This is a genomic window from Acetobacter fallax (genome assembly GCF_011516735.1).
In the GTDB taxonomy this organism is placed as follows: domain Bacteria; phylum Pseudomonadota; class Alphaproteobacteria; order Acetobacterales; family Acetobacteraceae; genus Acetobacter; species Acetobacter fallax.
In genome coordinates, this window is the sequence record NZ_WOSX01000001.1 from 115,343 (window position 1) to 173,013 (window position 57,671).

Below are 57,671 nucleotides of genomic sequence, written 5' to 3' on the forward strand. Positions count from 1 at the left end.
GTGGCCCGCGACACGCGATGCATTCTGGCGGGAGAAAATCGGGCGCAATGTAGAGAATGATGCGATGTCTGTGACCCGTTTGCAGGCAATGGGCTGGCGGGTTGCAACGGTCTGGGAATGTGCTTTGAGGGGTAAAAACCGGCTGGCGCCAACGGTTGTCACAGAAAGACTTACTGCATGGCTGAAATCAGACAATGAAACTCTGACGGTGCGGGGCGAATGAGGTAATTTGCTTGCCTGACAATAACGACGTCCATTGGTAATAGACGTAAGTTATTATCCCGATGTCCGGGATGATCCTGAAAAGCGATTCCTTAGTCAGAATTGTTAGTAATAAACGGGAAGCGCGTCACTATAGATGAGAATTTAGTAAAACCGATCTATTTAAAGATTCAGGAGAACGGTTTTGCCGTCATGCGGGATTGTGCGGGACCGGAAGTCAGTCGCGCGTGCTGCTGGCATACACAATTGAATGCATTTTGCACCACAGTCGCAGTGAACATGGATGATCTCCATGGGTAGAGTGAAAATATCCCGTTTCATTGCCGGTCATGGACGGAAGGCCCACCGAATCGCTTCCGCAGCGCCAAATGTTGCTGCCCCGATCAGGGGCGCTCCCGGTCCGGATGACGACAGACCATGCATCTCACGCGCCCAGGATGGAAGCATGTCGATAGCGGCCTGTGTGAGCAGGCGACGCGACATATTTCCGCCAGGAAAAATCGACGTGCCTTCGAGCAGGAGACGGGAAACCTGATGGCTGCGGTCGTCGCTCCGGAGTTCATTACGCCTGTCGTTGATCTGTTGACGGGCTTCGCATTCCGAGGTCGGAACGGGCGCCGCGCCGAGCAGATTACCCAATTGGGCCATTTCGAGAAAATACCGGTCACGCTCTTTCCCGCTCATACCGGGTTCGGCAAAGCGGTTCCAGGCGGCGAGAAAACTGGTAGTTTCGGTGAGGTGGACCCAGGCGAGAAGCCTGGGGTCGCTGGCACGATAGGGTGTTCCATCGGGTAGCGTGCCGGTGACGTGATCGTGGATTGCTCTGACCCGTGCGATGGCGGCCAGAGCGTCCCGACGGTGACCATAGGTTGTGACGGCGATAAAGCGGGCGGTGCGGCGCAAGCGTCCATCCATATCGTCACGAAAACCGGAGTGATCCCAGACGCCGGCGAGGACGGCAGGATGGAGCATCTGCATCAGCAGAGCTGCAATACCTCCAACGGTCATGGAAACGACGTCGCCATGGACGCGTCTGGCGACATGGCCGGGAGGAAACAGCGCGTCAGTCTGGCGGATAACGGGACTTTCGCCCCGGCTGCGATCGTTAAAGACATCAGAAATACGGCGGGCAAGCTGCTGTTTCAGCAGTTTGCTGCCCGGGAGCTGTGGCAGTCGGGGTAATAAGGACGGCATGCGACAACTTCCTGGCAACTATATCTGAATCATATCGGCAGGAAGCGGCGCAGTGCAACGAAGCCATTGCTGCTGACGAGGGAAAGTGCGCCTCCGGTTGGTTATGAACCCGGAAACCGAAACTCAGCCACTTTTCCCGGAAGAGGGCCTATGAATACGGATGTTAGTGGTCATACGTCCGGACCGTTCTGAAAGACCCTTTTTTGCTATCAGCTTTACAGTCGGGCTGGCAGGCTTTGTGTAATCCTGTCACTCAGCTGCCGGATCAGAGTGTTCGTTAGCGTTACAATGTTAGCATCGGTTTTTGACGGACCGGAAACTGAGATGGTGCCGCGCTGAAGCTGTCCTTCCGGCTGGTGTTCATCTGCCGGAATGACAGCCCAGCTTGCTTCCAGGATCGCAGTTCCGGATGCTGCAACGTCCAGACGGGTAATGCTGATTGCCAGTCGCGCAGTTGCTGGCCCTGTCAGAGATTGTCCGGTTACGAAGATATCCGGGCGGGCAGAACCAACTCTGGCAACGATAAAATCCGTGATGCCATCGGAAAGCCGTTCAGCCCAGCGGCCATTCGGGCTGCGGTCCAGAGACTGGCCGTTCCGAACAACGATGTCCTGTGTGTCGAGATAATCAGGCAGTGAGACACGGCGAATCTCAAGCACGGGCGTTCCGGGAGCGACGAGGCCCTGAGCCTGACCGGCTGGCGTAGCCGCCCCCCCCAGCGTGTAAAGCTGGAGCGGAGGCCCGGCGCAGGCAGACAGGGAGACGGAGAAAAACAGTGCCGCGGCCGAAAAACCGACTTTCTTTCTGGTGAGCATGCTCATCTCCCGAAACGATGAACGAAGACCTCTGGCAGTCACGATCGAATGGATCATCTCTTGCGTCCCATCAGAAGAAGCTGCGGGTTGCGCTCGACATCGCTTGCGAAACCCCGAAGCGAAGCCGCGGCGGCGGCGATATCACGGAGCGCGGAATCCAGATTGTCACGATCGGAAGAACGGGGAGAGAGCATTCCCTGAACGCTTTCCAGTGTTTTGCGGGCCTGATCGGTAGCTTTGGTGGCGCTTGTCAGCGTCTGGTGCAGATCGGTTCCGCGTGCTTCGAGCTGCGCGTTGCTCGTGCGCATCAGCTTGTCCATATTGAGGAGAGTGGTGTCGAGTTTACCCTGCAGATCGTTGATAGCCCGTGTTGCGGCTTTGAGGGTTTCCTGAGAGTCCTGTGACGACTGTCGCAGACTCGCGACAAGTGGCGGAAGATCAGAATCAAGATTACGGGCGACCTCACGGATCGAGAGGACGGCTTCGTTCGCGTTGTCCGAAAGTTCTTTCAGTGGCAGATCCTGCAGGCTGTCTTTGATCTTCTGAATGGCGGATTCATGTGTCGGGATTTCCGGCAGATCGCTTACATGCGGATGAAATTCCGCCGGAGAACCCGGATAGAAATCCAGGTTGATATTCACCGTGCCGGTGACGAAGCTCTGCATGTTCTGTTCGGCGCGCAGACCGTGGGCCACGGTTTCGCGCAGGTCGAGATTACGCGACGGGAAGCCGGGAGACTTCATGACGTGGACCTGTTTCGGATCCAGGCTGATATCCACGGGAATATAGGCGTGGCGGGTAGCGGGGTCATAGCGCAGGGTGACGCTGTCGACAGAGCCTACGCGGACGCCGCGGAAGGTGACGGGGGCACCGACGGACAGGCCGCTGACGGAGTTCTGGAATACGATGACGGCATGCCTGTTTTTTGAGAACAAACTGACATTGCCGAAGAAGATGAGGGCGCCCAGACCGAGGGCGACACCGCCGACAACGAAGCTGCCAACAAGGGTCTGTTTGCCGATCCCTGATTTATTTGCCATTGGCGTTCTGACCTTTTCTGGCTGTATCGGCCCCGGCCGGTTCTGTTCTGGCTTCGCGGTTCATGAAGGCGTGGACCTGAGGATCGGTGCAGTGATCACGCAGGTCGCGGGGTGAGCCATGCGCGATCGGTTTTTTTGTCCGGGCGTCGAGGAAAATTCCGTCATCGGCAATAGCGAACAGGCTGGGGAGTTCGTGACTGACAATGATGATGGTGGCACCGAGACCGTCTCTGAGCGTCAGAATGAGATCGTCCAGGCGGGCAGAGGTAACGGGATCCAGGCCGGCTGAAGGTTCATCAAAGAACAGGACATCCGGATCGAGTGCCATGGCACGGGCGAGACCGGCGCGTTTGCACATACCCCCGGAGATTTCGGAGGGATAGAGGTCAATGGCATGGGAAAGTCCGACGAGGCCGAGTTTCATTTCGACGAGATGGCGGATCATGTCTTTATTAAGGCGCGTGAACATTTCCAGAGGGAGGGAGATGTTTTCTCCGACAGTCATGGAACTCCACAACGCACCGCTCTGGAAAAGGACGCCAAAGCGGCGATTCAGGGCTGTCCGATGACTGTCAGGGCCTGACCAGTAATCGTCGCCGTCCACGGAGTATTTCCCGCTCATAGGGCGGAGGAGGCCAACCATACTCCGCAGGATCGTGCTTTTACCGCAGCCGGAGCCGCCCATGATTGCGAAGATCGAACCACGCCGAACGTCGAGGGAAACATCGCTCTGGATGACCTTCGTGCCGTAGCCGATGGTGATGTCGCGCAGGGAAAGGAGGGCATCGTCTTCCGGTTTACGCGCTGTTTCTCTTGTCTGCCCGTCTGCCATCAGATGTCCAGTATGTTGGCGATGACGGCGAAAACAGCATCAAGTGCGATGACGCCGACGATGCCGACAACGACGGCGCGGGTGGCGGCCGTGCCGACATCAGCGGCACTGCGGCCTGCGCTGAGGCCGATCTGGCAGGAGGTCAGGCCGATCATGATGGCGAACACGATTGATTTCGCGAAACCGAATTCGAACTGATGCAGGTCGATGGCGCCGAGTGTCTGGTTGAGATAACCCGCACCGGTCACGTCAGGGAGCATGCCGGTGGCGACCACGTAGCCACCGATAATGCTCATGCCGCAGCCATAGAGATAGAGCAGCGGCATCATCAGCATGAGTGACAGAATCGACGGCAAAAGAATGTAGCTGGAAACGGGGATGCCGAAGACTCTCAGTGCGTCGATTTCCTCGTTACCGAGCATGGTAGCGATGCGGGCGGCGTAGGCACCACCGGTACGGCCGGCCATGATGATGGCGGTCATGACAGCGGAGAGTTCGCGGACACAGGCGATGCCGACGAGGTTGGCAACGTACATGTCGGCAGAGAATTTGCGAAGCTGCACGGCACCGACAAAGGCAAGAATGGCGCCTATGAGGAAGTTAACGACGCTGACGATGAGAAGCGCGGACGGTCCGGCATCGAAGATGTTCACGAACAGGTCACGCAGGCGCATGCCGCCATGCCCGGAAAGGGCTTTGATTGAGCCCCGTGCGGTCTCTGCACCCAGTTCTGTCAGGGCACCAACTTCCTGAAGTGTGTCGAGTGCGATGATGCCTGTGGTCTGCAGCGGGGCGAAGGGACGTTGCTGGTGTTTCGCCGGTGGTTCGGGCTCGGCGGGCAGCAGAGCGAAAAGGCGCTGCACGCCATCTGGTAGCTGGGCAAGATCGAAGGCCATGTTCGCTTTTGCGGCGGCCTGTTTCACTGTCCAGAGAAAGGAGACGAGGGAGGAATCCCATTGTCCAAGCCCGCTGACGTCAACATGAAGCGTCTGCGTGGCGGCAGCAGCATGAGATGGCGTCAGAGCGCCAGCCGGGATGGAGAGGGTCGCGCCGTCATCAATGGTCCAGCGCCCACGCACGACCAGGGTCGTGTCGTTTGCTTCAGACTTCACTGTCCATTCAGGAGGACTGTCGGCGCTGCTGTGGTCCGCCGGTGAGCTATTGGGTTCGTGGTCCGTCATTTTCGGAATGACTCTTAGGACAGGCGGACCCGGTTGGCCAGCATGACGTCCGGGCGGAAGCCGGACGCCCGGTTCCGATACGTTATCCGAAACGGTTAAACGCTAATTTATATGACAAATTATTTTTCCAAATATATGTCAAAAGATGTCCAGATACGCCTCTTATGCATGCGTGATTTACCGTTAAATCATACATAAGAGGGCGGTGCCTGGACATGAACGCAGCCTCCTGCACCTGCCCTGGACGGCGGCGTCGCAATGATTTCACAGGGTAAGGCAGATCAATGAATGCCATAGTCGTTACAGCACTGCGACGTCCCTACACGTTCGTCGTTCTTTCCATTCTTATTGTTCTGATGGGTTTTCTTTCGATCAGAAAGACGCCTGCGGACGTATTTCCGAACATCAGAATCCCTGCCATTGCGGTGGTATGGAGCTATTCGGGGATGCTTCCCGATGAGTTTGCCGGGCGCATCATGTACAATTTCGAGCAGGGTGTGACCTCTACGGTGGAGGGAATCGACCATATGGAGGCTGACTCCTTTTATGGTCGTGGAATTGTGAAAATATATTTCCAGCCAGGCACTGAGATCGGGGCTGCCGAGGCAGATGTGACGGCCATCTCGCAGACGGTGCTGCAACAGCTGCCGGAGCATATTGCCGCACCAATGATCATGAGGCTGGAGGCATCTTCGGTTCCTGTGATCTCGTTGCAGCTGACTTCGGACACAATGACGCCGTCGGATCTGTTCAAGCTGGCATTCATCCGAATGCGGTCTCTGCTGGTGACGATTCCGGGGGCTGTTGTGCCGCATCCTTATGGCGGCATGGACAGTTTCGTGATGATCGCGCTGAACCAGCAGCAGCTTCAGGCGCATCATCTTTCAGCGATGGATGTGCAGACTGCTCTGGACAGCCAGAACGTCGTGCGTCCGGCGGGTGATCAGAAGATCGGGCCGACGGACTGGATGGTACAGACCAACGCGACACCTCGAACGCTGGAGGACATTGCGGATATTCCGATCAAACGGGTCGGCAATGCGGTGGTTTATATTCGCGACGTTGGCGATGTGTATCGCGGCGGCCATCCGCAGACGAACAGCGTGATCGTCAAGGGTAAGCAGGCTGTCATCATGGTGGTGATGAAGAGCGGTGAGGCCTCGACGCTGGACGTGGTTAACGGCGTGAAGAAAATGATGCCGCGTCTGCAGGCGGTACTGCCGTCGACGGTGCATCTGAGCGTTCTTAATGACGCTTCGGGCTTTGTGATCGACTCCATTCATGACGTGATGAGGGAGATGGCGACGGCGGCGGCACTGACCGGGCTTGTCGTTTTGCTGTTTCTCGGGTCGTGGCGCTCAACGGTGATCATTGCGACTTCCATTCCCCTGGCCATTCTGTGCTCGCTGATTGCGCTGGGCTGGGCGGGGCAGACGATCAACGTGATGACGCTGGGCGGGCTGGCGCTGGCGGTTGGTATTCTTGTCGATGATGCCACGGTGATGATCGAGAACATCGACACGCATCTGGAGGAGGGCAAGGAGCTTGAGCCGGCGATTATCGATGCGGCCAATCAGATCGTTATTCCGACTTTTGTTTCGACCACCTGTATCTGCATTGTCTGGCTGCCGCTGTTCGGTCTGAGCGGTGTGGCGGGCTGGCTGTTCATGCCGATGGCTGAAGCAATCATCTTTGCGATGATCGCATCTTTCATTCTGTCGCGGACGCTGGTGCCGACGATGGCAAAATTCCTGCTGGCGGGACACATCCAGCCGGGACTTCATGGAGAGGAGCACGAGGCTCTGCCCCACGGGCAAAATGCTTTCACGCGGTTTCAGAAGGGGTTCGAGCGTAAATTCACGGCGTTCCGCGAGAGTTATCGCGGCTTGCTGGGACGGCTGATTGAGCGACGTCTGGCTTTTGTGGGAGTTTTTCTCGGAGTTTCGGTGCTGTCCTGCGGACTGTACTTTATCTCGGGCCGGGACTTCTTTCCGGAGATCAAATCCGACCAGTTGCAGATGCATATGCGTGCGCCGCTGGGGGCTCGCATTGAAGTTGCGGACCGGATTGCGGCGCTGACCGCCGACCGGATCGATGCGCTGCTACCGGGTAAAGTGCATGATGTTGTTGCCAACTGCGGCCTTCCCGAGGGGCCACATAACCAGGCGTTCATTCCGACGCCGACACTGGGCACGCAGGATTGCGATCTGACGATTACGCTGAACGATGAGGCGTCTCCTGTGTGGGATTACCGCGCCGTCCTTCGGAAAGGGTTGTCAGCGAGTTTTCCAGGCACGGTATTTACGTTCCAGCCTGCCGATCTGACGGCGAAAATTCTGAATTTCGGGTCACCGTCACCGATTGACGTAAAGATCGGCGGTCCTGATCTGGACGAGAGCTACAGATACGCACTGAAACTGGTGAACCGGTTGCGGAAGGTCACGGGGGCTGCGGATGTTTCGCTGCAGCAGACAATGAAGACGCCGACGCTGTTTGTGGAAGGTGATCGCAGCTTCGAGCAGGCGACCGGTGTGACGGAAGGGAACCTGGCGGATAACGAGCTGATGACGCTTGCGGGCAGCTCACAGGTCGATCCGCAATACTGGTACGACCCGAAAATGGGTGTGACGTTCACGCTGAATACCTACGTCTCTCAGGATCAGCTCACGCACTACAATGACCTGCTCACGATCCCGGTTGATAAAGGGGATGCTGATCCGTCGGGTAAATCGTTCCAGCTTCTGGGCGCGATGAGCCGGATTAAGGCAACGGGCACGCCGGGTGAGGTATCGCATTATAACTCGATGCCAGCGTTTGACATCTATGTGTCTGCGGAAGGCACCGATCTCGGGACGGTTCTGAAGGGCGTGCAGCGTGAGGTTGCTGCGACGGCGAAGGATGTGCCACGCGGGGCTGCTGTCGACATCGACGGACAGGCGACAACGATGAGCAGTGCTTACGCGGAACTGCTCGGCGGCCTCATGGTGTCGATCGTGCTGATTTATCTTCTTATTGTCGTCAACTTTCAGTCCTGGCTTGATCCGTTCATCATCATCTCGGCCCTCCCTGGCGCGCTGGCGGGGATTGCCTGGAGCCTGTTCCTGACGCGCACGCATCTGTCAGTACCTGCGCTGACGGGGGCGATCATGTGCATGGGCACGGCGACGGCGAACTCGATCCTGGTTGTGTCCTATGCCCGTGAACGTCTGGAGATTCACGGCGAGCCACTACGGGCAGCGCTGGAGGCAGGTTACGGGCGTATTCGTCCGGTGATCATGACGGCCAGCGCGATGATTGTCGGCATGGTGCCGATGTCGATCAGTAACTCGCAGAATGCGCCTCTGGGTAAGGCAGTGATTGGTGGTCTGATTGTGGCCACGATCTCGACCCTGCTGTTTGTGCCCTGTGTTTACGCAATTTTCTACAGCCGCAAATCTTCCCGTAAGGAGACAGTCTGATGGCGCGCTCAACCGGTCATCATCCCGCCCTGCTCGCTGGCGTGTGCGTGCTTGCACTCGCTTCCGGCTGGATCGTGATCTCGCGTATTCATGAATCGAAAAGTCTGCGTGAACTGACGGCACATAATGCCATCCCCGATGTGGAGGTCATCACATCGCAGCCGGGAGCGAAGACGCTGACGCTGACTCTTCCGGGGACGATCGATGCCTGGTATCAGGCACCGATTTATCCGCAGGCATCCGGGTATGTGAAGATGTGGTATAAAGATTTCGGTGCTGAAGTGAAGGCTGGCGATGTTCTGGCTGATGTGAATGCACCGGGTCTGGATGCTCAGTATCAGCAGGCGAAAGCAGACTACGAAGCGACAGCAGCGAAGTATAACCTGACGGTTGTGAGCGCGGCACGCTGGCATGCGATGGCGCAGTCTCAGGCTGTTTCGGGGCAGTCGGTTTCAGTTGCCGATGCCAACAGGAAATCCGGTTATGCGGAGATGGAAGCGGCGCAACATAATGTAGATCGTTTTGAGGCGCTGGAGAAGTTCAAGTCGGTTGTGGCACCGTTCGATGGCATCGTGACGTCGCGTGACATTAACGTCGGCGATTACGTCAGCGCAGGTGGTGGCGAGCACAGCGCATCCGGGGAAGCGAACCAGATTTTTACGGTCTCCGACATTCACAGCATGCGGCTCTTTGTGTCTGTTCCGGAGGTTTTTTCCTACATCCTCAAACCTGGCATGACGGCAACAGTCTCCGTGCCGCAGTTTCCCAACCACACATTCGAGGCAAAGTTTTTAACGGTGGCGAAGGGCTATGACCCGAACACGCGCACCGCAGTCACGGAGTTTACGATCGACAATCCGGATCATCTGCTGTGGCCAGGAACATTTGCTTCAGTTCATCTGACGGCACCTGCGGAGAGTGGAGTGCAGAGGATTCCGACGTCCACGCTGGTGTTTGAAGAGAAGGGGATGCAGGTCGCGATTGTCGACAACACGAACCATGTGCATTTCCGCAATATTCAGGTCGGGCGGATGGCCGATACGAGAACGGATGTAATTTCAGGGATTCAGCCGGGGGATCGTATTATCCGTAATCCGCCGGCTGATTTGCTGGAGGGGCAGGAAGTTCGCGTGGTGGTGCCTGAAAAGGGGTATGAGCAGGACGACCAGGAGATCGAGGGATGAGAGTGTCTCTGATGGCTCCGGCGCGGAGCGGGACGGGGCGCGTTGTCTCTGCGGTGATCGGTCTTTCCGGGATGCTGATGCTGTCCGGGTGCGATCTGGCTCCGGCTTATCAGACTCCTCATTTCGTTGTCCCGGATAGCTGGAGCGGGCAGTCGCCATTTGCGAGGGCGACGCCTGCAGATATGCAGTTGCCGTCGGACTGGTGGCATCTCTTTGGTGATCCGGAACTGGATGCGCTGGAAGAGAAAGCGATTGCGCAGAACGCAGATCTTCAGGCAGCGGCGGAGCGGTTTACGCAGGCACGGTCGCTGGTCATGAAGGCGCGGGCTGATCTGCTGCCGCATTTCGGGATGGCGTTTGGAGCGTCTGACAATAAGCAGTCAGCGGACGCTCTGTTCCGGTATAAGGGGGCTATTACGCAGACAGATGAATTTTATGGCGGTCTGGCATCCTGGGAGCCCGATTTCTGGTCAGAGATCCGCAATCAGGTTCGGATGAGCAAATATGCGGCGCAGGAGAAGGCGGCAGATTTTGCCGGAGCGCGGCTAAGCATCGAGGCTGATCTGGCCAGCGATTATGTCGCGTTGCGTGGGTATGATGCGCAGGAGGCGATTTATCGCCGATCCATCGCGTATTTTCAGAAGGCGGTGGATATGACTCACACGCAGCTGGTCAATCAGGCAGCGCCGCGTCTGGATCTCGCAAGGGCGCAGAATCAGCTTTATGTGACACAGGCGGCGGAGCTGGATCTGCGGGCGCAGCGCGAGGTGACGGAGCATGCGATTGCGATCCTGACCAATACGGCGCCGGAAAGTTTTCACATTGAGCCACAGGATGAGTTCAGATTTCGTGATATCGATGTGCCGACAGGAATGCCGTCTGAACTGTTGCAGCGCCGGCCCGATATTGCTTCTGCCGAAAGGGTGATGGCGCAGGCGAACCGGTCGATCGGCGTGGCGCGGGCAGCGTTTTATCCACATATTTCGCTGAATGCGGATGGAGGTTTTCACGCCAACGGGTTCGATCTGGCGAAACTGGCGAACAGTATGTGGTCATATGGCGCGACGGCATCGATGCCGATCTTTGAGGGCGGCTTGCGACGGGCTTCGCTGCAGTATTCGTGGTCGGCTTATCGGGAGACACGGGATGATTATCGTTCGACGGTGCTTTCGGCATTTCGCGAGATTGAGGATGAGTTGTCGCGGACGCGGCTTCTGCGGGCTGAAGATGCCCGGCTGAAGCAGGCTGTCGGGACGGCGCTGGACATGCAGGACATGACGATGACGCTGTATAAAGGAGGTGTTTCCGATTATCTGTCCGCGATTGTGGCGCAGGAGGCTGCGCTGGATTCCCGGATTTCTGAAGTGCAGGTGGCGGCGCGGTCTGTGCAGGCGACGGTCGGGCTGATTCGGGCGCTGGGTGGGGGCTGGAATCAGATACAGCTGCCGACGCCGGACCAGACGATGACATTCGATCCTTTGCAGTATAACGGCCTGCGATATCCGAAGCCGGCTGGCGGGATCGGCGCACAGGCACCGGAAGGATATGAGAATCTGGTGACGGGGATTCGGTAAAGAAAAAACCGTCTCGCGACACAGGATCGGGCGTTCGTCTGTTTCTGACTACGTCCGTCCTGCGTGTGACTGCAGGCTGCGCATTCGCTGCCGGACTAATGTCCGGCTCAGTCGTGACGTGGACACGCATCGCTACAGCTCCAACGTTTCCGTGAGGGACTGAGCGCATCGCCTCAATAAGGTCAAAACCCGTATATCCTGCTGCGGGAACGTAGTGCAGACTCGTTGCGGCAATGGATGCCTAGTTACATTTGTAGCGGGTATCCGTTTGCGTGAAATGCGAGAGCTTCCGGGTAATCTGCAAGGCTCGCTGTGACCTGGATTTTTCCTGCGAGCAGTCGCTGTCGACCGGCACTGGTAATCCAGCATGATATCAGGGTTTTTTGTGATGATCTTGTCGAGGACACGATAAAATTCGATCCCGATATATCGACGATTCTTTGCGCCAAAGCTGATGTAGTGACGTGGGTTCTTGCATTGGCCACGCAACCGGAGAGGCTCAAACAAATACTGCTGAGAGCAGCGGATGTCCCGAAACGTCTCACCACGTCAATATTCTGTTTGTGTCTCTGAACTGGATGGTATCAGCCAAAATATATCCGGAGACGCATGGACGACTATTTTTTATTCCGGGCTCCGGGAATGAAGTTCCAGGCGAGCGCAGTCAGCAGCGTGGTGCTCAGGCTGGCGATCAGTGTCATGCGCTGAGAGGAATCGATGGCCATAGCGATGACGACAATCAGGACAGCGGCAATGGTCAGGTAGTTGGCGGCCGGGAAGAGGGGAACGGAATTGAAGGACCATGGCGTGCCCGAGGTTTGCGCGGCCTGTTTCATGCGCAGATGAGCGATGACGATCATCAGATAAATGAACAGCATGACGGCACCGGTCGCGCCGACGAGGAAAGCGAAGACAGTTCCCGGGGCAAGGACGGACGAGAAGGCTGCGAGCAGGCCGATGATCCCGGAGACGGTCACGGCAGTTCGGGGCGCGCCAGTTCTAGAGACGGAGGCAAACATGCCGGGGGCTTCGCCGTGGCGGGCGAGGTTGCGAAGGGTTCGGGCGGTGACGAAAAGCGAGGAATTGAGACAGGAGATGACGGCGCTGAGCACGACGAGGCGAATGAGGATGGCAGCACCGGGAACACCCATGACGTCCATCGCAAGAACGAAGGGCGACTGGCCGGGAGCTATTTCGTTCCAGGGTTTAATACTGAGGATGAGAAGAAACGAGGTAATGTAGAAAACGGTGATGCGGGTGCCGGTGGTGCGGGTGACGCGGGAGAGATTGCGGGGCGCATCGTGGGATTCGGCTGCGGCAATGGTGGCGATTTCGCAGCCAACCATGGAGAAAAGGACGGTGGGGAGAACGGCGGCGAGCGCGCCGATACCATGGGGCAGGATGCCGCCATGGCCGGAAAATGTCGCCAGCGGGGTGGGGTGTCCGCCGAGAATGCCGCACAGGTAAAGGATGCCGAGCGCGCAGAAGCCGACGATACTGACCACTTTGATGAGAGAGAGCCAGAACTCGAATTCGCCGAAGACGCCGACAGCAGTGAGGTTGATCAGGATGATCGCCATGACCAGAAAGGCAGCCACAAGCCAGACGGGAAGACTGATCCAGTCCTGGAGGAGGATGGCGCCGGCGATGGCTTCGCTGCCGACAGTGACGACCCAGAAGCCCCAGTAGAGCCAGCCGGCGACAAAGCCGGCACGGGGGCCGCAGCCTTCGCGGATGTAGTCGACGAAAGAGCCGAGGCCTGGGCGGGCGATAAGCATTTCGCCCAGCACGCGCATGACCATGACAACCAGCGCACCTGTGAAAACGAAGGTAAACAGAACACCGGGTCCTGCGCCGGCGATGGCAGCGCTGCTGCCGACGAAGAGACCCGCACCGATGACCCCGCCGAGAGCGATCATAGCGATGTGTCGGGTTTTGAGCTGACTGATGGAATTATGAGGAGCGCTGGCCGGAACGGCAGAAGGCGGACTGACTGGATGCACGCTGGGGAAACCTCGCTGACCCTGTTCGGTCTGATCTGTTGTTGCTCCAGACTGCCGGAGGGGAGGAACAGGCGCAATATGTTTCGAAACCGGGATGGATTTGCGTGACTCGCGTGAGAGTGCGCTCATGGCTATAGAACATGGCCAAAGAACTCTGAGAGACCGCAGGGCAGGGAAACGGCTGATGGCACAGAAACCGACCGTCTTCATTGACGGAGAAGCAGGCACAACGGGGCTCGGGATACGCGAGCGTCTGCTCTCGCTGCCAGTGCAGATCCATTCGGTTGATCCCCGGCGACGCAAAGACCCCGAGGCGCGGGCAGATGCGATGGCGGCGTGTGATCTTGTCGTGCTTTGTTTGCCTGATAAAGCTTCGCGCGAAGCTGTCGGTATGATCGACAGCATGGCTGCGTCAGGCGGTCGCACTCCGAAGGTGCTTGATGCCAGCACGGCATTCCGGACATCTTCCGACTGGGCTTATGGTTTTCCTGAGTTGTCATCCGATCAGCCGGAAATCATTCGTCAGGCGGCCCGTGTCTCCAATCCCGGATGCTATCCCACAGGTGCCATCGCATTGCTGAGACCGCTGATCGATGCGGGTGTTGTTCCATCTGATTTTCCTGTCGCAATCAATGCGGTCAGCGGATACACCGGCGGCGGACGGGGCATGATTGAGGAACAGGAGCGCGATGGCGGTCCACCGTTTCTGCTGTATGGCCTTGGCCTTGCACATAAGCATATTCCGGAGATCGAACGGCATGCCGGCCTTACACGCCGGCCACTTTTCGTGCCGTCTGTCGGACATTTCCCGCGAGGAATGATCGTTTCTGTCCCGCTTCATCTCGATCTGCTGAATCGAAATGCACGTGCGGAAGATCTGAAGCGAATTCTGGAAGAATATTATTGTGACTCTGCTTTTATCAGTGTCTGCGAGGCAGAAAGCACGCTGATCGCTGATGCTCTTGCCGGCTCGGACAAGATGGAGCTTCGGATTCATTGCAACGCACAGCATCAGCATATTGTACTGACGGCCCGGCTTGATAATCTCGGGAAAGGCGCTTCAGGAGCTGCTATTCAGAATATCGCACTGATGCTCGGAGTTTCGCCTGATTAAGTATTGCGTGGCATTTTTAAAGGTCCGGTTTCTCAGGACATGTCTTTTTATATCATCCGGACCAGGTCTCTCGCGATCGGACAGCAAAACGATACTGAAACTTTACGTTTATAAAGACTGTCTTTTTGCATAATGGCACCGATGATTTTCGGTTTCAAAGGCATCGTTTATGAACTGATTACTCTCATAAGCGATGATGAAGCGACGCCGGTTTCAATGGTCGGACAAAAGCTGGCGCCGATATCCTGAAGAAAACGGTCACTTCATGGGTGAAAGCATGGATATCGGCGCACATGTCGCTGCGATCGTTACCGGCCGGGTATCTCTGGATATTACGATCCGGGTGCACGATAGCCGTAATCCGCTTTTTCTGCCCCGTGTGGTTGTACGCCGTTTCCGGAGTTTGCGACGACATCGGCACGAACTTATTTTATTCGCCGGAAAGAGAATTCTGCTGGCCCTGAGCGGGTTTGTTCAGGCAGCATCCGAAAGAACCGAAATCGGATTGCTGCCTGACTGAGTAACGCTGCCACTGTTTGTGCCACCCGGAATATGTTCCAGCGCGCGTTGGCCTGCTTCCTGGAAACGGGCATGGCTAAATTCCTTCAGTACATGTGCCCGGGCTGTTGCGCCGACGGTTTCGAGGCGTTCCGGTTGCTGCAATATTCTGATGAGTGCTTCAGCCAGCGCATGAGGGTCTTCGGGAGGAACTTTCCAGCCCGTGACATCATCGATCACAGAATGTGACAGCTCTCCGACGGATGAGGCAAGAACGCCCAGACCTGCCTGCATGGCTTCGTGCGCAGCGATGCAAAATCCTTCGCGGCGTGAGGGTTGCAGATAAAGATGCTGATGAGCGAGAAAATCCTGTGTGTCAGTGACAAAACCGTCCAGACGAAGGCAGCTCAGACCAGCATTTCTGATCGTTTCAAGCAGGCAGGCTTTCTCTTTCCCCTGGCCACCGATGGTGATCTCGAAAGGCGGCAGGATATCCCGCGGGAGCAGGCGTAATGCTTCGCACAGAACATCGTAGCCCTTGGCGGGATGCAGGCGGCCCAGAGAGCCGATGCGGATGATCTCTCCCCGCCGCCACGGGCGAGTTTGCAAAGCGTCCGAAGAGACTGAAAAAATTGGCCAGCAACTGACGCGTTCATCAGGCAGGGACAGGCGCTCTCGAGTCAGGGTGGCTACGAATGCTGAATCGGCAATCCAGTGGCAGGACAACTGTCGTGTCAATTTCAGAAGAGCAAGGTTTTCACGCTTAAGATAGGCGTTGTGCTGCCAGCTTACGACAGGAATGCTTTGCTGAAGTCCAACCAGCTGACCGAGCAGAGTAGAACGCGTAAGAGAGGTCCAGATATGCGTGGGAGCCAGTTTTCTCACTTCGTGGCTGAGCCATCGCAGAGCGCCGAGATGATCTTTCTCACCACCTTCGCGGGTTATGACGTTAAATCCGGTACTGACCAGCCAGCTTTCTGCCTGACGATCGCGCGGTGTCAGAGCAAGGACGGTCACTGAATGGCCGCAGGCCTGCAAAAATGAGGCGACAGGTTTCAGACCGGCTACTGCACCGCCACCTTCGAGAGAGTTGATGACGTAGGCGATGCGCATAACAACACTCCGCCAGCCCGATATCGGTACTGGTATGTGTGACGATACCGCGAGTGTCCGAAAAGCTTCTGTGAGATCAGAACTCAGGGAAACAACCCGCACCGGGAGCTGGTGTGGTTGCCGCAGGGCGCAGGGCTTGCCCGGTGCGCGCTAACATTGCAGCCGGAATGTGAAGTAGTAGTGCGTTTCAGTGTCGAAGCATGTCTGGTGTATGACATAAATCCTCAGGCAACCATGCGGGTTTGTGCAGGTGCGTCCGAGGTGACTCAAGGTCATTTCGGGCAATCTGCCAGTGTGCTCGTGATCGGGATCTTTCCCCGTATGCTGGTTGCTGGTAAAGAGACCCCTGTTGCGAGAGTGGCGGAATGGTAGACGCAGTCGACTCAAAATCGACCGCCGCAAGGCATGGGGGTTCGAATCCCCCCTTTCGCACCATTCAGTCCGGACGGGTCATGACAGTCACCGCATCGCCAGCCTCCACTCCTCTTCGCAAGCCCGATACCCGGCCCGCGAATCCCAATTTTTCTTCCGGTCCCTGCGCCAAGCGACCAGGCTGGACGATTGAGTCGCTTTCCGGGGCGTTTCTCGGGCGCTCTCATCGTTCACCGGAAGGGCGGGCACGCCTCAGGGAAGTCATCGACCGGTCAGCGAAAATTCTTGGGATGCCAGCAGGCTGGCGCCTTGGGATTGTTCCGGGGTCAGATACCGGAGCGGTTGAAATGGCATTGTGGTCTCTTCTCGGAACCCGATCCGTTGACGTTCTGGCTTTTGAAAGTTTTTCAGCGACCTGGGCGACTGATATTACGGCACAACTTGGCCTTGATGCTCGTGTGCTGAAGGCTGATTATGGTCAGTTGCCTGATCTTTCCGTCGTTGACTGGTCACGGGATGTGGTGCTTGCCTGGAACGGGACGACATCCGGCGCACGCTTCCCGGATGACGCCGCCATTCCGGCGCAGCATGATGGTCTGGTGATTTGTGACGCAACATCGGCTGCGTTTGCGATGGATATCCCCTGGGACAGACTCGATGTCGTTACCTGGTCCTGGCAGAAAGCACTGGGTGGCGAAGCCGCGCACGGTATGCTGGCTCTGTCGCCGCGTGCGGTTGCCCGTCTGGAGGCTTATCCGTCGCCGCGACCGCTGCCGAAAATATTTCGCCTGACCTCGAAAGGGAAACTTATTGAGGGCATTTTCAGGGGAGACACGATCAATACACCTTCCATGCTCTGCGTTGAGGACGCGATCGACAGCCTGAAATGGGCGAAAGAGGCAGGTGGATTGCAGGCACTTAAAGAGCGGAGCCAGGCAAACCTTGCGGCGGTGGCGAAATGGCAGGCATCTTCGGACTGGGCCGGTTTTCTTGCTGAAGAAGCCGGCATTCGCTCCGGCACATCAATCTGTCTGCGTATTACGGCCCCCTGGTTCATGGCACTTGATGCAGAGACACAGACAAAGGCGGCGAAGCGCATTGCCGCATTGCTGAATGATGAAGGTGTAGCATTCGACATCGCAAGTTATCGCGATGCTCCGCCAGGGCTGCGGATCTGGGGTGGAGCTACGATTGAATTGAGCGATATTGAGGCGCTTCTTCCCTGGCTGGACTGGGCCGAATCTGTAACTCGTTCTGAATTTTCCGGCTGATGAACGTAGTGTTCAGAACGGTAAAACTGTTTCTGAATTAATAAAGATTGGGATTGAGCGGCATCACAGGCGCCGTGCCCGTTCCGGAAAACCGGACGACAAATTCCGGAATCTGTATGTGCGAGATGCTGGTTCGCAGGGGCTCGACGACCATGTAATTTCTGTGGTCATGATCAGGATGCCGGACTTAGGAAGACATCTGAAAACAGGTTATTATTGCAGGGCAGTGGCGCAAGCCGTCATAATGGATGGTGGACTGCGGTGACGAGTGGATCCTGTTCGATAATCGCACAGCTATGATCCTGGAGTTCTTCTGCCGAGCCGCGATCCTTACGTAGCGGTTCGGCAACATCGTCTAAAATCAGGAAACCCTGGCGATTTCCACCGAATTTTTCTGGCACGACTGCCAGCGTGTGGTGACCCATTTCATGCTCCGGATCCCTGAGCGAGCGGGCCAGCAGGAGAAATGGCTTCACCCCGGCGAGGGATGAAGCCTCTACACGCATGGCGCGGTAAGGATGTCCAAGCAGAGGAGCGGGAAGGGGAGCCCAGTCATTTCCCACTCTGTCACGCATATAATAGAGAGCGACTTTCACCTCAGGCCGGATGCATTCGACATGAATATGCAACTGATTCTGCGATCGCCCGTCCTGTGAATTGATTGCCAGCGCCACATCCTCTCGCGGCAGCTGCACTCCATATCCTTCGCCGACTCGTGTGGCCTGCGTCCAAGCATGAGCGAAATAATCAGGAGTGCGGAGATCGCGCAAAGCAGGCGCTTCCATGCCAGGAACGCGGTCAGTCGGAATCAGCAGATACTGGGATTTGCCTTCAATACTCTTCAGGACCGCAATCCGATGAGGCATGTCCATAACGGTACAGGGGCCGACATTTCCCTGAGAACCCGTTTGCAGAGCACATCGCTCATGCACGATATGCCACAAAGCATCCGGATTCGCTGCCTTTGCGATCGGGGAGAAAATCAGCACCAGGCATGCGCCCGCAAAAAACAGCTTCAATGAAGTCAAGCTATCCCCATTTCCGGCAATCATACCGGGAATTGATGCAGGTGAGTTTCCATCTCCTGATATCGTTAATCATCTCCTTTGAATTCGTCACGTTCTGATTCCGGTGCGGAGGGTTTTCAGATCAGCACCAGGAAACCGGTTTCTGCCGATGCCGGGTTGAACTGAGCTCTGGCCAGGGTGGCATGGCCGATGCGCAACGTGCCCTGCATTATTGCCGGCATCATGCTGGTATCCTCAGATTGATACGCATGTTGCCTCGCCAGAGATCAGTCGGGACCACTCTTCACGCAGAATAGTGTCTACCGCAGACATATCGGTGGCGATCCCCAGCTTTTGCAGACTTGTGACTCCGTATTCTGTGATTCCACACGGCACGATTCCCTCGAATGCCGAGATATCCGGATCCACATTCAGTGAAATTCCGTGCCAGCTTACCCACCGCGTAACCCGCACACCCAGGGCCGCGATCTTTGCTTCGGTCCCGGTTCGCGGGTCAACAACCCAGACACCGATACGCCCGTCACGGCGTTCTCCCTTTACGCCAAAGCGGGCCAGAGTCGCGATAATCCAGGCTTCCAAAAAACAGACATAGGCACGGAGATCCCGCGGCGGAACCGGGCCATGCTGCTGTGAGAGATCAAGCATCAGATAGGCCACCCGCTGGCCGGGACCATGATAAGTCCATTGCCCCCCGCGACCGGCCGGATAGGTCGGATATCCGCGAGGGTTAAAGAGATCAGTCTCTTTTGCTGATGTTCCTGCGGTGAACAGCGAAGGGTGTTCAAGGAGCCAGATTCGCTCCTGCTTATTGTCCGCACGAATCCCCCGGATGATTTTCTCCATCCGGCCAAGAGCGACCGGATAAGGGACAAATCCGTCGGATCGTTCCCACAAAACCGACCTGCCACCGCCGTCGATCTCATCGCGGAATACCGGATCGAATTCTTCTTCACGAATCGTAAGTTCTGCCGTTGCAGCCTGGTCAGTCATGGGTTATACGCCCCTCCACTCCTCCGGTATCACTCAGATGGTGCCGGTTGTCACGGGCGGCCGTGGCGGAATGGTAGACGCGCAAGCTTGAGGTGCTTGTGGGGGAAACCCTGTGGAAGTTCGAGTCTTCTCGGCCGCACCAGTGATCCTTTTTCGGGACACAGTCTTTATTTAAAATCGTTGTCTGTAATGCGGCATCGGGGCGGAATGCTCTGACCGCAGGTCAGATCAGCATTGCTAACGATATGTTAGCATTCGCTGCGTTTTTAATTCCCCTCGCCACTAGAACGAAATGATAAGACCGATCTACAGTCGCGCATCCGCTTTGGGTGTGTGCCTGTCGTGCGCCCTGTTTACCGCATCATGGATGAAGGTACCATTTCGTGACAAAGCCTTTACGTAAAGCCGTCCTGCCAGTTGCCGGTCTGGGCACCAGATTCCTTCCGGCCACCAAGGCCATGCCAAAGGAAATGCTGCCTGTCGTGGACAGGCCCCTCATACAATATGCGGTCGACGAAGCGCGTGCGGCAGGGATCGAAGAGATCTGCCTGATCACCGGTCGCGGCAAAGATTCTCTGATCGACTATTTCGATGTTGCGTTCGAACTCGAATACACGCTCCGCGAGCGCAATAAGGTCGAGGCGCTCAAAGCCCTTGAGCCCAGCAGCATCGAAGCTGGTTCGCTCATTGCCGTGCGCCAGCAGGAACCGCTTGGCCTCGGGCACGCTATCTGGTGTGCCCGCAGCTTCATCGGTGACGACCCGTTCGCTATTCTTCTGCCTGATGATATCGTGCAGTCCGGCGTTCCCTGCCTCAAACAGCTGGCTGACGCCTATTATGAAACCGGCGGCAGTGTGGTGGCAGTTGAAGAAGTGCCGCGCGAGCACACCAACCGCTACGGCATCCTCAAGCCTGGCAAGGATGACGGCAAGCTCGTCGAGATCACCGGTCTGGTGGAAAAGCCGAAGCCGGAAGACGCGCCTTCAAATCTGTCCATTATTGGACGCTACGTGCTGACCCCTGAAATCATGCCCTTCCTGGCTCTGCTGGAAAAAGGCGCGGGCGGCGAAGTGCAGCTGACAGATGCGATGGCAAAGACGATCGGTAAAACGCCATTCCACGGTCTGCGCTATGAAGGTAAGCGGTTCGATTGCGGAAACAAGATCGGCTTCCTCGAAGCACAGATCGCTTTCGCGCTTGAGCGCCCCGAACTGGCGGATGATGTTCGTACATTTCTGAAGAAATATGACGGAGCCGCATCATGAGCTTTAAACATACTTTCGAGCAGACAAGCCTCCGTGAGTACGACATCCGTGGCATCGTCGGAAAGACGCTGGATGTCGAGGACGCCTATGCAATCGGCCGTACCTTCGCGAGCATCGTGATCGGTAATGGCGGAAAAACCGTCGTCATTGGTTATGATGGACGGCTTTCATCTCCTGCACTTGAAGAGGCGCTGGTGAATGGTGCGGTTGCGTCAGGTGCGGATGTCATTCGCATCGGCCGCGGACCGACTCCGATGCTGTATTTTGCTTCCGTCACGCTGAAAGCAGACGGCGCCATTATGGTGACAGGCAGCCATAATCCGGCGAATTATAACGGCTTCAAGATGATGCTGGCCGGCAAGCCTTTCTTTGGCGAGCAGATCCGGCATCTGGGGCATCTGTCGCATACAGGTGAAGTCGTGCCTGAGGCGAAGGGCACGGTTAAAACCATCGATATCAAAGAACAGTACCTCACGCGCCTGCTCAAAGATTACGATGGCGGCGATCGTAAACTGAAGGTTGTCTGGGATAACGGCAACAGTGTCGCCGGCGACGTGCTTAAGGATCTGCTGGTTAAGCTGCCAGGTGAGCATATCATCCTGAACGGCGAAGTTGACGGTAACTTCCCCGCTCATCATCCGGATCCGACAGTGGCCAGCAACCTGGCGCAGCTCATTGATGTCGTGAAAAAGGATAAGGCTGACCTCGGCATTGCTTTTGACGGCGATGCGGATCGTATCGGTCTTGTTGATGACAAGGGCGAGATTCTCTGGGGTGACCAGATCCTCGTTCTGCTGGCGCGTGATGTGCTGAAGCAGCATCCGGGCGGCACGATCATTGCCGATGTGAAAGCAAGCCAGGTGCTCTTCGACGAGGTGAAGAAGGCCGGTGGTGAGCCGCTGATGTGGCGCACGGGCCATTCGCTCATCAAATCGAAGATGGCAGAAACGAAATCGCCGCTGGCAGGCGAGATGTCGGGTCACATCTTCTTTGCCGATAAATGGTATGGCTTTGATGATGCAATCTATGCCGCGATCCGCGTGCTTGGTATTGTTGCCCGCATGAAGGAGCCGCTCTCCGCGTTCCGTGAGGCTCTGCCGGCAACGATTTCTACCCCGGAAATCCGGTTTGACTGCGATGATCATCGCAAGTTCAAAGTGATCGAGGAGGTGGCTGAGCGTCTCCGTAAAGATGGTGCTGACGTTTCCGAGATTGACGGCGTGCGTGTGAATACACCCGATGGATGGTGGCTGCTGCGTGCCTCCAATACCCAGGCTGTTCTCGTTGCCCGTTGTGAGGGCAAGAGCACACAGGGGCTGGAGAATCTCAAGCAGGCTCTGACTGTGCAGCTTGAGAAGTCCGGGCTTGAGAAGCCTGATTTCTCCGGTGAAAACGCGGGTCACTAACTGCTCGCATGACGGAGCGGAAACACCATGTCAGATCAGGGTGCTTTCCGCTCCTTTCTCGAGCCTGGTCAATGGGTGATACACCCTGATCATCCCGAATGGGGTACAGGCCAGGTTCAGTCTGCTATCGGCTCGCGGGTAACCGTAAATTTCGAGCATGCCGGCAAAGTCACAATCGACGCCAGAATTGTGACTCTTGAGGTGTCCTGAGAAAATTCCGCCAGCATGCCGGCGATGAGCGGTCTGAACAGACCACTGTAATGCTCTGATTTTCAAATAAATATTTCATCTTCAGCCTGACCGTCATGTCCGCATCATTCATTATTCTGACAGACGTGCCGTGCGTCGCCTGAGCCTTCACCTGCGTCCAGGTTTTGCGCTATACAGTACTAATGCAGTCCAGTTTGATCGACAGAAGTGGCAGACACATTTCCTATCTCCGGGTTTCGGTGACGGACCGGTGCGATATGCGCTGCGTGTACTGCATGGCCGAAGATATGGTGTTTCTGCCGCGCCAGGACGTACTCGATTTTGATGAACTTGAGCGACTATGTGCGATTTTTATCCGTCGGGGCGTCCGGCGGATCCGGCTGACGGGAGGCGAACCTCTCGTTCGGCGGGGTATTGATGATTTCGTTGGCCGGATGGGACACTGGCTTCAGTCAGATAACAGCCATTTCGATACCCGGGGCAAACTTGATGAACTGACTCTGACAACAAATGGGAGTCAGCTTCCCGCACATGCCAGGGCTCTGGCCGATGCCGGCATCAGGCGAATCAACGTCAGTCTCGATTCTCTCAACTCAGACCGTTTTGCACGAATCACGCGTCGTGGTCGTCTTGACCAGACATTGCGTGGCGTCCGGGCCGCCCGCGAAGCAGGCCTGTCGGTCAGGATCAACACCGTAGTGATGGCCGGTGTGAATGACGATGAGCTCGATGATTTCATTCGCTGGTGTGGAGAAACCGGCGCGGATTTGTGCCTGATTGAAACCATGCCTATGGGGGAGACAGGAGAGGATCGTCGCCAACACTATCTTCCCCTGTCTGACATCAGACGCGACCTGTCGCGGCGCTGGACACTGGAGGCGACAGATGTCCGCACAGCCGGCCCGGCGCGTTACGTGCGGATCGCGGAAACCGGGCACCGACTAGGGTTCATTACCCCGCTTAGTCATAATTTCTGTGAGACCTGTAATCGCGTCAGGTTGTCCTGCACCGGCCAGCTTTATACCTGCCTCGGTTCTGAAGACGCCACAGATCTCAGAGGCATCATGAGGGATGGTGGTTCGGATGATGACATCCATACTGCTATTGATGTTGCCCTTGCTCATAAGCCTGCACGTCATGATTTTCTTATTTCTGATCAAAACGGGACCGTGCAGGGACCAGCGCGCCATATGAGTGTGACTGGCGGCTGAATTCGTCGCAAAAAACAGACGCAGGCAGGTTGTCTGAGTGTTGACGCTTCATTTACTGGAAATGACATTGCTTCCATAAACTGTTGGTGAGACGGAATTCGCTGTTTTTCAACGAATCCCGTGTTTCATGTCGGCTAAGCGGTGGGCAACGAGGCCAGGAATGAATGAAATCAGTAAAGTCAGTTCGGAAATCGGGGAGGTCGTTGAGCGTTCACTGGAGCAGATTGAGCAATCTCTTGATGCCCGAATTGTTCTTGCCATGGATTCTGGTCTCCGTGGCAAGGGCACACCGACCCTGGATAGTCCTCATTGTATTCGTTTCGTTTATATTCACGCTCTTGACTGGTATCTGCGCCTGACGCCGGGTGCTGATCATGTTCAGCTTCCGGTCTCGAATGATTTTACGCTGACGGGATGGGACATTGGTCGCCTTCTGAAAACCATGAAGACAGGGGCGACTGACGAAACGGCATGGCTCCGAAGTGCCGTTATTTACCGGGCAGACGCAGATGTTCTGGCTCGCCTCCAAAATCTGCTGGCCAGAAGATGGCAGCCGGCACTGGAATTCCGGCAGGAACTAGGTCACGCGAAGAAACTTTTTGGTGGATGGGGGCTCGGGACCAATACGACGAGCAGCGATTTTATAGCGGCAATGCGGGCTATTCTGGCTGCAAGGTGGATTGCCGAAGGCCATGGTCCCGTTCCAGGAAACATTACCGGACTTTGTCACGATCTGAACGAAGAATTGCGTAATGAGATCAATGTCCTGCTGCAGGCGAATGCGACAACACCAAAGGGCTCTGTGGTGCCACCTGCACCACAATCTCAGGTGTTTTTTCTTTCTGAACTCCAGCGCCTTAAAGACGTTCATCTCGAAGAAAGCGCACAGACGGAAAATCTGCCGTTCGACCGCCTGTATGCCGAACTAGTGCGTCGCTTTGGCTGAGTCTCTCCTGATCCTGGTCATTTGAAGGCTGGGCGATCTCGTTCAGACTGATCGTTGTGGAGAGGCTTTTCGCCTTACGGAGCGTATGGCTCCATTTGCGTGTCATTACTGGAAAAGAAGGAAACTCTGATGACGCAGAGCATCGAGACAATCACGATTCCGGGTCTGCCATTTCCGGCATCACGGATCGCGCTGGGAACCTGGGCGATCGGAGGATGGATGTGGGGCGGACCGGACGACGAGAATGCCATAAAGACGGTTCATGAGGCGCTGGAGCTTGGTCTCAACCTCATCGATACAGCCCCGGTCTATGGTTTTGGTCATTCTGAGGAGGTCGTTGGAAAAGCTGTTGAGGGCAGAAGGGATAAAGTTCTTCTTGCAACCAAGCTTGGCCTCAACTGGAAAGATGGGAAAGTTTTTCGTGACAGCCATCCGGAACGACTGCGGCAGGAAGTTGAAGACTCGCTGAAACGACTGAGAACCGATCATATCGACCTCATTCAGGTGCACTGGCCAGACCCGAAGGTCAGCATCGCGGACGTCGCGCGGACACTCGAGGATCTCAGAAAAGAAGGCAAAGTCCTCGCCTTGGGTGCGAGTAACTTCTCCGTGGCGCAACTCGATGCATTTCGAGCCGAGGCGCCGCTGGCGGCGATTCAGCCTCCATATAATCTTTTCGAAAGGGAAATCGACAAGGACATTCTTCCTTACGCGAGGAAGCACGATCTTGTTGCTCTGGCCTACGGCCCGCTCTGCCGTGGCCTGCTGTCGGGGAAGATGACCGCGGAAACGACATTCGGCAAAGATGACCTGAGAAGTGGTGATCCAAAATTTCAGGAGCCTCGTTTTGGTCATTATCTCAAAGCAGTGGATGATCTGAAGGCTGTGGCCGACAAGCACGGTAAATCCCTGCTGGCGCTGGCTATTCGCTGGGTGCTTGATCGTGGTCCAACCATAGCACTCTGGGGCGCACGTCGCCCGGCGCAGATCAGTGGTGTTGATGAGGCTTTTGGCTGGTCGCTAAGTGCGCAGGATTTCCAGACGATTGATGAGATTCTGAGCCGCGATATCCCTGACCCGGTTGGTCCTGAGTTCATGGCTCCGCCTGACGCGTAATTCTGATCGGGCAGGCATCCGGATATTTATGCCCTGCGTTTTCTGACACGTTTTCGTCCGGAAAAGCAGGGCCACACGATGTTAATATTTCTGACACGCGCAACATTATAATTCGCCGCGCAAATTATTTCGCATCAAAAACGAAAAACTGGCGCATTCTGAACCGGTCGATATGAATGCCCTGATGATCCGTATCATCTTTGCTTTGGCTGTTAACTAACTGTTTTCTGATATTTTTGTCTCTTTTTACAGGCAGATGGTCTGTTGCATATATTCAGAGTGTTGCGTTTTCAGCAACAGGTCGGTCAGGATATTGTACTGGACGAGGCACCATCTCAGGCAGTTAATTTCGATCTCAGGATGGTGCGAGTGGGGGATCACTCGGTCGTGTCGGGGGGCGCGACCATCCGTTCCAAAGCGCGACAAACCATGCGATACAAAGTATATATGGTGCGAGCGCAGAACGATCTCGGAGCGCAAGGAATGGCCGAACCTGCTAAAAGTCGACATGACACGACACGACTCAGTGCACTTTCAGAGGAAGCGCGACGTGATCTCGATCTGATCCGTTATCCGCGCGCGGAATGGATGCGCCATACGGAGCATAACGGTCAGCCAGTGCTTGATGTTGCCATCATCGGTGCCGGTCAGGGTGGTCTGGCTGCGGCTTTTGCTCTCAAACGACTCAATGTTGACAATGTCTGCGTGTTTGACCGTGCCCATCGTGGCGGCGAGGGGCCGTGGGTTACTTTTGCGCGGATGGTGACCCTGCGCACTCCAAAATATGTCACCGGTCCTGATCTCGGTGTGCCGAGCCTGACGCCGCGAGCGTGGTTTGAAGCATGTTACGGAGAGGATGCCTGGGACGACCTTAATAAAATATCGCGCCAGGACTGGCAGGCTTATCTCGACTGGTATCGTGACACGCTGGAGCTGCCAGTCGAAAACGACCGTAGTTTTAAGCATGTCGAATGGGATAATGGCGTGCTGCGGCTCACTTTCGCGGATACGCAGGGGAATACCATTACGCGCTATGCGCGCAAACTGGTGCTGGCGACAGGTATCGATGGCGGAGGCTGCTGGAACACGCCGGCTTTCATCCGTAACGGTCTTCCGCGTGAACGCTTCGCGCATACATCCGGCACGATCGATTTTGAAGCGCTGCGCGGGAAGCGTATTGGCGTTCTCGGTGCAGGAGCCTCTGCTTTCGATAACGCCGCGACAGCGCTCGAAGCCGGCGTGGGTTCAGTTGATCTCTGTCTGCGCCGTAAGGTTGTGCCGTCAGTAAATCCTTATCGCTGGATGGAAAATACCGGTTTTCTCTCTCAGTTCGCCGCGCTGCCGGATCTGTTGCGCTGGCGCTTCATGGCTCACATTTATGATCTGAATCAGCCGCCACCGCAGGACACATTCTGGCGTTGTCGCCGCCATGAGAATTTTGCATTCCATACAGGGTGCCCCTGGAACGCCGTGCGGATGGATGGTGACGAAATCGTAGTGTCAACACCTCAGGGTGAGAAGCGTTATGATTTTGTGATTATCGGCACAGGATTTACCGTCGATCTGTCGCTCCGCCCCGAAACGGCGTCTTTTTCATCGTCCGTGGCGCTCTGGAAGGACCGGTTTACGCCACCGGAAGGCGAAGATCATGCCACGATCGCGGCTCATCCTTACCTTGGTGACGTGTATCAGTTTCTGCCGAAAACGGCTTCGGACCCAAAAGCATCAATGCTGGCGGCAATCCATAACTTCACTTTCTCAGCTACGCCGAGCATGGGCCTGTCAGGAGCGTCTATCAGCGGCATGCGGTTTGGCGTGGAGCGTCTTGCACGTGGCCTGATTCGTGATCTGTTTGTTGCTGACGGGCAGTATCACCTGGACAGTCTGCTTGCTTATGACACACCTGAACTCGTCAGCACCGAACCACCGGTCGGGGACTGAAGGTCTGTATTGTGTAAATCACCTGTATGATCTCAAGGGGTATCGCGAGGAAAACGAAACGAGGTTACGCTGGCGAAAATAATCGGCGTTCCGGACACGAAGTGCCGATTATGCAGGTGCAGCAGTAAGGAGAAAAGCTATGGCCGGGACACAGTCTGAGGATGAACTGCGTGCCGGAGTTCTCGCAACAGCGAGCGACGTTGCTGTTATGGCGCGACAGGTCGATCTTCTGATCTCTGATGACTGTCTGCCGGGCGTGGTCTTTAATACTGAACTGCTGCGCGGATATGTCACTCTTGTAGACGGACTTGTTCTTCCGGACGACTGTGAGCCCGCGTTCGGATATGTGCCATGACATTGCGCGCCGCCACGCTCGCTAACAATATTCGTTTCGGTCTGCGCACAGCGCGGGAAGTCATTGAAACCACGTTGCATACTCTGAAAACGCATGATCCTGCTTATGGCTGCGTTACGCGCCTTTTGTCTGAGCGGGCATTGCGTGCAGCTGACACAATTGATGCACGGATTAGGGCAGGGGAACCAACAGGGCCGCTGGCCGGCGTTCCGTTTGGCGTGAAGGATCTTTTCGATGTGGAAGGGATCATCACGACGGCTGGCTCCACAGTGCTGAAGGACAATGAACCGGCAAAGCAGGATGCAGCCGTCATAAGGCGGCTTGTTGCGGCCGGAGCAATTCCCGTTGCGACACTGAATATGGATGAGTTCGCATACGGCTTCGCGACCGAGAATTCTCATTACGGCACAACGAAAAATCCGCGAGATCCAACCCGGCTGGCTGGTGGATCTTCCGGCGGCTCCGCAGCAGCGGTCGCTGCGGGAATGCTGCCGATCACGCTGGGATCTGACACCAATGGATCAATCCGTGTTCCGGCATCGCTCTGCGGCGTATGGGGTCTGCGCCCCACGCAAGGGCGCCTGCCGCTCGAGGGCGTCTATCCGTTCGCTGCAAGTTTCGACACGATCGGGCCATTTGCGGGGACATCGGGGGATCTGAAACTCGCATTTGAAGCAATGGACGGGAGGGCTGCGGATGCGGCATCAGACGTCGGAACATTGCGTGTAGCGCGTCTCGGGGGCTGGTTTGAACGTGATCTTGCCTCTGGCCTTATCGACGGTATCGAGCGGATCATGTCTTTCCTGCAAAGCACGAAAACTGTCGAATTGCCCGAAGTTGCCCGCGCCCGTGCTGCCGCATTCATCATCACGGCATCCGAGGGGGGGAATTTGCATCTGCCCCGGTTGCGTCACCGTGCCATGGAATATGATCCGGCCACGCGTGACCGGCTGATGGCCGGAGCATTGCTGCCAGCATCGCCCATTATCCAGGCTCACCGGCTGCGTAACTGGTTCCGGGAGCATCTGCATGGCGCGTTCAGCGATGCAGATATCCTGATCGCACCCGCGACTGTCGGGCCGGCTCCACGTATCGATCAGCCGACAATCATTGTGGACGGAAAAGCAGTTTCCGCACGCGCTAATCTCGGCCTGTTTACGCAGCCGCTGACCCTTGGGGGTTTTCCTATCTTAGCTGCACCGCTGGCGCCCATGGAAAGTGGTGACGCCAGTTCTGAAGCGGGCCTCCCGCTCGGAGTGCAGATCATCGCGGCGCCAGGTCAGGAGCAGGCGCTTTTTGCCATCGGGGCAGCACTGGAACATGCTGGTCTGCTTGGATACCCGTTACGTGGCACCTCCGGTGAGAGCGAGGTCTGACGCTTATGTTGCACACAGCCCGGTCCCTGCGTGGCATGGTGACAGCGCCCCATCATCTTGCATCGCAGGCGGGGCTTCAGGTGCTTCGCGCCGGAGGGTCGGCCATCGAAGCGGTTGTCGCAACCGCAGCAACGCTGGCTGTCGTTTACCCTCATATGACGTCGATTGGCGGTGATGGGTTCTGGCTGATCTGCTGGCCCGATGGTCGTACCGAAACGATTGACGCGTGCGGTGGCGCGGCGATGGCGGCCAATCTGGATCTTTATAAAAAAGCTGGGCTTGGCGCGGTACCGTGGCGAGGTCCCCTTGCAGCGAATACTGTTGCCGGAACCATCTCTGGCTGGGCGCTCGCGCTTGAACGCTCTGCTGCGGAGCGAGGCAGCACACTACCGCTTGCACAGCTTCTGTCGGAGGCCATCCGTTATGCAGAGGATGGCGTGCCTGTCACGGGCGGGGGCGCCGCGATTGCCCACGAGAAATCTGTCGAACTGACAGCTGCACCGGGTTATGCGGCTGTTTTTGAACCGGATGGCAGGCCTTTGCTGGAGGGTGAAATTCTGCGCAATCCGGCGCTGGCGGCAACGTTTCAGGAACTGGCTGCAACCGGACTGCAGAGCTTTTATGACGGTGCTCTGGCGGAGCGTATCGCGGCTGACCTTGCCGCAGCGGGAAGTCCGGTCAGTGCGGCTGATCTCGCTGCCCACAAGGCTCAGTTACGCGATCCGCTTTCAGTTCGTATTCACGATGCCACACTTTTCAATATGGCACCGCCGACACAGGGTGTCGCTTCGCTCCTGATTCTGGCGATTTTTGACAGGCTGAAAGCCGATGAAGGGGAGAGTTTCGCGCATATTCATGGTCTGATCGAAGCGACCAAACAGGCCTTTCGTTATCGCGATACGCATGTTGGTGACCCTGCCTATATGACTGTTGAAGCACAGGCCATTCTCGACAATCCGGCGGCGCTTGACGCTATGGCTTCAGCAATCAATCCGCAGCGGGCGGCGCCCTGGCCGCATCCATCTCAGGCGGGTGATACGGTCTGGCTTGGAGCCATGGACGCAACCGGGCTTTCGGTCAGCATGATACAGAGCACGTATTTCGAATTCGGGTCCGGCGTTGTTTTGCCGCAGACAGGAATCGTCTGGCAGAATCGTGGCGCGAGCTTCCGTCTGACCGAGGCGGGCTGGAATGCCTTACGTCCCGGCCGGAAGCCTTTTCACACTCTCAATCCTGCCGCGGCACGGTTCGATGATGGCCGCACGATGGTTTACGGAACAATGGGCGGAGAGGGGCAGCCTCAGACCCAGGCAACGGTATTCTCGCGTTATGCCCGGTATGGCATGGGTCTGCAGGCAGCTGTAACAGCACCACGCTGGTTGCTGGGAAAGACATGGGGCCAGGAAAGCGTGACGCTCAAATATGAGGATCGTTTTGCGCCCGGACTTATTGGCCAGCTTGGTGCTGCCGGACATGCTATTGAACGCGTCGGGCCATTCACCTCCATGATGGGGCATGCGGGAGCCCTTGTGCGTCATACAGACGGCGTGATCGAAGGGGCGACTGATCCGCGAAGTGATGGAGGCGTCGCGGCGTGGTGAGCGGAGAGCCGATAACGGAACAGCATCCTGGCGGAATGCGTGCTGTCGCACGCTGTGATCTGCTGGGTGAAGTGCCGTTTAGTGATGAGGTCGATCTCCTGTTCCGTCCCTGGCTCGGACCCGGGTTTCATGCCACGGTGGAAGCCGTTTCGGGCTGGATGCGGGCGGCGGGCATGACCGTCCGGCGAGACAACGCCGCCAATCTGATCGGCCGCTACGAAGGGCTGACACCGGACGCACCCGCGCTGCTGTTTGGTTCCCATCTGGATTCCGTGCGTGATGGGGGCCGTTACGACGGAATGCTCGGCGTTATCGCCGCCATCGAAGTCGTTGCCGGCTTCCACGAGCGTGACGAGCGCTTCCCGTTCGCGCTGGAGATCGTCGGTTTCGGTGATGAAGAGGGATCGCGCTTTCCGGTCACAATGCTGACCACGCGTGCTGTTGCCGGCGTCCTGGAGGAGGACGATCCCGACGCGGCTTTCGCAGATCTCCGGGATTCCGAAGGCGTTACCATTTCCCATGCTCTCGCAACGGCGGGATTGACGCCGCTCGGGATGGCCGCGGCCCGACGCAGTGAATCTGATCTCGTGGCTTACGTCGAAGCCCATATCGAGCAGGGGCCGGTACTGGAAGCCGAGGGGCGGGCAATCGGGGTGGTCAGTGGCATTGCCGCTCAGCGTCGATACGAGGTGAAGTTGCATGGTACGGCCGGGCATGCCGGCACGATGGCCATGGGACTGCGACGGGATGCATTGGCGGCAGCTGCGGAGATCGTGCTGGCGATTGAAAAAATTGCACAGTCTTATGACGGAAAAGATGGTCTGGTCGCCACGGTCGGATCGATGCGGGTCTGGCCCGGCGTGGTTAATGTTGTTCCGGGTGATGTTGTCTTTACGATCGATGCGAGGGCCGGGTCCGCCGCCACGCGGGATGCTGCTGTTGCATCCATACTTGAGCTGATTGAAAACATTGCTGCCCGGCGGGAAATTGAAGCGGAGATTATTCCGCGAGAAAATCTGGCCGGCGTGCCGTGTGATCCGGAACTATTGCGGCTGCTTGAGGCGGCGGTCTCCGATGTGACCGGACAACCGGCCCGGATACTGGTAAGCGGCGCGGGGCATGATGCAATGATCATGGCGCGTCTCGTGCCCATGGTCATGCTGTTTATTCGCTGCGAACAGGGCATAAGTCATAACCCGGCTGAAGCTGTTCTTTCCGGGGATGTGGATGTTGCTATTCAGGCGCTGACTGATTTTGTGCGCCGTTTTGCCGCTGTAAGAGACTGATCGACAAAAGGAAAGACGAGTAATGACAGGAACTTTTTTCGGGCCGATCGATCCGCCGCAGCGTCTTCTGATGGGTCCCGGGCCGATCAATGTGTACCCGCGTGTTCTTCGCGCGATGAGTATGGATATGCTGGGACAGTTCGACCCGGAAATGACCGCATATATGAATGAAACCATGGCGTTGTACCGCCAGGTTTTCATGACGCAGAACCGCTGGACGTTTCTGATCGACGGCACGGCGCGAGCCGGCATTGAAGCAGCACTCGTCTCGCTTGCAGAACCAGGTTCGCGGATACTGATCATCCAGGCAGGACGCTTCGGTCTGCTTTTGTCCGAAATTGCCGGACGGATCGGTGCAGATATCCGTACGATCGATCTGGAATGGGGCGAGGTCGCAAGTCCTGAAGTCATTGAAGCGGCAATCAAAGAGCATCGGCCTCGCGTCTTTGCCTGTATTCATGGGGACACCTCAACGACAATGGCACAGCCCCTGGAGGGTGTTGGCGATCTTTGCCGGAAATATAACGTGCTGTCCTATGTGGATGCGACGGCGACGCTCGGCGGCAATCCCGTCGACGTCGATCGCTGGGGTATTGATGTCGTGACAGCCGGATTGCAGAAATGCATGGGTGGGCCACCGGGATCGGCGCCGATTACAATTTCCGACCGGGCAGCTGATTACATTTTCTCACGACGACACGTCGAGCAGGGTATCCGTGCAGCGGGAACTCAGGATGGTCTGGGCGCGCGGATCGGGTCGAATTATTTCGATCTCGCCATGGTCATGGATTACTGGTCAGAGAAACGTCTGAACCATCACACCGAAGCGACGACCATGCTTTACGGGGCACGTGAATGTGCGCGGATCATGCTGGAAGAAGGACTGGAGGCACGGTTCGACCGGCATCGCCGGGCCGGAGCCGCTGTGACAGCCGGGCTGCGGGCGATGGGGCTGCGGGTGTTTGGCCATGATGAGTATCGCATGGCAAATGTGACTGGCGTATGGATTCCTGAAGGCGTTGACGGAGAAGCCGTACGTCTGCGGATGCGTGAAGATTTCGAGATTGAAATAGGCACGGCGTTTGGACCGCTGATCGGCAAAATCTGGCGCATCGGGGCGATGGGCTACAATGCGATGAAGCATAAGGTGCTCATTACCCTGGGAGCGCTGGAGGTCGTCCTGTCGGGGCAGGGTTATCCTGTGCCGCGTGGTGCCGCTGTCGATGCCGCGCTGGCAGCGTGGAATGCAGGCGGTGCAACGAAAGCTGATACGAAATGAGCGACTATCCCCGCGATATGGTCGGTTACGGTGCAAATCCACCAGACCCGCGCTGGCCAGGACAGGCCCGTGTTGCCGTTCAGTTTGTGATCAATTACGAAGAAGGTGGCGAAAACAACATTCTGCATGGCGATGCGGGTTCTGAGGCATTTCTCTCCGAGATGGTCGGTGCCCGGTCTGTTCCGGGTGCACGGGCGATCGCGATGGAAAGCCTGTATGAATACGGCTCCCGGGCTGGATTCTGGCGCTTGCATCGTCTGTTCACGGAACGGCGCCTGCCCGTCACTGTCTTTGGCGTGGCGACGGCCCTGGCGCGCAATCCGGATGCCGTTGAAGCAATGCTGAAGGCAGAGTGGGAAATTGCGTCTCACGGACTTCGCTGGATCGATTACCAGGATGTCCCGGAAGAGGTCGAGCGGCAGCATATTGCTGACGCCATCGCACTTCAGACGGCTCTGACGGGGGTTCGACCACTTGGCTGGTATCAGGGACGTACAAGCCCCAATACGGCACGGCTTATCGCGGAAGAGGGCGGGTTCGTTTACGACGCTGACTCTTATGCTGATGACCTGCCGTATTATGACCGCACCTGGGCTGTAAAAACGGGCCGTCCGCAGCTCATCGTGCCTTACACGCTTGATGCCAACGACATGAAAATCGTGGCGCTGAACGGCTTTACCGAAGGCGAGCAGTTTTATCGCTATCTGCGCGATACATTCGATCAGCTTTGGGAAGAAGGCGCATCGCGGCCCGGGATGATGTCAGTCGGTCTGCATTGCCGCATCGCCGGCAGGCCTGGCCGCGCCCGGGCCGTGGCCAGATTCTTGGACCATGTGCTGACGCGTGAAAACGTCTGGATTGCCACGCGCCTCGACATTGCCCGGCACTGGCTTGAGGTCTGCCCGGCATGACGGGTGTGTTCGACACCGTCAACCGGATGGATGAGGAGACATTCGTCGCGACCTTTGGCGCGCTCTATGAGCATTCGCAATGGATTGCTCAGGAGGTTTTCGACAGGAGACCGTTTGGTGATACGGACGGGCTGCTGTCGGCGTTCAGACAGGTTGTGTCTGAGGCTTCTGAGGAGAAACAGCTTGCTCTGGTCAGGGAACATCCAGAACTTGCGCGCCGGGCCGGAGTTGATGCGACGCTGACGAAAGCCTCTCAGTCCGAACAGGCTTCAGCCGGGCTCGATCGTCTGACGCCTGAAGAATATGCACATTTCAACGTTCTGAATACGGCTTATCGTGAACGGTTTGCGATGCCGTTTGTCATCTGTGTACGGCTGAGCGATAAAGGGCTGATCCTGTCGGAAATGGCGCGCCGGGTAAAGAACACGCCTGCGGCGGAGTTGCGGATGGCTTTGGCAGAAATTGATAAAATCGCAGCACTTCGTAGTGCGGATGTGCTGAAACGCCTGGAAGCCGGAGCATGAGCTCGCTTTCGACCCATGTGCTTGACCTTGTTTCCGGAAAACCGGCTTACGGCATGGCTGTCACGCTCTGGCGAGGTGAGACAGTTCTGTTTTCGGGCGTCACCGGCGGGGACGGACGCTGTCCTGAACTGAAAGAGGTCGGTTCACTGGAAGCAGGAACTTACCGGCTGGAATTTGCCGTCGCCGCTTATTTTCGCACGCAGGGCGCGGCGCTGAGCGATCCGCCATTTCTGGACATGGTGCCTCTGGTGTTCGGCATCGCAGATCCTGTGGATGGAGGCGCTGGCGGACACTATCATGTGCCCCTGCTGGTATCACCCTTTGGGTTTTCAACCTATCGCGGCAGCTAAAGACAAAACGCGCTCATCTGATCACGTCAGGTTGCCGGAACAATGAATCAGAGCAATTTACCGTTCAGATAATCTTCCAGCAATGCCACATTCCGAAGGTTGGCTTTGAACGCGGCATCAATGAGATCTCCCACCAAAGGGACAAAATCGATTGCAGCTTCGAGCGCGACGTTGACCAGCATCCGCACCAGAACAGACATTGGGGCACCCATTCTGCGGGCTTCCCATACAATATAAAGCGACACCAGGGTCATGATGACGGTGCCTCCGCCGGGAACAAGGCCGATCACAGCGTCCAGGCCCAGACGGAATTTTGTTCCCGGAAGCCTGAACGAAGCGTCCAGCAGCCAGGCAAGCCGTTTAAGACGCTCAAGCCGTTCCCTCAGGGTTTGGCCGAAAGGTAGAAGGACATCACCCGAAAAGGTCTGGTTCATTGTCATGGTGTACCAGATTGGAAGACAGAAGCGTTTGTGCAAGAGGGCAGATTATTCTGCAATGCAGGAAGAGCAGGCCATGGGCAAACAAAGCACAATCCTGTATGCGGCCCGGAGTGGTTACACAGTCTGACGCTCTGACCGGGTAACTGTTCACTTTCAGACCCGCCCGGCCATGACCATTCCAGATTCCGTTCTTATTGCTCGCGACAGCTTTCTGCTGGCTTTCCCGGCGTTGTTTTCCATTGTGAACCCGCTGGGCGCTTCGATCATCTTCCTTCAGGCGGCTGGCGCGCATACACCCACGGAACGCGCCGTGCTTGCGCGGACTGTCGCTGCCTATTCGTTCATTCTTCTCGTTGTTTCTATCTGGGCAGGTAGTGTGGTCCTGGCATTTTTTGGTGTCTCGGTAAACGCACTTCGCGTCTCTGGCGGTCTCGTTGTTGCTGTGCGTGCCTGGACCATGTTGCAAAGCCCTGAAGTCAGTGAGCAGAAGCGACAGAAGCAGGTCATTCAGGACGGCCAGCCTGTCATGTCGCCTCACTGGAACGACATTGCTTTCTTTCCGCTGACAATGCCTTTTACGGTTGGTCCCGGCTCAATCTCAGTTGCGATCGCGCTCAGTTCAGGTGAAAGCGGCAGACATTTTTTCGCCTATGAAGGCGGGATGTCTGTCGCTGCCGCTGCCGTGTCTGTCATCGTCTGGATTGCCTATGCCTACGCGGAGCGTCTGACTGCGATGCTTGGTGTCACGGGCACGCGCATTCTCAGCCGCCTCGCCGCACTCATTCTGCTCACCATCGGCGTGCAGATCCTGGCAGGTGGCATTCTGGGATTTGCAACCGGATTTTATCGCTCGTTACACTAAACACGTTAGTTCTCAATCGCCCGTGCCACTTCACGACGCAATGTCGGCAGAACGTCTTCGGCAAACCACGGTGACTGTCTTTCCCACGCTCCTGTTCGCCATGAAGGATGCGGGAGCGGGAAGTAACGCGGCAGATAGTGCCGGAAATCCAGAACCCGTTCAGACACTTTCCCCGGACCGAGCACAGCGTTCTGAGCATAGGAGCCGACGAGAAGTGTCAGTCTGACATCTGTGAGTTCCGCCAGAACTTTCCCCCGCCATAAAGGCGCGCATTCGGGGCGCGGGGGACAGTCGCCACCTCGCGCCAGGCGTCCTGGATAACAAAAACCCATGGGGACAAGAGCGACACGTTCGGTATCGTAGAATGTTTCCCTGTCCATTCCGAGCCAGGATCGAAGCCGGTCCCCTGATGCATCATTAAAAGAAATGCCTGTCTCATGAACTTTTGTGCCCGGAGCCTGGCTGGCGATCAGGAGGCGGGCACGCGGTGAGACATGAAGGACGGGACGCGGTCCAAGAGGCAAATGAGTGGCACAGACTGTACAGTTGCTTATCTGTGAGACCAGTTGCGCAAGCGTCTCGTCGCTCAAAGGAGATTTTCCGCGAGATAGTCTCTGACGAAACGAGGAACGATGGTTGTCGCTTCGCCATAGGATACCTCGTCGAACAACCCGGCATTTCCGGATGGGACGAGGTTCAGTTCAACTGTTCTGGCCTGCCCGGACACTTCGTCGACAAATCCGGCTGCCGGATAAACTGTTGCCGAGGTGCCGATTGCTACGAAAACCTCACATCGCTCCAGAGCACGCTGAATGCGTTCCATGTGGAGAGGCAATTCACCGAACCACACCACATCGGGACGGAGGTGAGGCTGTCCACAGGCAGGGCAGGGGGTGTTCCGTTGGCAGTCAGTTGCCCAGAGCGGCGTCGCACCGCAATTCAGGCAGCGAAGACGGAGGAGTTCTCCGTGAATGTGAACGAGGTTTTCCGAGCCGGCGCGTTCGTGCAGGTCGTCGATATTCTGGGTGATGAGGAGGAAGGCGTCATCGGTCATATTGCCGTATGCTGCTTCGAGATCGGCGAGAGCGCGATGAGCGGCATTCGGTTCTGCTGTTGACAGTTCGCGTCGGCGCTTGTTGTAAAAATCGTCGACGGTGTCAGGGTCACGGGCGAAGCCTTCGGGTGTACAGACATCTTCGAGGCGAATCCGGGACCAGATGCCACCTTCATCGCGGAATGTGTCCAGTCCCGATTCCCGGCTGATTCCGGCTCCGGTGAGAATGACCATTCGTTCCATCCGGGTCTCCTGTTCTGATTGACGGTATATGGGGATGAATGACGGGCAGAATAGTTGTTCAGGATTTAAAAAGAGAGTGATGTCGCCGGCAGGCATGCGGGCAGCGGATAGATGTGGTTGTTACGGGCCGTGAAAGCCAGCAGTAAAACACGGTGATCTGCGGCTGACGGCATGCAGATTACGGGTCAGCAGTTCAGTGATAAAGTTCATTGTTCTGCGACGGTATTTGCAGCATGAGGACACGAACGAAAATTCATTCTTATTTGTCAGCGGATCTTCATATGTCAGAGCACACTCCCATTGGTCTTGATGACAGGACCACCCTCATCAGGGCGCTGACCCATTCCGGAAATTTTCACGTCGACGAGACGCTGGGATATGTCATTCTGCATTATGCACTTGCGCCCCAAGGTGATCTGAAAAGCCGCATTCTGGGGGATACACCCGGTGATCGGCTGGAGTTCACCCGCACAAGATCACCGGAGCGCATTAAGACGGCGGACGTCGTGTTTGATGTCGGGGGAGAATATGAACCCGCCAGAGGACGCTATGATCACCACATGAAGGACAAGCCGCTCCGCGACGATGGCACGCCCTATAGCGCGGCCGGATTGTTATGGAAGGATTATGGTTCCGCCGCGATCCGCAATATTCTTAAGACACCTGTGGACGAAAAGACGATCACGGCGATCTGGCAGGCCATTGATAAATCATTGATTCTTCCGATTGACCAGGATGACAATGGTGTCGTGAAGATGGGGAGACTATCCCTCGCCGATATTGTGTCGGCCTGCAGTCCGGCGTGGGATACCGCCGAGTTGTATGGCGCCGGGGAAGCCCGAACGAGAGAAGCGCTGGGCTTTGCGAACGCGGCGACTGCTGTCGCGTCTCATCTGGTCAATACGGTCGATCGCGTCCGGGCCAGTCTGAAGGCGGCGGACAGGGTACTCGCGGCCTGGAAGGAAGCTCCCGACAAACGCATTCTTGTCATGGAAACAGGAATGCCCACCGAGAAGGTGATCTTTGAGCATGACCTTCCGGTCGTCTATGTGGTGTCTCCGGCCGGGAGCACCGGACAATGGAATGTAAAGGCCATTCCGCCGGAGCGGGGTGATTTCGGTCAGCGCGTCTCGTTGCCCGAAGCCTGGCGAGGTCTTGACGGGCAGGCACTTGCTGAGGCGTGCGGTGTTCCGGATGCCGTTTTCGCTCATCCGGCGCGCTTTATCTGTGGTGCAGGAAGCCGGGACGGTGCGATAAAAATGGCTCAGCTGGCACTGGAGATTGATGAGTCTTTAAAACAGGCATGACCTGTTGCAGAAATTGCCGGGTGCTTCCTCGCGGCCCGGCATGGGGAGTGGAAAGACCTTCGTTCACTTCTGAAGACCAGACGGTCAGAACCCATAAGGGAATATCCTGACTACATTTCCGTAAAAAATCAGCCGGGCAGCTATAATGTCCGAAACGATGAACCCGGAGCGTGCCATGGCATACCCCGGGTTCAGGCTGAAACGATTGGGTCCTGCCAGACGGTCGTTCGGATCGGATATTATATTATCAGCGAATTTTTCTGAGAATGTAGTCCGTGAGTGTTACAGCATTCTGCTCCGCATTCGACTTATCAGCTATAATGTGCAGATCCGGCTTCGCAGGTGCTTCATACGGTGCGCTGATTCCGGTAAAATTTTCAATTTTCCCTTCACGGGCAGCACGATAGAGCCCCTTTGAATCACGTTCCTCACAGGTTGCCAGGCTGGTATCGACAAATACTTCATCAAACGCCACACCAGCGATCCTGCGTGCAAGACCGCGATCAGCTTCAAGCGGCGAGATCAGGGCAACAATGACGACCTGACCTGTCTGTGCAAGAATTCTGGCGACTTCAGCGGCACGGCGAACGTTTTCGTGCCGGTCAGCTTCGGTGAAACCGAGATCACTGCACAGCCCCATACGGAGAGTATCGCCATCAAGCACGCAGGCATCGATGCCATCGGCCCAGAGCTTCCGTTCGGCAAGACGAGCGATCGTGCTCTTACCGGCACCGGAAAGACCGGTGAGCCAGATAACGCGGGCTTTATGTCCTTTGCCCCGGGCGCGCTCGCTGCCGCTGACTTCGCCACCGGATGGATGGATGGCGTGGCTGCCTGCGGCGAGCGTTGCCGGACCGAGGAGCGGAGCCCCGCCCACGATACGCTGATTGCGATCGACAAGAACACCGCGTCCGTCCGATGTGCCCGGAGAGAACGGGTCGAACAGGATGGCTTCACCGGCAACGAGGGTGATTTCCGCGAAGCCTTCGGGCGGAACCTCGTCGGACTGCTGCGTGGTCAGGTCATCAAGGCGAACGACTGAGTCGATCGAGGCGACGGTGACCTGGTGTTCGGCGGTGGCGAGGCGCAGGCGGAAGGTTTCGCCAACCCGGAGGGGTTCCTGACGGAGCCAGAAAAGGTTGGCGCGGATGCGGGCGGATTTCTCCGGAGCCTGGTGAGGAGCGAAAAGAAAGTCGCCGCGAGCGGGGATGACGTCGGGTTCGAGGACGAGGGCGACGGATTCACCAGCGCTGGCGTCCTTGCGTTCCGGGGCGCTCCAGCGTTCGATGGCGGCGACGCGGGCGGTGCTGCCCTGGCTGCCGATGGTGAGTTCGTCACCGACGCGGAGGGTACCGCGTTCGATGCGCCCCACGACATAGCGTTTATCGTCAAAACGGTAGACGTCCTGGACCGGGAGGCGGAACGGGAGGGTGGCGCGGATGTTCCCGTCCGGCACGGCTGCGAGGGCTTCGGTGAGGATCGGGCCCTTATACCACGGCGAGCGTTCGGAACGGCTGGCGATGTTGTCACCGTCGCGGGCAGAGGCCGGGACGAAAAGAGAGGGGGTCAGTTCGAGCTGGGTAAGCAGTTCGGTGACGGAATTTTCGACGGCACGGACTTTCTGCTCGTCGAAGTCGAGCAGATCGACTTTGTTGAGCAGCACAACGATGTGGCGGATGCCGATCAGGCGCAGAAGCATGGCATGACGGCGCGTTTGCTCCTGGGCGCCTTCATTGGCATCGACAACCAGTACAGCGGCGTCCGCATCGGCAGCTCCGGTAATCATGTTGCGGAGAAACTGGCGGTGGCCGGGGGCGTCCACGATCACGAACTGGCGGTTGCCGAGACGAAAGGGGATACGGGTTGAATCGACCGTGACGCCCTGGTCGCGCTCGATCTGGAGGCTGTCGAGGAGGAAGCTCCACTCGATGGCGAGCCCGCGCTTCTTTGAGGATTCGAGGATCTGCGCGACCTTGCCGTCCTCAAGGTTGTTAGTGTCGTAGAGGAGGCGTCCGATCAGGGTGGATTTGCCGTGATCGACGTGGCCGACGATGACGATGGGGGTTGCGGATTCGAGAGCGACGTCACGGTCGATCGGGTCGATGATGGTGGTGGCGGTCAATGTTTCGCTCATGGGTTTGTTTTCACCCCTTACAGGTAGCCGGCGACACGCAGCCGCTCGAATGCATCTTCGGATTCGTGATCCATCGCACGACCGGCACGTTCGGATGTGCGGGTCGTCTCAAGTTCAGTGATGACTTCGGCGAGCGTCGAGGCATTACTTTCGATCGGAGAGGTGATGTCCTGATCACCGAGGGAGCGGTAACGCTTGCCATTTCTGGCGAAGTAAAGATCGACCAGCGGAATGCCTTCGCGCTCAACGTAACGCCAGATATCGATTTCGCGCCAGGCCAGCAGCGGATGCACGCGGATATGGACACCATCCTCATGCGGAGTTGCGTATTGATCCCAGAACTCGGGCGGCTGGTTGCGGATGTCCCATTTATGGGAGGCACCACGCGGGCTGAAGACACGCTCTTTTGCACGGGTGCCCTGTTCGTCGCGGCGGATTCCGGCGATGACTCCCTGAAGTTTGTGCTTTTCGATCATGGCGGCGAGGCCGGCGGTTTTACGCGCGGCGGAACGGGCGGCCGGTGGCAGGGTGGGGTCCATTTCCTCGACAGGCGGACAGTATCCAAGCTGGAGATCCAGGTTCCACTTCTTTGTATATTCGTCGCGGAATTTATACATCTCCGGGAATTTTTTTTCAGTATCCACATGCATGACGGGAAAAGGCACGCGACCGAGAAAGGCTTTGCGTGCCAGCCAGATCATGACGTTGGAATCCTTACCCAGCGACCATAGCATCGCCAGCGGTTTCAGCTTCCGATACGCCTCGCGGAGGATGAAGACGCTTTGCGCTTCGAGTTGATCGAGATGGTCCATGGTGAGGAAAACCTTCCATTATCAGATCGGGCCTGTTCTCAGGTCGGCCGATGAATACCGCATTCAACCTTGGCCTGTCCTGCCCAGCGGCCAGCCCTCGGGTCATCATTTTCGTCGACAGGACGGGTGCAGGGCTCGCAGCCGATCGAAGGATAACCCTTCATGGCCAGCGGGTGGCGCGGCAGGTTGCGACGCTTCATCTCTGCGTCGATGTCTGCTGTTGTCCAGTCAGCCAGCGGATTGATTTTAATACGCCCCTCTGCGTCCTGCTCCACAACGTCCATGCGCTGGCGCGTTGCTGCCTGCGAGCGTTTGCGTCCGGTCACGAGGGCAGCAAACGGCAATGTCGCCAGATCGAGCGGCTCAACCTTACGGAGTTTGCAGCAGGCATCGGGATCGAAGGCCCAGAGCTGTGACTGCGGATCACGCTGCGCAATCGCATCAGGGGAGGGATGAATATCGCGAACGTTCGTCAGGCCAAGTGTTTTCGCCAGATCGCGACGATATTGAATCGTCTCCGGAAAATGCATTCCGGTTTCAAGAAACAGTACCGGAAGAGCAGGATCAATCTCGGTGACAAACGCCAGAAGCAGAGCCGATTCCGCGCCAAACGACGACAACACAGCCAGTTCACCGGGCAAAGCCATCACAGCAGCGCGCAAAACCGCATGGGCATCGCTGCCAGCGTTCCGGATCATCCCGATCTGCTGCGGAGAGACCATCATAATCAGCTGTTTCACCGAATGTTGTACGATAAGAAGATGTAATTCCCGGCCATCATGTAAGCTTTTAAGGCTGTCACATCAAGAGATGGACGATCTCCTGCCGTGTCGTTTTTGTGATTGATGTCGTAATTCACTATTGTTTATTGTGAATAAAATATGTCAGATATACTTTTAGCGGACGGGTCTGCGCGATACTGGCGGGCCGTCATTCCTGTCGGCGTTTTTTGTGCCAGGTTCCTGTCAATGGTGCTTCCGTCCGCTCACACCGGAGGTTCTCATGAAACTTTATTATAGCCCGGGTGCCTGCTCGCTGGCATCTCATATAATCCTCAGAGAGACCAGAACATCTTATTCGCTTGAAAAGGTTGATCTGGCAAAAAAGACAACTGAGACCGGACAGGATTTTCTGAAAATCAATCCACGTGGTGCTGTGCCGGCCATCGAAATCAAACCGGGCGTCATTCTTACTCAGAATCCGGCGATCCTTCAGTATATCGGTGACCATTCCGACGTTGACGCCTTCCGACCAGCTTTCGGATCTCTGGAACGTGCACGCCTGCAGGAGGCGCTGGGATTTTGCGGTGATCTGCATGTGGCCATGGGAGGACTTTTCACTCCCGATCTGACGCCGGATGCAAAGAAAAATGTCGTTGCCGCAATCAACCGGCGGATGAGTCAGCTTGAGACATTTCTGACGGGATCGTCGGAATACTGGCTGCCCTGGGGTTTTACGCAACCGGATGCTTACGCGTCGGTCATTATGAGCTGGGCCGGCCATGTCGGAGTCGACATTTCGGGCCATGCGAAAGCCTGGAATCTGCATAATCGCGTCATGGGCCGTCCTTCAGCTCAGGCGGCAATGACAGAGGAAGGATTGATCTGATTCATTGTAAAGGAGGCGGAAGCCGCACCGGCGCTGCTTCCACCTTTCAGACTTTCTGCCAAGCGTCAGACCGGCTCGCCGCCGCCATCCAGTACATCTTGCATGGACGTGGTGAACTGACCAGGGGCAAGAGGTTGCGGCTGTGTTGGTGCGGGCGCCCAGGCGCTGAGCACAGCCGTATGCAGGGGTGTCGCTATGGTTCCGTCTTTGTCAGCATAACGCTCTTCCAGCAGCGAAAGCGCGGTGGGGAACAGAGATGCCGACGGTACCCGATGGTCACGTAGCATAACGGCACTGGTCTCACCAGCCGCGCGAAGATCCCGAAGCAGAGCAAGACCGGATCGATAGCGAATATCCATGGTTTCGGCATCGACGACGGGCAGAGCGAAGCCTGCACGCTGGAGCAATGAGGCGCAGTCTCGCAACGTCGGAAAAGGCGAGACACGTGGTGACACACCACTACTGAGCGCCAGTTCCGCCTCGGCGAGGCAGTCTCGCAGTCCGGACAGGGTCGGCAACACCGGAATGCTGGCAAGGAAAAGGCCATCCGGCTTCAGAATATGACGAATCTGCATCAGGGTGCCGGGCAAATCATTAACCCAGTGGAGAGAGAGACTGGCAATAACCAGATCAAAAGTCTGCGTGCCAAAGGGGAGGAATTCCTCGTCAGCGCAGACGGCCAGTGGCCCCGCGCGTCGGGCAAAGCCATAAGAAAGATCGCAGCTTACGGCATCGATGCCACGTGCGCGCAGGCCTGGAAGCGTGGCGCCCCTTCCGCCGATGTCCAGAGCGAGGGAAAACGTTCGGGTCAGATCGTCCAGACGTTCAAGAAGCAGATCGGCTGCCTCATCAAAGATTCCGGAGACACTGCCGGGCATGGTTGCCGCCCGCTCACGGTGCAGCCTCACAGCCCGCCGGTCGAATGTGACGTGATTATCCTGCATGATATGAAGCATGTGCGCCCGCCTCGGCTGCATGCCAAGTGCGGCAGACACGACTGGCGTAAATGTGTCCGATCGAAATATGTCTGGCATCAGGCAGCAGAACAGGCAGAGCATTGCAAATGCGGGAACTGATCGAAACGGAACGCCTCAGACGGTTCGCAAAAAGAGCCGGCCGGTTCGCGCTTGATCTGGTGCTGCCCCCCACCTGCACAGCGTGCGGGACAGAAGTGGATCAGCCGCATTCACTCTGCCCGGACTGCTTCATCCGCATGCATCCGATTGGAAAGCCCCGCTGCGATCAATGTGGGGTGCCGTTACCGGCTGAGAGTCATCTCGGATCCGATGCCCGATGCATGCGATGTGAACGGCACCCGCCACCCTGGTCGAAAGCACGGGCGGCCTATATTTATGACGATGGCTCGCGGGATCTCATCCTGAGTCTGAAATACGCGGACCGGACTGAAAACGCAGGCGTGCTGGCGCGGCAGATGCTTCGCGCCGGAGACGACATCCTGGCGACAGCGGACATGCTGGTGCCGGTTCCGGTGCACTGGCGACGTCTCATGCAGCGTCGTTACAATCAGGCTGTCCTTCTTGCCCGTACTGTTGGAAAGCTTTCGAATACACCCATGCTTGTGGATGCTCTGAGACGCCCGCATGCTACCAGTCGGCTCGCGGGATTTTCACCTGGAGAGCGCGCAAAAGAGATGCATGACGCCATTACCGTGAAAGCTTCGCGAATAAAGGAGCTGAAAAATCGCCATGTGGTTGTGGTGGATGATATTCTGACCACGGGAGCAACTGCGGCAGCATGCACCAGAGCGCTGCTGGATGCCGGAGCGGCGTCAGTCGCGCTACTTGCGGCAGCAAGAACGATCCCTCTCGACAGCGAAGATATCGATCGTCCTGAGGACTCCTGGCGATAAAGCCTGTCCATATCGGCTACCGGACTCAAATTCAGGGAAACTCCACATTTTTGTTGAAAATTCAGAGCAGAAAAGTAGTTCCACGGCCCTTTTTTCCCGAATCTGGCCGACATAAAGCCTGAGCTATGGCAACATCATGCCTTGTTGCGCGTATGACAGACCTGCAGGACGTGATAAGATCACCAGAATAACGTTTAGCTTCATGACAGACAGTAATTCTGAACAGATTAACCGGATGACCATGCCCAGGGTTGAAATCTATACCCAGCCCGGATGCCCATATTGCATTCGTGCTGTCGCATTGCTGGAAAAGAAGGGTGTTTCTTTCCGGGAAATAAACGCACCACATGGCACGCCCGAACGTCTGGAATCGCGTGACCGATCTGGGGGGCGGACGACCGTGCCGCAGATTTTCATTGATGACAGAGCGATTGGCGGATGTGACGATCTTTTCGCACTCGACCGCCATGGTAAACTTGACTCCCTGTTGCATATCAGTGGAGCGCCATGATCCTCTACCAGCTCCGCTGCTCTGGTGCGCATGAGTTTGAAGGCTGGTTTCGTGACTCTGCCGCATTTGAGGATCAGGCCTGTCGCGGCCTGCTGGTTTGTCCCTTCTGCGGGATCAGCAAAGTCGATCGGGCTCTGATGGCGCCGGCTTTGCATTCAGCCCGTACGCCCGATAACACGATGGTCAGAGAGACTGCGGCAGACGTACCTCCTTCTTCATCCGATCAGACTGCCAGTGCAGCAAGTCCGATTCCGGATGTGCTGATGGCGACACTGCGCCGGCTTCGGCATCACGTTGAAACGTCATGTGAGAATGTTGGAGACCAGTTTGCTGACGAAGCTCTTCGTATCCATCGTGGCGAGGCTGCCGAGCGGGGAATCTATGGAAACATGTCCGAAGAGCAGAAGGAAATTCTTGAGGATGAAGGCGTCGTGGCACAAGCTCTTCCCTGGGTTTCACGTGCCGACAGTTGACATGGCGGAGCTCATCAGACCCGGTTCGGCACCGGATCAGCCAGAAAGGCAACACAGGTGGAAACCGATTCTGTTCACAAGGCAGCCTCTCAGACTGACAGCGACAGGATCGTGGATATGCGCTTTTTCGGAAGGGTGACGCGGGCAATTCACACTTTGCCTGCCCGTATGCCTGCTGCTTTTGCCGCGTTTCTTTTTCTGGCATCGGGGCTCGCTTATGCTGACCCGGACACGAAAGCGCCCGGGTTACCGGCTTCGGGTCCTGAGTTTGGTTACTGGCTGAGCGAGAAACATGACGGTGTCTTTCATGTCGCGCGATGCGGGGATGCGATCTGCGGCACACTTGTCGGGTTGCAGTATAAACCTTCCGAACCCGTCCCGGTGAGCAAAGATGGTAAGTCAGAATGCGGCCTGGTCATGCTGACTGATTTTAAACCCATGTCCGACGATCCTGGTCGTTGGGCGGGGCGCATTCTCGATCCGGACACAGGTAATGTTTACCATGCGCAGATATGGTCGCCGCATCCGGATGTGCTGAAGCTGCGGGGCTACATCATGATTCCGATTTTTGGCGAAACGCAGACATGGACCCGTTATGCCGGGTCAATCGGTGCCGGCTGCCGGCTGCCGCAATAACAATAAGGCCACACGGATGCCTGGTGTGGATGACACACTTCGTCTCTGATGTGACAGGATGAATAAAAGGACGTTAGCAGGGATGAAGAAGACACTCGGCCGCCGCCTGTTCGGTCTCTCGGTCATAGGCGCGGGTCTGGCAGATGCTCTGAAATCAGCGTTTGCTGATGACGCTCCCCCCCCTCCGCCAGCACCCATACCAAAAGGAGCGCTGAAGAAATCCACGCCGGAAGCGGCCGCCAGGAAATCCGGTCCGCGCACACTGTGTTATGTCGGTGGCTATACAAAGCATGGTCCACCTGATGCGAATGCAAAAGGCATTACGCTGTTCGAAATGGATACGACATCAGGCGTGCTAACACAGCTGGGCAAGGTGACCCCCACCGATAATCCGTCTTTCCTTGCCTTATCACCTGACCGGCGATTCCTTTATGTTGTGAATGAAGTCAGCGATTTCGGATCTGAGAAAAGCGGAGCAGTGACTGCATTTGCCATTGATCAGCATACCGGCGTACTGACGAAACTGAATACAGTCGCAAGTGGAGGTGCCGATCCCGCACATCTGAGCGTGCATCCGTCCGGCCATTATCTGCTGGTTGCTAATTACACGAGCGGCAGCGTGACCGTGATCCGGATCGAGGCGGATGGCAGTCTCGGCGAGCGCACGGATCTTGTGCATAATTCCGGCCCGAAGATGCCAGAGCGAGCGGCCGATAATCCGCCTGGCAATTTTGCCGTGAGCGACCACTCTGGCCCGCATGCGCACATGATTCAGGCCGATATGGCCGCGAAATTCGTTCTGGTCGCTGATGCCGGCCTTGATCGCGTCTATGTGTGGAAGCTCGATCCGGACAAGGGTGTGCTGATTCCGGCGGCAAAACCCTGGTTCAGTATGGAGCCGGGGTCCGCGCCGCGCCACTTCTGTTTCAGCCTTGATGGCAAGGTCATCTACATCCTCGGTGAGCAGAATTCACGCATCGTGGTTGCGGATTATGATACCGAAACAGGTGCCATCTCTCCGCGGCAGACGGCTGCCACGGTCACCGGACGCTTCCGTGGCAGCACTATCGCAGCGGAAATCATTCTTCATCCGAATGGAAAATATCTTTACGTCACCAATCGGATTGGTGACTCGATTGCCTGCTTCCGGGTGAAGGATGATGGGTCGATCGAGTTGTTTGATGAGGTGTGGGAGCATGCTGATTACGGTCGGGCGATCAGCTTCGATCCGACCGGCAATTTCATGCTCGTCGCAAACCAGCGCAGCGATTCCATCACCTCATTCCGTGTGAACGGTCAGACCGGAGCTCTGGAGTTCACGTGGAACTTCACACCCGTCGGAACGCCGAGTGCGTTTGCGTTCGTAACCCTGGAAGGCTGAGTGAAGGGTCTGGTCTCTGCAGACAAGGACCATGCTGCATTCACTGGACTGTGAGATCACAACAGATTAGGCCTGCTTTCCAGAGCAAATAAGTCGACCTAACGAGGAAGGCAGGCTGATCGGCCATCCATGACTGTTCCGGTTACTCCTGCGACACGGCAGCGTTGCTGCCGCTGGCTTATCGTCGCGCTGACACTGATCGGTCTGCTGGGACAGCTTTCCCTGCAGGGGCTGTCGATGCCTGGTGACACGCCAAGAGCGACGATACTGCGCCTGACAGGGATAGATATCAGCCCCACGCATAATGACGCAGGGCCGATGTCGTCATCGATGCATCACCATCACATTATGCATGAACAGATGGCGTCGGGTGCTCCCCACCAGACACATCATCAGCATGATGTGGGCTGTGCGCTCTGTCCTTTGCTGATGATTTTCGGCGTTATTCTGACAGCAGCGATTTTTCTGCCCGGGATCTCAGGTGCCTGTCTGCTTATGCGCCGACTGTTCGCTCAGCCACGCGCACCACCTGTTTTCGCCCGTCTTCTGCCTCCCTTACGAGGACCTCCCGGTCTGATCTGACTGCTTCCGCCGGCACATATGACGGCCATTCGCATGAAGCGGATGACACGTTGTGTGGCCCGACTGCTGCCCGGATCATGACAGGACATCCCTATGTGTGGATTCAGCCGAAGACGGAGTCTGCCTGGCTCCGTCTTCACGGCCGGCCTGACGATAGCCAGCCTGAGCCCTTTACCTTTTATCGCGCCCGCCAGGGCACAGACGATGATGATGAAAACCCCGTCTGACGAGAGCATCGCAACTCCTGGTCCGACGCATCCTGAGACAGCCATGACCATGCTGTCCGCCGGACGGTCATCCGTTGCCGTGACCGGCATTGAAGCACGGGACAGGGAATATCTCTCTGTAAACGGCCTTCGTGTGCCGTTTGTTCACAGCCCGGATACAACGTCACTGTTCCGGCACAGCCTCGGTTTCAGCACATATTCTGCCGGTGGTGTTTCAGCGCTTCCAGTGCTGAATGGGATGGCGGACGACCGTGTTGCTACGATTGTGGACGGAATGCGAATTGAGTCCGCCTGCCCGAACCACATGAACCCGGCGCTCTCTTATGTAGACCCTGATTCTGTTTCAAAGGCTGTCGCGACTTCCGGAATTACCCCGGTCAGTATTGGTGGCGACAGTATTGGCGGAACGATTGAAGTCGAACGGAGAGATCCTCAATTTGCTGAGAAGGGAAAAATCCTCGTCACCGGGCATGTGCGAGGCGATTACCGGAGTAATGGTGGTGGGTCGGGCGCATCCGGTTCCGTCACGGTTGCAAATGATCTGCTCAGCCTGCGCTATTCAGGATCCTACTCGCATGCCAGCAACTACCATACCGGCGGAGATGGGCGGCAGGTACGCTCAACAAGTTACCTCAGCTTCAATCATGCGGTAACTGCCGGATTGCGAAAGGATAACCATCTCGTTGCCATTACTTTTGGACAGCAGGACATTCCTTACGAAGGCTTCCCAAACCAGTACATGGATATGACCAACAACCGGTCAACTTACGTTAACGGGAAATATAAAGGCGATTTCGACTGGGGAACACTGGAGGCGAGAGGGTTCTGGCAGCGCGTCGATCACGCCATGGACATGATGAGCGACAAAGGCGGGCATTCCGCCACAACCGGCATGCCAATGGATACAGACTCCCGCACGGCCGGATATTCACTCAAAGCAACCATTCCGCTTGGGTCAAATCATACACTACGCCTCGGAAGTGAGTTCGATCATAACGGTCTGAATGACTGGTGGCCGCCGCTACAGGGAAGTACGATGATGGGGCCGGACACCTTCCATAACATCAATAACGGCCACCGTGACCGTCTTGGTCACTATGTCGAATGGAATGCGCAATGGCTCCCGCATCTCTCGACTGAGTTGGGTTTTCGCAATGACCTGGTCATGATGAATACGGGTCCCGTGTCGCCGTACTCCTGGAGCAGCATGATGTCCATGGCCGACGCGACGGCCGCACGACAGTTCAATGCCACCTCACGCGGTCGCACCGATACCAATTTCGATGTAACGGCACTGGTCCACTGGCATGCGCTCGATAGTCTGATGATTGAGGGTGGATACGCGCGGAAAACGCGGTCTCCCAATCTGTATGAGCGTTACGCCTGGGCAACAGGAAACATGGCGACCAGTATGATTGGCTGGTTCGGAGACGGAAACGGGTATGTCGGGAACCTGAAACTGACGCCGGAAGTTGCGAACACAGCCAGCTTTACGCTGACCTGGCACGACCCGGAGCATCATGCCTGGGAGATAAAGGTTCAGCCTTATTACACCTATACCCACAACTATATTAACGTTGTCCGCATCGGGGAATTTTCAAACGGACTTTCAAAATTACAGTTTGTGAATCATAATGCGCAAAGTTATGGCATCAACGCGTCCGGTTCCCGACAACTCTGGAAAACGACCGTGTTCGGCACGGGCGAACTCAGAGCCAACGTCAACTGGGTTCGCGGACAGGATCTGGTGAACCATTCCGGACTTTATCATCAGATGCCGACGAACGGCACCGTGGGTCTTCATGAAACGTTTGAGAACTGGACCGGTCGGGTTGAGGTCACGCTTGTAAAGTCAAAAAGTACTGTTGACTGGATCCGAAATGAACCCAGGACACCCGGTTATGCACTTCTGGGAATAGGAGGGAGCTATCGATGGCGGAACTTCACTCTGGATGCCAGCATCGATAATATCTGCAATCAGAAATATTATCTGCCACTCGGGGGACTTTCCCTTGGCGATTACAAGGCGACGGGCGTTTTGTCGCCACTGGCCGGAATGGGCCGATCGTTTAATCTGAGTCTCACGGCATCGTTCTGAGCGATAATCGGGTCTTTTTGGGGAAGGCTGGTGAGGGGCAGGGGTTTGCGAGACCTGCCCGATCCGGTATTTTCAGATAATGGATTTGCTGTGTAAAAAGGCAACTGGCATCCTCAAAGTTGGGGACACAGCCGGAATCGGAAAGTATCACTCTGATCATCCAGCCACAGCTTTAGCTTTACAGCGAATATCCGGCCCGACGCGCGATGAGGATTGTCAGCAGGTAAAGCACGACTGTCACGGAACATCCGACGAGCAATGCCGGCCAGAACGGAACGCCCCGACGCATCAGCCAGGGGATCAGGAGAAACATCGGCAGAGAGGGAATAACGTAAAAGAACGTCGCTGACACATGCGTTTCCATACGTACAGGATCATGGGTCTCCAGCCAGAGCCAGATCATCCCGAAGACGGAAATAAGGGGAAGGGATGCGACAAGTGCCCCCAGCGCCGGATAACGGCGTGCGATTGTGGAAATCAGTGCGATCAACACGCCAGACAGCGCTGCTTTGAGAAAGAAGAACATCAGGCCGGATTTCCCGTACACTCCAGACACGTGACCGGAGACCATATACCGGGGCTGCATCCCGCTCTGAACATGACGTTGATCACGATCATTCCTTTTTTCCTTCAGCTTATTCTAACCTGCGTCCCGGTATTCACCAATCCGGACGGGAGAGCCTGACGATGTTCGCCATGCAGCTCAAAAAGCCTCGCACGCCTCTTGAATGGGTTGAATTACCAGACCCTGAACCCGGCGAAGGCCAGATCAGAGTCAGGGTTTCCGCATGCGGGGTCTGTCGCACGGATCTGCATGTCGTTGATGGCGATCTGACGCACCCGAAGCTGCCGATCGTTCCAGGACACGAAATCGTGGGTCGGGTTGATATGATCGGCCCCGGCGTGACGGATCTCAAAATCGGTGAACGCGTGGGAATTCCCTGGCTGGGTCATACCTGCGGGCATTGCCTTTACTGTGACGAAGGCAAGGAGAATCTGTGTGATCATCCGCTCTTTACCGGTTACACCCGTAACGGAGGCTATGCCACGTTAACTGTTGCCGATGCGCATTATGCCTTTCCTCTTGGCGAAACAGGGGATGACATTTCACTGGCGCCACTGCTCTGCGCCGGTCTGATCGGATGGCGATCGCTGTCCCATGCGGGAAACGGAAAAAAAATCGGTCTTTATGGCTTCGGCGCGGCGGCACACATCATCACGCAGGTGCTGCGCTGGCAGGGCAGGGAGGTTTATGCTTTCACCAGCCCGGGAGATACGGAAAAACAGTCCTTTGCGCGTTCTCTGGGTGCCGTCTGGGCTGGCAGTTCGGACGAAATGCCACCAGAGACGCTCGACGGAGCAATTATATTCGCGCCAGTCGGCTCTCTTGTTCCCGCTGCTCTTCGGGCAATCCGCAAGGGATGCCGGGTGGTTTGTGCCGGAATCCATATGAGCGAGATCCCGGCGTTTTCGTATGACATCCTCTGGGAAGAGCGCGAAATCGTCTCCATCGCTAATCTCACCCGTCAGGATGGGATCGACTTTCTGTCACTCGTGCCAAAAATTGGTATCAAAACGACAACGACGCCATACCCGCTGCGGCAGGCCAATCAGGCTCTGGATGATCTGCGTCACGGACGCTTCGACGGAGCGGCTGTGCTCGTGCCCTGATCAGGGTATCGCGTTGCCGGAAGCAGAAAGTAAGGCACCAAGGACAGTGACGATCTCTGATGTCGCATAGGGTTTGCGTATCACCGGAACATTATGAAATTCGTCGGGGATCATGGAGCGATCCATATACCCGGTTGCGAACACGAATGGCACGCCCCGCTCGCGAAGCCGTCGGGCAAGGCCGACAGAAGTCTTTCCGTCCAGATTGACATCAAGAACAGCTGCATCTGGTGGATTGGCATGCATGGCATCCAGGCCCTCGTCGACCGACGAAACTGTCGTCACATCCGCCGCGCCGAAGTCGAGCAGGGCTTCCTCGACTTCCATCGCGATCAGAAGCTGATCTTCCACCAGAAGGATGTGAGCATCAGTAACGCCCTTTGAAGGCTCCGTCGCAGTTGGCTCATGCGGAGAATGCAGGGCTGTTTTCGTTACAGGACCACCTGACGCCAGACTGCCCCGCTCTTCCACAAGGCATGCCAGAGACCCGAATTTGTCAGGGACAGAGACCCGGATTATAGCGCCTTCCGGCCTCAGGTCGCGCGAGGCGCTTCCGCCGAGCTCATGGCTCACGGCCCGCTCCAGAAGGACCGAGCCGAAACCCGAACGAACTGCGGCTTTTACCAGAGGACCGCCCGTTTCGGTCCAGACGATGTCCCACGTTTTATCCCTGTCGTTATGCTCCCATCTGACGTCAAGCCTGCCTTCACGAACTGAAAGAGCACCGTATTTGGCAGCGTTTGTCGCCAGTTCATGAAACAGGAGAGTCATGATCGACAAAGCCTTGCCCGGCACCCACAAATCAGGTCCTTCAAAGATCACGGTTCCTGGTTGTAGCCGGTAGGGCGCAAGTTCTGCTTCAAGCAGAGACCGCAGTGATCCGCCATCACTGGCGCGGGAAACCTGGTCATGCGCTGTCGCGAGTGCCGCGATACGTCCCCGTAAGGCCATAAAATGGTCATCCAGTGAGCGACCAGGTGATGGCGGGCGGCTGACAAGGGACTGGACCACGGCGAGGATATTTTTGACCCGATGGCTGAGTTCTTCATTCAGCATTCGTTGCCGTGTTTCGGCTTCTGCCCGTTCAAGAAGCTGCTGCTGCCGGTAGGCCCCCATAACTTCGATTAACGCAGAACGAAGCTGTTCAGCCGCTTCCTCGTCTTCGGTTGTCCAGGGATCAGAACGGCCCCGCAGACTGGTCAGTTGCGGGGGCACATCTCCGCCTGAATACTCTGCCTGAGACAGAGGAACGCTGGCCGGCCGATTGACCACACGAATAATTTCACGACGAAAAACAAACATATAGTCGCCTGGCTGCGGCGAAATCGGGATAATCATCAGTCCCGCAGCCCAGGGTAGCAAAGAATGCAGGGCACGGTTCTCAGCAGAGAGATGTTCGGTAGTCCATATCTCCGATCTGGCCCGTATATCTGCTTCAGCCACCAGAATTGCGATAATGTCTCCTGCAAGTTTTCCTTTGTGCTGCGTCCATTCGTTGTTGATCCACACGGCGATATCATCGCAGTCAACCAGTGACATCAGACTGGCGAGCTGGGATCGCACATAAGAGGGAATATCGAGCGTTGAGGCCGCATTATGCAGAAAATGTTCGATCAGCGCATGAGCGCGGATTGTGACCTCAAGACGGTATGATCTGATCAGAGCCGCAATCTGTAAGGCTGCGAATTCGCCAATCATTTTCGCTATAGCGCGCTCGTCCATGGTAACGACGCGAGACTCGTAATGGCGACAGGCGATCATGCCCCAGAGTACGCCGTCCACCACCAGCGAGACTGCCATGGAAGCCCTCACACCGCGCGAAAGAAAATATGCGCGTGCAAGTGGAGACACTCCGCGGAACTGAGCAAAAGACATATCCAGAGGACACAGCCCACGAACATCGTTCACGACCGGGATTTCCTGCGCAATCACATCGTCAATCACACGCACGCGGGTTCTGCGATACTGACTTGTAGCCAGGATAGGAACGTCCTCAATCGATAGATAATGTCCCTTGAATTCGTCCAGATCGGGCCGTTTCTCCTCGGCAACTACTTTGGGCAGACCATTCCGGTCAAACCGGTAAAGCATCACCCGGTCAAAACCGGACACCAACTTCACCTCCTGCACCACAGATGTGAACAAGGCCTGAAGATCAGTTTTGTCGCGCAGACGATCGATCACCATACGAAGCTGAGAAATGAGCCGGCCGTTTTCCTCAGGCTTGCCGGAGGGTTCACATTCAAGAATCAGTTCGTCACCCGAAAGATGAACAGCAACATCACGGACTGTACCACCGGCAAGAGAGAGGTCGAACAGAAGAGCCGGTCTGCCCAGCTGCCGGCTTTCATCCATGGCAGAGAAAACGTGTTCCAGTGCTGCCGGGCCAATACAGTCTTCAAGAGAAGCACCGGAAGAAATAGCCGGGTTAGCGAGAAAAATGGTGGCATTTTCAGAATGGCGCTGAAGAATAAATCGAGGTAGCCCAAAGGACAGCAGGCATCCACGTGGCTGAATAAAACCTGGCGAGAAAAATGCTTCCAGATCGCTTTCTGTCGGGTCAGAGCGACCGCATTCAACGAGATCCACGCAACGCCTCCCTCTTTCCATTCAGGAAAGCCATTTCAATTGTTAACGGCACAAATGCCGGGAAAGCCACTATAATTGCTCTGCGGCGCCCGAAGAATGTCCTGATGTTTTTTGTCCATTAAATATTCACGGAAAAAAAGGCAGAGAGACCCAAGACAAGGATGCTTTATTTCGTGTCACGAAGCGCAGGGCTGTTCTGCGTTTCGTGACACGAAATCATCTTCTCCTGGAGCCCCCGGGCAGAGTAAGCGAACGCACGAAAACCACCAGCCAGTCGCCGCGTTTTTACGGCGTCGTGCAAGCAAAGCAGGACCAGAAATGCCATCGACCGCCGCCTCAGGAATGCTGCTGGCCTTCATGGCCTATGCTGCGTTTTCAATCAGCGATGCTTTCTCCAAACTTCTGGCCGGAAGCCTTGACCCGTTTGAAGTGGCTTTTTCCGGTGGCGCTTTCGGTTTTCTGATTCTTCCGTTTGTGCGGCAAAAGCATGAATCCTATATCGACATTGTGCGCACAGCCCATCCGGGAATGTGGCTTATCAGGGCCGGTGCTGTTTTTCTGGCCACGGCTTCAAGCGTGGAAGCCTTCATGCTTCTGCCGATGCCGGAAGCCCTCTCTCTAATGTTTCTTATGCCGTTTTTCGTGACGATTCTCTCAGTCACATTTCTGCGAGAACAGGTAAATATATGGGCTTGGATTTCGGTGGCTGTCGGATTCGTCGGCGTTCTGATCGTCTTGCGACCGGGGTTTCGTGCGCTTCATTTCGGCCATCTCTGCGCCCTGGTTGCAGCGGTCGCGAATGCCGTAGGCGTAATCGCCTACAGGCGGTCAGGACAGAACAGCCCCAGATTGTCGTTGTTTGGTTCAAGCCTGATCGGGCCGCTCGTGGGCAACGGTATCCTGATGATGGGACATGCTACCTGGCCGGATGCCACGGGCTGGATTTTTCTCTTCGGTTACGGGCTTCTTGCTGCGCTTGGTCAGCTTTTGCTCATGATGGCAACCCAGGCAGCGCCGGCAAACAGGGTCGCGCTGCCACAATACAGCCAGATGGTCTGGGGCGTCGCACTCAGCTACACGCTGTTTCACCAGCAACTGGATCTATGGGGATTCGTCGGTGTTATTATTGTAACATTATCCGGGCTGGTGAACTGGATCCGCCAGAAAATAAAGTTTCGTTACATTGCCCTGCATGGAACCGCGATGATCCGCTCACGGGTCAAAGATACCTGAGTGCTACGATTCCACCGATCAGCAGGATTGCGAATATGCCACAAACAAGTGGCAGACGCTTTTCGATAAAAGCCTCGATCGGGGCACCGAAGCGCCTCAGAAGACCTGCGACGAGAAAAAAGCGAACGCCCCGTGTGACAAGACTTGCGAGCATAAAAGGTACGATCGCGAAATGGGCAGCGCCGCTGGCGATGGTGACGAATTTATAAGGAACCGGCGTCAGGCCTTTGATCAGAATGATCCACACGCCCCACTGGCGAAATTTTTCCTGGAG

52 protein-coding genes, 2 tRNA genes and 1 pseudogene (2 of these 55 running past the window's edge) are annotated in these 57,671 nt (G+C 56.6%); 36 read left to right on the top strand and 19 right to left on the bottom strand.

Annotated elements, in window-relative coordinates; all coding sequences use genetic code 11:
* Positions 1-223: the 3' end of a very short patch repair endonuclease gene (locus GOB85_RS00550; protein WP_338421613.1), read on the top strand. 227 nt of this gene lie to the left of the window's left edge; 223 of the gene's 450 nt are visible here — the last part of the coding sequence; its start codon lies beyond the left edge, outside the window; the stop codon is at positions 221-223.
* Between the two features lie 326 nt (positions 224-549).
* On the opposite strand, the gene GOB85_RS00555 is transcribed toward GOB85_RS00550, so the two are convergent.
* From GOB85_RS00555 to GOB85_RS00575, 5 genes are all read right to left on the bottom strand, one after another.
* Positions 550-1,416 carry an oxygenase MpaB family protein gene (locus GOB85_RS00555; protein ID WP_173575667.1) on the bottom strand — a complete coding sequence of 289 codons (867 nt, stop codon included), beginning with the start codon at positions 1,414-1,416 and terminating at the stop codon, positions 550-552.
* Between the two features lie 215 nt (positions 1,417-1,631).
* A complete protein-coding gene (locus GOB85_RS00560; RefSeq protein ID WP_173575668.1) occupies positions 1,632-2,231 on the bottom strand; it encodes a PqiC family protein in 600 nt (199 codons plus the stop codon).
* Positions 2,232-2,284: 53 nt separating this feature from the next.
* Positions 2,285-3,271, bottom strand: coding sequence for an MlaD family protein (locus GOB85_RS00565; RefSeq protein WP_173575669.1), 987 nt, complete (start codon positions 3,269-3,271; stop codon positions 2,285-2,287).
* Positions 3,261-4,103 (bottom strand): ABC transporter ATP-binding protein, encoded by an 843-nt coding sequence (locus tag GOB85_RS00570; protein WP_173575670.1) that lies wholly within the window; start codon positions 4,101-4,103, stop codon positions 3,261-3,263. Before GOB85_RS00570 ends, GOB85_RS00565 begins: the two co-directional genes overlap by 11 nt.
* On the bottom strand, positions 4,103-5,284 hold the full coding sequence (locus GOB85_RS00575) for an ABC transporter permease (RefSeq protein ID WP_173575671.1): 1,182 nt from the start codon (positions 5,282-5,284) through the stop codon (positions 4,103-4,105). The genes GOB85_RS00570 and GOB85_RS00575 overlap by 1 nt, the downstream gene beginning before the upstream one ends.
* Positions 5,285-5,568: 284 nt before the next feature.
* On the opposite strand from GOB85_RS00575, the gene GOB85_RS00580 reads away from it, so the two are divergent.
* The 3 genes from GOB85_RS00580 (at position 5,569) to GOB85_RS00590 (ending at position 11,500) form a co-directional block, all read left to right on the top strand.
* Complete coding sequence (locus GOB85_RS00580; RefSeq protein ID WP_173575672.1) at positions 5,569-8,742, top strand: efflux RND transporter permease subunit; 3,174 nt, start codon at positions 5,569-5,571, stop codon at positions 8,740-8,742.
* Positions 8,742-9,926 carry an efflux RND transporter periplasmic adaptor subunit gene (locus GOB85_RS00585; protein WP_173575673.1) on the top strand — a complete coding sequence of 395 codons (1,185 nt, stop codon included), beginning with the start codon at positions 8,742-8,744 and terminating at the stop codon, positions 9,924-9,926. The genes GOB85_RS00580 and GOB85_RS00585 overlap by 1 nt, the downstream gene beginning before the upstream one ends.
* A 71-nt stretch (positions 9,927-9,997) precedes the next feature.
* Positions 9,998-11,500: an efflux transporter outer membrane subunit gene (locus GOB85_RS00590; protein ID WP_242011214.1), complete on the top strand. Its 1,503-nt coding sequence runs from the start codon at positions 9,998-10,000 to the stop codon at positions 11,498-11,500.
* Between the two features lie 617 nt (positions 11,501-12,117).
* Here the strand turns inward: GOB85_RS00590 and GOB85_RS00595 are convergent.
* On the bottom strand, positions 12,118-13,632 hold the full coding sequence (locus tag GOB85_RS00595) for an amino acid permease (protein ID WP_173575674.1): 1,515 nt from the start codon (positions 13,630-13,632) through the stop codon (positions 12,118-12,120).
* Positions 13,633-13,687: 55 nt separating this feature from the next.
* Between GOB85_RS00595 and argC the strand changes: the two genes are divergently transcribed.
* The gene (gene argC, locus GOB85_RS00600; protein WP_173575675.1) at positions 13,688-14,617 is read left to right on the top strand and encodes an N-acetyl-gamma-glutamyl-phosphate reductase; all 930 of its coding nucleotides are present in this window, start codon (positions 13,688-13,690) and stop codon (positions 14,615-14,617) included.
* A 474-nt stretch (positions 14,618-15,091) separates the two neighbouring features.
* Here argC and GOB85_RS00605 read toward each other — a convergent pair whose 3' ends face one another.
* The gene (locus GOB85_RS00605; protein ID WP_173575676.1) at positions 15,092-16,228 is read right to left on the bottom strand and encodes a glycosyltransferase family 4 protein; all 1,137 of its coding nucleotides are present in this window, start codon (positions 16,226-16,228) and stop codon (positions 15,092-15,094) included.
* A 351-nt stretch (positions 16,229-16,579) separates the two neighbouring features.
* On the opposite strand from GOB85_RS00605, the gene GOB85_RS00610 reads away from it, so the two are divergent.
* Both GOB85_RS00610 and GOB85_RS00615 read left to right on the top strand, forming a co-directional pair.
* Positions 16,580-16,663: transfer RNA gene (locus GOB85_RS00610), tRNA-Leu, on the top strand.
* Positions 16,664-16,680: 17 nt separating this feature from the next.
* The gene (locus GOB85_RS00615; RefSeq protein ID WP_173575677.1) at positions 16,681-17,871 is read left to right on the top strand and encodes a phosphoserine transaminase; all 1,191 of its coding nucleotides are present in this window, start codon (positions 16,681-16,683) and stop codon (positions 17,869-17,871) included.
* Between the two features lie 239 nt (positions 17,872-18,110).
* Here the strand turns inward: GOB85_RS00615 and GOB85_RS00620 are convergent, their stop codons facing one another.
* Both GOB85_RS00620 and lipB read right to left on the bottom strand, forming a co-directional pair.
* Complete coding sequence (locus GOB85_RS00620) at positions 18,111-18,899, bottom strand: CDP-diacylglycerol diphosphatase (RefSeq protein ID WP_242011180.1); 789 nt, start codon at positions 18,897-18,899, stop codon at positions 18,111-18,113.
* 234 nt (positions 18,900-19,133) lie between these two features.
* The gene (lipB, locus tag GOB85_RS00625) at positions 19,134-19,889 is read right to left on the bottom strand and encodes a lipoyl(octanoyl) transferase LipB (protein WP_173575679.1); all 756 of its coding nucleotides are present in this window, start codon (positions 19,887-19,889) and stop codon (positions 19,134-19,136) included.
* A 56-nt stretch (positions 19,890-19,945) separates the two neighbouring features.
* Here lipB and GOB85_RS00630 point away from each other — a divergent pair.
* The 16 genes from GOB85_RS00630 to uraH all read left to right on the top strand — a co-directional run bounded on the left by GOB85_RS00630 (position 19,946) and on the right by uraH (position 35,666).
* Positions 19,946-20,031, top strand: a tRNA-Leu gene (locus tag GOB85_RS00630).
* Between the two features lie 241 nt (positions 20,032-20,272).
* Positions 20,273-21,154, top strand: a complete 882-nt coding sequence (galU, locus tag GOB85_RS00635) for a UTP--glucose-1-phosphate uridylyltransferase GalU (RefSeq protein WP_173575680.1) — start codon at positions 20,273-20,275, stop codon at positions 21,152-21,154.
* The gene (pgmG, locus tag GOB85_RS00640; RefSeq protein ID WP_173575681.1) at positions 21,151-22,560 is read left to right on the top strand and encodes a phosphoglucomutase/phosphomannomutase PgmG; all 1,410 of its coding nucleotides are present in this window, start codon (positions 21,151-21,153) and stop codon (positions 22,558-22,560) included. The genes galU and pgmG overlap by 4 nt, the downstream gene beginning before the upstream one ends.
* A 27-nt stretch (positions 22,561-22,587) precedes the next feature.
* Positions 22,588-22,770 carry a DUF3553 domain-containing protein gene (locus GOB85_RS00645; RefSeq protein ID WP_173575682.1) on the top strand — a complete coding sequence of 61 codons (183 nt, stop codon included), beginning with the start codon at positions 22,588-22,590 and terminating at the stop codon, positions 22,768-22,770.
* 182 nt (positions 22,771-22,952) lie between these two features.
* The gene (gene moaA, locus GOB85_RS00650; RefSeq protein ID WP_173575683.1) at positions 22,953-23,981 is read left to right on the top strand and encodes a GTP 3',8-cyclase MoaA; all 1,029 of its coding nucleotides are present in this window, start codon (positions 22,953-22,955) and stop codon (positions 23,979-23,981) included.
* 160 nt (positions 23,982-24,141) lie between these two features.
* On the top strand, positions 24,142-24,927 hold the full coding sequence (locus GOB85_RS00655; RefSeq protein ID WP_173575684.1) for a DNA polymerase beta superfamily protein: 786 nt from the start codon (positions 24,142-24,144) through the stop codon (positions 24,925-24,927).
* Positions 24,928-25,056: 129 nt separating this feature from the next.
* Complete coding sequence (locus tag GOB85_RS00660; protein WP_173575685.1) at positions 25,057-26,043, top strand: aldo/keto reductase; 987 nt, start codon at positions 25,057-25,059, stop codon at positions 26,041-26,043.
* 483 nt (positions 26,044-26,526) lie between these two features.
* On the top strand, positions 26,527-27,984 hold the full coding sequence (locus tag GOB85_RS00665; RefSeq protein WP_242011215.1) for an NAD(P)-binding domain-containing protein: 1,458 nt from the start codon (positions 26,527-26,529) through the stop codon (positions 27,982-27,984).
* A 139-nt stretch (positions 27,985-28,123) separates the two neighbouring features.
* Entirely contained in the window at positions 28,124-28,339 is a 216-nt protein-coding gene (locus tag GOB85_RS00670) for a DUF4089 domain-containing protein (protein WP_173575686.1), read from the top strand.
* Entirely contained in the window at positions 28,336-29,715 is a 1,380-nt protein-coding gene (locus GOB85_RS00675; protein ID WP_173575687.1) for an AtzE family amidohydrolase, read from the top strand. Before GOB85_RS00670 ends, GOB85_RS00675 begins: the two co-directional genes overlap by 4 nt.
* A gap of 5 nt (positions 29,716-29,720) precedes the next feature.
* Complete coding sequence (locus GOB85_RS00680) at positions 29,721-31,316, top strand: gamma-glutamyltransferase family protein (protein ID WP_173575688.1); 1,596 nt, start codon at positions 29,721-29,723, stop codon at positions 31,314-31,316.
* A complete protein-coding gene (locus GOB85_RS00685) occupies positions 31,313-32,602 on the top strand; it encodes an allantoate amidohydrolase (RefSeq protein ID WP_338421614.1) in 1,290 nt (429 codons plus the stop codon). The genes GOB85_RS00680 and GOB85_RS00685 overlap by 4 nt, the downstream gene beginning before the upstream one ends.
* Before the next feature lie 22 nt (positions 32,603-32,624).
* Entirely contained in the window at positions 32,625-33,881 is a 1,257-nt protein-coding gene (locus GOB85_RS00690; RefSeq protein WP_173575689.1) for a pyridoxal-phosphate-dependent aminotransferase family protein, read from the top strand.
* Entirely contained in the window at positions 33,878-34,792 is a 915-nt protein-coding gene (gene puuE, locus GOB85_RS00695) for an allantoinase PuuE (protein WP_173575690.1), read from the top strand. The genes GOB85_RS00690 and puuE overlap by 4 nt, the downstream gene beginning before the upstream one ends.
* Positions 34,789-35,316, top strand: coding sequence for a 2-oxo-4-hydroxy-4-carboxy-5-ureidoimidazoline decarboxylase (uraD, locus tag GOB85_RS00700; RefSeq protein WP_173575691.1), 528 nt, complete (start codon positions 34,789-34,791; stop codon positions 35,314-35,316). The genes puuE and uraD overlap by 4 nt, the downstream gene beginning before the upstream one ends.
* Positions 35,313-35,666 carry a hydroxyisourate hydrolase gene (gene uraH / locus GOB85_RS00705; protein ID WP_173575692.1) on the top strand — a complete coding sequence of 118 codons (354 nt, stop codon included), beginning with the start codon at positions 35,313-35,315 and terminating at the stop codon, positions 35,664-35,666. Before uraD ends, uraH begins: the two co-directional genes overlap by 4 nt.
* A gap of 47 nt (positions 35,667-35,713) precedes the next feature.
* Here uraH and GOB85_RS00710 read toward each other — a convergent pair whose 3' ends face one another.
* Positions 35,714-36,100 carry a DUF4112 domain-containing protein gene (locus GOB85_RS00710; protein ID WP_173575693.1) on the bottom strand — a complete coding sequence of 129 codons (387 nt, stop codon included), beginning with the start codon at positions 36,098-36,100 and terminating at the stop codon, positions 35,714-35,716.
* Between the two features lie 175 nt (positions 36,101-36,275).
* On the opposite strand from GOB85_RS00710, the gene GOB85_RS00715 reads away from it, so the two are divergent.
* A complete protein-coding gene (locus tag GOB85_RS00715) occupies positions 36,276-36,968 on the top strand; it encodes a MarC family protein (RefSeq protein ID WP_173575694.1) in 693 nt (230 codons plus the stop codon).
* A gap of 5 nt (positions 36,969-36,973) precedes the next feature.
* Here the strand turns inward: GOB85_RS00715 and GOB85_RS00720 are convergent, their stop codons facing one another.
* Both GOB85_RS00720 and GOB85_RS00725 read right to left on the bottom strand, forming a co-directional pair.
* A complete protein-coding gene (locus tag GOB85_RS00720; RefSeq protein ID WP_173575695.1) occupies positions 36,974-37,558 on the bottom strand; it encodes a uracil-DNA glycosylase family protein in 585 nt (194 codons plus the stop codon).
* Complete coding sequence (locus GOB85_RS00725; protein ID WP_173575696.1) at positions 37,555-38,265, bottom strand: NAD-dependent deacylase; 711 nt, start codon at positions 38,263-38,265, stop codon at positions 37,555-37,557. The genes GOB85_RS00720 and GOB85_RS00725 overlap by 4 nt, the downstream gene beginning before the upstream one ends.
* A 281-nt stretch (positions 38,266-38,546) precedes the next feature.
* Here GOB85_RS00725 and GOB85_RS00730 point away from each other — a divergent pair, with 281 nt between their 5' ends.
* On the top strand, positions 38,547-39,572 hold the full coding sequence (locus GOB85_RS00730; protein WP_173575697.1) for an MYG1 family protein: 1,026 nt from the start codon (positions 38,547-38,549) through the stop codon (positions 39,570-39,572).
* A 247-nt stretch (positions 39,573-39,819) separates the two neighbouring features.
* On the opposite strand, the gene cysC is transcribed toward GOB85_RS00730, so the two are convergent.
* The 3 genes from cysC to GOB85_RS00745 are packed head-to-tail and all read right to left on the bottom strand — an operon-like array spanning position 39,820 to position 43,243.
* The gene (cysC, locus tag GOB85_RS00735; protein ID WP_173575698.1) at positions 39,820-41,706 is read right to left on the bottom strand and encodes an adenylyl-sulfate kinase; all 1,887 of its coding nucleotides are present in this window, start codon (positions 41,704-41,706) and stop codon (positions 39,820-39,822) included.
* A gap of 17 nt (positions 41,707-41,723) precedes the next feature.
* A complete protein-coding gene (gene cysD / locus GOB85_RS00740) occupies positions 41,724-42,518 on the bottom strand; it encodes a sulfate adenylyltransferase subunit CysD (protein ID WP_173575699.1) in 795 nt (264 codons plus the stop codon).
* Positions 42,519-42,556: 38 nt separating this feature from the next.
* Complete coding sequence (locus tag GOB85_RS00745) at positions 42,557-43,243, bottom strand: phosphoadenylyl-sulfate reductase (RefSeq protein WP_173575700.1); 687 nt, start codon at positions 43,241-43,243, stop codon at positions 42,557-42,559.
* A 277-nt stretch (positions 43,244-43,520) separates the two neighbouring features.
* Between GOB85_RS00745 and GOB85_RS00750 the strand changes: the two genes are divergently transcribed.
* Complete coding sequence (locus tag GOB85_RS00750) at positions 43,521-44,126, top strand: glutathione S-transferase family protein (RefSeq protein ID WP_173575701.1); 606 nt, start codon at positions 43,521-43,523, stop codon at positions 44,124-44,126.
* 65 nt (positions 44,127-44,191) lie between these two features.
* Here GOB85_RS00750 and GOB85_RS00755 read toward each other — a convergent pair whose 3' ends face one another.
* Positions 44,192-45,082, bottom strand: a complete 891-nt coding sequence (locus GOB85_RS00755) for a methyltransferase domain-containing protein (protein ID WP_242011181.1) — start codon at positions 45,080-45,082, stop codon at positions 44,192-44,194.
* Positions 45,083-45,189: 107 nt separating this feature from the next.
* On the opposite strand from GOB85_RS00755, the pseudogene GOB85_RS19670 reads away from it, so the two are divergent.
* The 8 genes and pseudogenes from GOB85_RS19670 to GOB85_RS00790 all read left to right on the top strand — a co-directional run.
* A pseudogene (locus GOB85_RS19670) lies at positions 45,190-45,420 on the top strand (double zinc ribbon domain-containing protein); the annotation flags it as partial.
* A 3-nt stretch (positions 45,421-45,423) separates the two neighbouring features.
* Entirely contained in the window at positions 45,424-45,996 is a 573-nt protein-coding gene (locus GOB85_RS00760) for a ComF family protein (protein ID WP_338422443.1), read from the top strand.
* Between the two features lie 241 nt (positions 45,997-46,237).
* Positions 46,238-46,507, top strand: a complete 270-nt coding sequence (gene grxC / locus GOB85_RS00765; RefSeq protein WP_173575937.1) for a glutaredoxin 3 — start codon at positions 46,238-46,240, stop codon at positions 46,505-46,507.
* The gene (locus tag GOB85_RS00770; protein ID WP_173575703.1) at positions 46,504-46,980 is read left to right on the top strand and encodes a DUF1178 family protein; all 477 of its coding nucleotides are present in this window, start codon (positions 46,504-46,506) and stop codon (positions 46,978-46,980) included. Before grxC ends, GOB85_RS00770 begins: the two co-directional genes overlap by 4 nt.
* 117 nt (positions 46,981-47,097) lie before the next feature.
* Positions 47,098-47,616, top strand: coding sequence for a DUF2147 domain-containing protein (locus GOB85_RS00775; RefSeq protein WP_173575704.1), 519 nt, complete (start codon positions 47,098-47,100; stop codon positions 47,614-47,616).
* An 82-nt stretch (positions 47,617-47,698) separates the two neighbouring features.
* Positions 47,699-48,997, top strand: coding sequence for a lactonase family protein (locus GOB85_RS00780; RefSeq protein ID WP_173575705.1), 1,299 nt, complete (start codon positions 47,699-47,701; stop codon positions 48,995-48,997).
* Between the two features lie 129 nt (positions 48,998-49,126).
* Complete coding sequence (locus GOB85_RS00785; protein WP_173575706.1) at positions 49,127-49,579, top strand: DUF2946 family protein; 453 nt, start codon at positions 49,127-49,129, stop codon at positions 49,577-49,579.
* Between the two features lie 204 nt (positions 49,580-49,783).
* The gene (locus GOB85_RS00790) at positions 49,784-51,904 is read left to right on the top strand and encodes a TonB-dependent receptor (RefSeq protein ID WP_408737003.1); all 2,121 of its coding nucleotides are present in this window, start codon (positions 49,784-49,786) and stop codon (positions 51,902-51,904) included.
* 178 nt (positions 51,905-52,082) lie between these two features.
* On the opposite strand, the gene GOB85_RS00795 is transcribed toward GOB85_RS00790, so the two are convergent.
* Positions 52,083-52,430, bottom strand: a complete 348-nt coding sequence (locus GOB85_RS00795; RefSeq protein WP_173575938.1) for a DUF3147 family protein — start codon at positions 52,428-52,430, stop codon at positions 52,083-52,085.
* A gap of 161 nt (positions 52,431-52,591) precedes the next feature.
* Here GOB85_RS00795 and GOB85_RS00800 point away from each other — a divergent pair, with 161 nt between their 5' ends.
* Positions 52,592-53,575 carry a zinc-dependent alcohol dehydrogenase family protein gene (locus GOB85_RS00800; protein WP_173575708.1) on the top strand — a complete coding sequence of 328 codons (984 nt, stop codon included), beginning with the start codon at positions 52,592-52,594 and terminating at the stop codon, positions 53,573-53,575.
* Here GOB85_RS00800 and GOB85_RS00805 read toward each other — a convergent pair whose 3' ends face one another.
* Positions 53,576-56,164 (bottom strand): HWE histidine kinase domain-containing protein, encoded by a 2,589-nt coding sequence (locus GOB85_RS00805; RefSeq protein WP_173575709.1) that lies wholly within the window; start codon positions 56,162-56,164, stop codon positions 53,576-53,578.
* A gap of 318 nt (positions 56,165-56,482) precedes the next feature.
* Between GOB85_RS00805 and GOB85_RS00810 the strand changes: the two genes are divergently transcribed.
* On the top strand, positions 56,483-57,397 hold the full coding sequence (locus GOB85_RS00810) for a DMT family transporter (protein ID WP_242011183.1): 915 nt from the start codon (positions 56,483-56,485) through the stop codon (positions 57,395-57,397).
* Here the strand turns inward: GOB85_RS00810 and GOB85_RS00815 are convergent.
* A protein-coding gene (locus tag GOB85_RS00815; RefSeq protein ID WP_173575710.1) for a YqaA family protein crosses the window boundary here: on the bottom strand, positions 57,384-57,671 show its 3' end. 291 nt of this gene lie beyond the right edge of the window; 288 of the gene's 579 nt are visible here — the last part of the coding sequence; its start codon lies off the right edge, out of view; the stop codon is at positions 57,384-57,386. The genes GOB85_RS00810 and GOB85_RS00815 overlap by 14 nt on opposite strands.

Excerpts from the sequence above, each read along its gene's own strand:
- GOB85_RS00575 (WP_173575671.1), bottom strand. The coding sequence starts at position 5,284 with ATGACGGACCACGAACCCAATAGCTCACCGGCGGACCACAGCAGCGCC.
- pgmG (WP_173575681.1), top strand. The coding sequence starts at position 21,151 with ATGAGCTTTAAACATACTTTCGAGCAGACAAGCCTCCGTGAGTACGAC.
- GOB85_RS00770 (WP_173575703.1), top strand. The coding sequence starts at position 46,504 with ATGATCCTCTACCAGCTCCGCTGCTCTGGTGCGCATGAGTTTGAAGGC.
- GOB85_RS00760 (WP_338422443.1), top strand. The coding sequence starts at position 45,424 with ATGCGATGTGAACGGCACCCGCCACCCTGGTCGAAAGCACGGGCGGCC.
- GOB85_RS00655 (WP_173575684.1), top strand. The coding sequence starts at position 24,142 with ATGAATGAAATCAGTAAAGTCAGTTCGGAAATCGGGGAGGTCGTTGAG.
- uraH (WP_173575692.1), top strand. The coding sequence starts at position 35,313 with ATGAGCTCGCTTTCGACCCATGTGCTTGACCTTGTTTCCGGAAAACCG.
- GOB85_RS00555 (WP_173575667.1), bottom strand. The coding sequence starts at position 1,416 with ATGCCGTCCTTATTACCCCGACTGCCACAGCTCCCGGGCAGCAAACTG.
- GOB85_RS00750 (WP_173575701.1), top strand. The coding sequence starts at position 43,521 with ATGAAACTTTATTATAGCCCGGGTGCCTGCTCGCTGGCATCTCATATA.
- GOB85_RS00645 (WP_173575682.1), top strand. The coding sequence starts at position 22,588 with ATGTCAGATCAGGGTGCTTTCCGCTCCTTTCTCGAGCCTGGTCAATGG.
- GOB85_RS00715 (WP_173575694.1), top strand. The coding sequence starts at position 36,276 with ATGACCATTCCAGATTCCGTTCTTATTGCTCGCGACAGCTTTCTGCTG.
- GOB85_RS00690 (WP_173575689.1), top strand. The coding sequence starts at position 32,625 with ATGACAGGAACTTTTTTCGGGCCGATCGATCCGCCGCAGCGTCTTCTG.
- GOB85_RS00675 (WP_173575687.1), top strand. The coding sequence starts at position 28,336 with ATGACATTGCGCGCCGCCACGCTCGCTAACAATATTCGTTTCGGTCTG.
- GOB85_RS00595 (WP_173575674.1), bottom strand. The coding sequence starts at position 13,632 with ATGAGCGCACTCTCACGCGAGTCACGCAAATCCATCCCGGTTTCGAAA.
- GOB85_RS00730 (WP_173575697.1), top strand. The coding sequence starts at position 38,547 with ATGTCAGAGCACACTCCCATTGGTCTTGATGACAGGACCACCCTCATC.
- grxC (WP_173575937.1), top strand. The coding sequence starts at position 46,238 with ATGCCCAGGGTTGAAATCTATACCCAGCCCGGATGCCCATATTGCATT.
- GOB85_RS00605 (WP_173575676.1), bottom strand. The coding sequence starts at position 16,228 with ATGCGCATCGCCTACGTCATCAACTCTCTCGAAGGTGGCGGTGCAGTA.
- GOB85_RS00565 (WP_173575669.1), bottom strand. The coding sequence starts at position 3,271 with ATGGCAAATAAATCAGGGATCGGCAAACAGACCCTTGTTGGCAGCTTC.
- GOB85_RS00785 (WP_173575706.1), top strand. The coding sequence starts at position 49,127 with ATGACTGTTCCGGTTACTCCTGCGACACGGCAGCGTTGCTGCCGCTGG.
- GOB85_RS00615 (WP_173575677.1), top strand. The coding sequence starts at position 16,681 with ATGACAGTCACCGCATCGCCAGCCTCCACTCCTCTTCGCAAGCCCGAT.
- GOB85_RS00590 (WP_242011214.1), top strand. The coding sequence starts at position 9,998 with ATGCTGATGCTGTCCGGGTGCGATCTGGCTCCGGCTTATCAGACTCCT.
- GOB85_RS00560 (WP_173575668.1), bottom strand. The coding sequence starts at position 2,231 with ATGCTCACCAGAAAGAAAGTCGGTTTTTCGGCCGCGGCACTGTTTTTC.
- cysC (WP_173575698.1), bottom strand. The coding sequence starts at position 41,706 with ATGAGCGAAACATTGACCGCCACCACCATCATCGACCCGATCGACCGT.
- GOB85_RS00570 (WP_173575670.1), bottom strand. The coding sequence starts at position 4,103 with ATGGCAGACGGGCAGACAAGAGAAACAGCGCGTAAACCGGAAGACGAT.
- GOB85_RS00680 (WP_173575688.1), top strand. The coding sequence starts at position 29,721 with ATGTTGCACACAGCCCGGTCCCTGCGTGGCATGGTGACAGCGCCCCAT.
- GOB85_RS00795 (WP_173575938.1), bottom strand. The coding sequence starts at position 52,430 with ATGTTCTTCTTTCTCAAAGCAGCGCTGTCTGGCGTGTTGATCGCACTG.
- GOB85_RS00745 (WP_173575700.1), bottom strand. The coding sequence starts at position 43,243 with ATGATGGTCTCTCCGCAGCAGATCGGGATGATCCGGAACGCTGGCAGC.
- lipB (WP_173575679.1), bottom strand. The coding sequence starts at position 19,889 with ATGACTGACCAGGCTGCAACGGCAGAACTTACGATTCGTGAAGAAGAA.
- argC (WP_173575675.1), top strand. The coding sequence starts at position 13,688 with ATGGCACAGAAACCGACCGTCTTCATTGACGGAGAAGCAGGCACAACG.
- GOB85_RS00775 (WP_173575704.1), top strand. The coding sequence starts at position 47,098 with ATGCGCTTTTTCGGAAGGGTGACGCGGGCAATTCACACTTTGCCTGCC.
- GOB85_RS00810 (WP_242011183.1), top strand. The coding sequence starts at position 56,483 with ATGCCATCGACCGCCGCCTCAGGAATGCTGCTGGCCTTCATGGCCTAT.
- GOB85_RS00580 (WP_173575672.1), top strand. The coding sequence starts at position 5,569 with ATGAATGCCATAGTCGTTACAGCACTGCGACGTCCCTACACGTTCGTC.
- GOB85_RS00710 (WP_173575693.1), bottom strand. The coding sequence starts at position 36,100 with ATGAACCAGACCTTTTCGGGTGATGTCCTTCTACCTTTCGGCCAAACC.
- GOB85_RS00725 (WP_173575696.1), bottom strand. The coding sequence starts at position 38,265 with ATGGAACGAATGGTCATTCTCACCGGAGCCGGAATCAGCCGGGAATCG.
- GOB85_RS00665 (WP_242011215.1), top strand. The coding sequence starts at position 26,527 with ATGGCCGAACCTGCTAAAAGTCGACATGACACGACACGACTCAGTGCA.
- GOB85_RS00800 (WP_173575708.1), top strand. The coding sequence starts at position 52,592 with ATGTTCGCCATGCAGCTCAAAAAGCCTCGCACGCCTCTTGAATGGGTT.
- uraD (WP_173575691.1), top strand. The coding sequence starts at position 34,789 with ATGACGGGTGTGTTCGACACCGTCAACCGGATGGATGAGGAGACATTC.
- GOB85_RS00585 (WP_173575673.1), top strand. The coding sequence starts at position 8,742 with ATGGCGCGCTCAACCGGTCATCATCCCGCCCTGCTCGCTGGCGTGTGC.
- GOB85_RS00780 (WP_173575705.1), top strand. The coding sequence starts at position 47,699 with ATGAAGAAGACACTCGGCCGCCGCCTGTTCGGTCTCTCGGTCATAGGC.
- GOB85_RS00660 (WP_173575685.1), top strand. The coding sequence starts at position 25,057 with ATGACGCAGAGCATCGAGACAATCACGATTCCGGGTCTGCCATTTCCG.
- cysD (WP_173575699.1), bottom strand. The coding sequence starts at position 42,518 with ATGGACCATCTCGATCAACTCGAAGCGCAAAGCGTCTTCATCCTCCGC.
- puuE (WP_173575690.1), top strand. The coding sequence starts at position 33,878 with ATGAGCGACTATCCCCGCGATATGGTCGGTTACGGTGCAAATCCACCA.
- GOB85_RS00790 (WP_408737003.1), top strand. The coding sequence starts at position 49,784 with ATGATGATGAAAACCCCGTCTGACGAGAGCATCGCAACTCCTGGTCCG.
- GOB85_RS00670 (WP_173575686.1), top strand. The coding sequence starts at position 28,124 with ATGGCCGGGACACAGTCTGAGGATGAACTGCGTGCCGGAGTTCTCGCA.
- moaA (WP_173575683.1), top strand. The coding sequence starts at position 22,953 with ATGCAGTCCAGTTTGATCGACAGAAGTGGCAGACACATTTCCTATCTC.
- GOB85_RS00755 (WP_242011181.1), bottom strand. The coding sequence starts at position 45,082 with ATGCTTCATATCATGCAGGATAATCACGTCACATTCGACCGGCGGGCT.